The sequence below is a fragment of the Enterobacter sp. Acro-832 genome (assembly GCF_011752745.1).
GTDB lineage: Bacteria > Pseudomonadota > Gammaproteobacteria > Enterobacterales > Enterobacteriaceae > Enterobacter > Enterobacter quasiroggenkampii.
Genome location: NZ_VWWX01000006.1, coordinates 1 through 57,377 on the forward strand (window position 1 = coordinate 1; position 57,377 = coordinate 57,377).

Annotated in this window: 49 protein-coding genes, 5 tRNA genes and 2 pseudogenes (1 of these 56 running past the window's edge); 28 read left to right on the forward strand and 28 right to left on the reverse strand. The window is 55.9% G+C overall.

Annotated elements, in window-relative coordinates:
* The 5 genes from F3J31_RS18475 to F3J31_RS18495 all read right to left on the reverse strand — a co-directional run.
* The coding region (locus tag F3J31_RS18475) for a GTP-binding protein (protein WP_019725119.1) at window positions 1-337 on the reverse strand (337 nt) is incomplete at its 3' end.
* Window positions 338-455: 118 nt separating this feature from the next.
* Window positions 456-531: transfer RNA gene (locus F3J31_RS18480), tRNA-Thr, on the reverse strand.
* Window positions 532-537: 6 nt separating this feature from the next.
* Window positions 538-612 (reverse strand) — tRNA-Gly (locus F3J31_RS18485).
* Between the two features lie 117 nt (window positions 613-729).
* Window positions 730-814: transfer RNA gene (locus F3J31_RS18490), tRNA-Tyr, on the reverse strand.
* Window positions 815-822: 8 nt separating this feature from the next.
* Window positions 823-898, reverse strand: a tRNA-Thr gene (locus tag F3J31_RS18495).
* A gap of 317 nt (window positions 899-1,215) precedes the next feature.
* On the opposite strand from F3J31_RS18495, the gene coaA reads away from it, so the two are divergent.
* Window positions 1,216-2,166 carry a type I pantothenate kinase gene (gene coaA / locus F3J31_RS18500; protein ID WP_021242480.1) on the forward strand — a complete coding sequence of 317 codons (951 nt, stop codon included), beginning with the start codon at window positions 1,216-1,218 and terminating at the stop codon, window positions 2,164-2,166.
* A 43-nt stretch (window positions 2,167-2,209) separates the two neighbouring features.
* Here coaA and dppF read toward each other — a convergent pair whose 3' ends face one another.
* The 9 genes from dppF to F3J31_RS18545 form a co-directional block, all read right to left on the reverse strand.
* Window positions 2,210-3,223: a dipeptide ABC transporter ATP-binding subunit DppF gene (dppF, locus tag F3J31_RS18505; protein ID WP_008502773.1), complete on the reverse strand. Its 1,014-nt coding sequence runs from the start codon at window positions 3,221-3,223 to the stop codon at window positions 2,210-2,212.
* The gene (gene dppD / locus F3J31_RS18510; protein ID WP_008502772.1) at window positions 3,220-4,203 is read right to left on the reverse strand and encodes a dipeptide ABC transporter ATP-binding protein; all 984 of its coding nucleotides are present in this window, start codon (window positions 4,201-4,203) and stop codon (window positions 3,220-3,222) included. The genes dppF and dppD overlap by 4 nt, the downstream gene beginning before the upstream one ends.
* 10 nt (window positions 4,204-4,213) lie before the next feature.
* Window positions 4,214-5,116 (reverse strand): dipeptide ABC transporter permease DppC, encoded by a 903-nt coding sequence (gene dppC, locus F3J31_RS18515; protein ID WP_008502771.1) that lies wholly within the window; start codon window positions 5,114-5,116, stop codon window positions 4,214-4,216.
* A gap of 9 nt (window positions 5,117-5,125) precedes the next feature.
* A complete protein-coding gene (gene dppB, locus F3J31_RS18520) occupies window positions 5,126-6,145 on the reverse strand; it encodes a dipeptide ABC transporter permease DppB (protein WP_008502770.1) in 1,020 nt (339 codons plus the stop codon).
* 177 nt (window positions 6,146-6,322) lie between these two features.
* A complete protein-coding gene (dppA, locus tag F3J31_RS18525; RefSeq protein ID WP_045907856.1) occupies window positions 6,323-7,930 on the reverse strand; it encodes a dipeptide ABC transporter periplasmic-binding protein DppA in 1,608 nt (535 codons plus the stop codon).
* A gap of 620 nt (window positions 7,931-8,550) precedes the next feature.
* Window positions 8,551-8,627, reverse strand: a tRNA-Pro gene (locus tag F3J31_RS18530).
* 91 nt (window positions 8,628-8,718) lie between these two features.
* A complete protein-coding gene (gene eptB, locus F3J31_RS18535) occupies window positions 8,719-10,410 on the reverse strand; it encodes a kdo(2)-lipid A phosphoethanolamine 7''-transferase (RefSeq protein ID WP_045907857.1) in 1,692 nt (563 codons plus the stop codon).
* A gap of 256 nt (window positions 10,411-10,666) precedes the next feature.
* Complete coding sequence (locus F3J31_RS18540) at window positions 10,667-11,869, reverse strand: MFS transporter (protein ID WP_167214620.1); 1,203 nt, start codon at window positions 11,867-11,869, stop codon at window positions 10,667-10,669.
* A 238-nt stretch (window positions 11,870-12,107) separates the two neighbouring features.
* Entirely contained in the window at window positions 12,108-12,806 is a 699-nt protein-coding gene (locus F3J31_RS18545; protein ID WP_167214623.1) for an autotransporter domain-containing protein, read from the reverse strand.
* A gap of 154 nt (window positions 12,807-12,960) precedes the next feature.
* Between F3J31_RS18545 and tag the strand changes: the two genes are divergently transcribed.
* Window positions 12,961-13,542, forward strand: coding sequence for a DNA-3-methyladenine glycosylase I (gene tag, locus F3J31_RS18550; protein WP_111967681.1), 582 nt, complete (start codon window positions 12,961-12,963; stop codon window positions 13,540-13,542).
* The gene (locus F3J31_RS18555) at window positions 13,520-13,966 is read left to right on the forward strand and encodes an N-acetyltransferase (protein WP_045907860.1); all 447 of its coding nucleotides are present in this window, start codon (window positions 13,520-13,522) and stop codon (window positions 13,964-13,966) included. Before tag ends, F3J31_RS18555 begins: the two co-directional genes overlap by 23 nt.
* Here F3J31_RS18555 and F3J31_RS18560 read toward each other — a convergent pair.
* Window positions 13,929-16,208, reverse strand: coding sequence for a molybdopterin guanine dinucleotide-containing S/N-oxide reductase (locus F3J31_RS18560; RefSeq protein ID WP_240152777.1), 2,280 nt, complete (start codon window positions 16,206-16,208; stop codon window positions 13,929-13,931). The genes F3J31_RS18555 and F3J31_RS18560 overlap by 38 nt on opposite strands.
* Before the next feature lie 210 nt (window positions 16,209-16,418).
* On the opposite strand from F3J31_RS18560, the gene F3J31_RS18565 reads away from it, so the two are divergent.
* The 6 genes from F3J31_RS18565 (at window position 16,419) to ghrB (ending at window position 22,472) form a co-directional block, all read left to right on the forward strand.
* Window positions 16,419-17,081 (forward strand): OmpA family lipoprotein, encoded by a 663-nt coding sequence (locus F3J31_RS18565; protein ID WP_024909080.1) that lies wholly within the window; start codon window positions 16,419-16,421, stop codon window positions 17,079-17,081.
* A gap of 179 nt (window positions 17,082-17,260) precedes the next feature.
* Window positions 17,261-18,277, forward strand: a complete 1,017-nt coding sequence (locus tag F3J31_RS18570; RefSeq protein WP_045907861.1) for a LacI family DNA-binding transcriptional regulator — start codon at window positions 17,261-17,263, stop codon at window positions 18,275-18,277.
* A gap of 103 nt (window positions 18,278-18,380) precedes the next feature.
* Window positions 18,381-19,130: a hypothetical protein gene (locus F3J31_RS18575; RefSeq protein ID WP_025910491.1), complete on the forward strand. Its 750-nt coding sequence runs from the start codon at window positions 18,381-18,383 to the stop codon at window positions 19,128-19,130.
* Between the two features lie 3 nt (window positions 19,131-19,133).
* Window positions 19,134-20,072: a sugar kinase gene (locus F3J31_RS18580; RefSeq protein ID WP_167214630.1), complete on the forward strand. Its 939-nt coding sequence runs from the start codon at window positions 19,134-19,136 to the stop codon at window positions 20,070-20,072.
* A gap of 117 nt (window positions 20,073-20,189) precedes the next feature.
* Complete coding sequence (locus F3J31_RS18585; RefSeq protein WP_045907864.1) at window positions 20,190-21,470, forward strand: MFS transporter; 1,281 nt, start codon at window positions 20,190-20,192, stop codon at window positions 21,468-21,470.
* A 27-nt stretch (window positions 21,471-21,497) separates the two neighbouring features.
* Entirely contained in the window at window positions 21,498-22,472 is a 975-nt protein-coding gene (gene ghrB / locus F3J31_RS18590) for a glyoxylate/hydroxypyruvate reductase GhrB (RefSeq protein WP_167214633.1), read from the forward strand.
* A gap of 58 nt (window positions 22,473-22,530) precedes the next feature.
* Here ghrB and cspA read toward each other — a convergent pair whose 3' ends face one another.
* Both cspA and F3J31_RS18600 read right to left on the reverse strand, forming a co-directional pair.
* A complete protein-coding gene (gene cspA, locus F3J31_RS18595) occupies window positions 22,531-22,743 on the reverse strand; it encodes an RNA chaperone/antiterminator CspA (protein WP_003860775.1) in 213 nt (70 codons plus the stop codon).
* 246 nt (window positions 22,744-22,989) lie between these two features.
* Window positions 22,990-23,700: a DUF3053 domain-containing protein gene (locus F3J31_RS18600; protein WP_024909075.1), complete on the reverse strand. Its 711-nt coding sequence runs from the start codon at window positions 23,698-23,700 to the stop codon at window positions 22,990-22,992.
* Between the two features lie 331 nt (window positions 23,701-24,031).
* Here F3J31_RS18600 and F3J31_RS18605 point away from each other — a divergent pair, with 331 nt between their 5' ends.
* On the forward strand, window positions 24,032-24,319 hold the full coding sequence (locus tag F3J31_RS18605) for an HTH-type transcriptional regulator (protein WP_008502755.1): 288 nt from the start codon (window positions 24,032-24,034) through the stop codon (window positions 24,317-24,319).
* A gap of 39 nt (window positions 24,320-24,358) precedes the next feature.
* Here F3J31_RS18605 and F3J31_RS18610 read toward each other — a convergent pair whose 3' ends face one another.
* Window positions 24,359-25,978 carry an ABC-F family ATP-binding cassette domain-containing protein gene (locus tag F3J31_RS18610; protein WP_167214636.1) on the reverse strand — a complete coding sequence of 540 codons (1,620 nt, stop codon included), beginning with the start codon at window positions 25,976-25,978 and terminating at the stop codon, window positions 24,359-24,361.
* 796 nt (window positions 25,979-26,774) lie between these two features.
* Here F3J31_RS18610 and F3J31_RS23460 point away from each other — a divergent pair.
* Window positions 26,775-26,921: pseudogene (locus F3J31_RS23460) on the forward strand (hypothetical protein); the annotation flags it as partial.
* A pseudogene (locus tag F3J31_RS18620) lies at window positions 26,888-27,112 on the forward strand (hypothetical protein); the annotation flags it as partial. The pseudogenes F3J31_RS23460 and F3J31_RS18620, both read left to right, overlap by 34 nt.
* Window positions 27,113-27,220: 108 nt before the next feature.
* Here the strand turns inward: F3J31_RS18620 and glyS are convergent.
* The 3 genes from glyS to F3J31_RS18635 all read right to left on the reverse strand — a co-directional run bounded on the left by glyS (window position 27,221) and on the right by F3J31_RS18635 (window position 30,677).
* Window positions 27,221-29,290 carry a glycine--tRNA ligase subunit beta gene (gene glyS / locus F3J31_RS18625; protein ID WP_045907867.1) on the reverse strand — a complete coding sequence of 690 codons (2,070 nt, stop codon included), beginning with the start codon at window positions 29,288-29,290 and terminating at the stop codon, window positions 27,221-27,223.
* Between the two features lie 9 nt (window positions 29,291-29,299).
* Window positions 29,300-30,211 (reverse strand): glycine--tRNA ligase subunit alpha, encoded by a 912-nt coding sequence (glyQ, locus tag F3J31_RS18630; RefSeq protein ID WP_003860141.1) that lies wholly within the window; start codon window positions 30,209-30,211, stop codon window positions 29,300-29,302.
* Between the two features lie 160 nt (window positions 30,212-30,371).
* Window positions 30,372-30,677: a YsaB family lipoprotein gene (locus F3J31_RS18635; protein ID WP_167214639.1), complete on the reverse strand. Its 306-nt coding sequence runs from the start codon at window positions 30,675-30,677 to the stop codon at window positions 30,372-30,374.
* Between the two features lie 183 nt (window positions 30,678-30,860).
* Between F3J31_RS18635 and F3J31_RS18640 the strand changes: the two genes are divergently transcribed.
* A complete protein-coding gene (locus F3J31_RS18640) occupies window positions 30,861-31,856 on the forward strand; it encodes an acyltransferase (protein WP_167214642.1) in 996 nt (331 codons plus the stop codon).
* On the opposite strand, the gene F3J31_RS18645 is transcribed toward F3J31_RS18640, so the two are convergent.
* From F3J31_RS18645 to xylA, 4 genes are all read right to left on the reverse strand, one after another.
* Entirely contained in the window at window positions 31,849-32,769 is a 921-nt protein-coding gene (locus F3J31_RS18645) for a helix-turn-helix domain-containing protein (RefSeq protein ID WP_167214645.1), read from the reverse strand. The genes F3J31_RS18640 and F3J31_RS18645 overlap by 8 nt on opposite strands.
* The gene (locus tag F3J31_RS18650) at window positions 32,769-33,308 is read right to left on the reverse strand and encodes a cysteine hydrolase family protein (protein ID WP_167214648.1); all 540 of its coding nucleotides are present in this window, start codon (window positions 33,306-33,308) and stop codon (window positions 32,769-32,771) included. Before F3J31_RS18650 ends, F3J31_RS18645 begins: the two co-directional genes overlap by 1 nt.
* 103 nt (window positions 33,309-33,411) lie before the next feature.
* Window positions 33,412-34,866: a xylulokinase gene (xylB, locus tag F3J31_RS18655; RefSeq protein ID WP_167214651.1), complete on the reverse strand. Its 1,455-nt coding sequence runs from the start codon at window positions 34,864-34,866 to the stop codon at window positions 33,412-33,414.
* A 61-nt stretch (window positions 34,867-34,927) separates the two neighbouring features.
* Entirely contained in the window at window positions 34,928-36,250 is a 1,323-nt protein-coding gene (gene xylA / locus F3J31_RS18660; RefSeq protein ID WP_086374966.1) for a xylose isomerase, read from the reverse strand.
* Window positions 36,251-36,621: 371 nt separating this feature from the next.
* Here xylA and xylF point away from each other — a divergent pair, with 371 nt between their 5' ends.
* From xylF to xylR, 4 genes are all read left to right on the forward strand, one after another.
* Window positions 36,622-37,614, forward strand: a complete 993-nt coding sequence (gene xylF / locus F3J31_RS18665) for a D-xylose ABC transporter substrate-binding protein (protein WP_008502746.1) — start codon at window positions 36,622-36,624, stop codon at window positions 37,612-37,614.
* Between the two features lie 72 nt (window positions 37,615-37,686).
* Entirely contained in the window at window positions 37,687-39,228 is a 1,542-nt protein-coding gene (locus F3J31_RS18670) for a xylose ABC transporter ATP-binding protein (protein ID WP_167214654.1), read from the forward strand.
* Window positions 39,206-40,387, forward strand: coding sequence for a xylose ABC transporter permease XylH (gene xylH / locus F3J31_RS18675; protein ID WP_045907874.1), 1,182 nt, complete (start codon window positions 39,206-39,208; stop codon window positions 40,385-40,387). Before F3J31_RS18670 ends, xylH begins: the two co-directional genes overlap by 23 nt.
* A gap of 33 nt (window positions 40,388-40,420) precedes the next feature.
* Window positions 40,421-41,599, forward strand: coding sequence for a D-xylose utilization transcriptional activator XylR (xylR, locus tag F3J31_RS18680; protein WP_021242460.1), 1,179 nt, complete (start codon window positions 40,421-40,423; stop codon window positions 41,597-41,599).
* Between the two features lie 40 nt (window positions 41,600-41,639).
* Here xylR and F3J31_RS18685 read toward each other — a convergent pair whose 3' ends face one another.
* Window positions 41,640-42,464: a protein bax gene (locus F3J31_RS18685; protein WP_048028064.1), complete on the reverse strand. Its 825-nt coding sequence runs from the start codon at window positions 42,462-42,464 to the stop codon at window positions 41,640-41,642.
* Window positions 42,465-42,778: 314 nt separating this feature from the next.
* On the opposite strand from F3J31_RS18685, the gene F3J31_RS18690 reads away from it, so the two are divergent.
* The 4 genes from F3J31_RS18690 (at window position 42,779) to F3J31_RS18705 (ending at window position 49,603) form a co-directional block, all read left to right on the forward strand.
* Window positions 42,779-44,809: an alpha-amylase gene (locus tag F3J31_RS18690; protein WP_167214658.1), complete on the forward strand. Its 2,031-nt coding sequence runs from the start codon at window positions 42,779-42,781 to the stop codon at window positions 44,807-44,809.
* Window positions 44,810-45,005: 196 nt separating this feature from the next.
* Window positions 45,006-46,262, forward strand: a complete 1,257-nt coding sequence (gene avtA / locus F3J31_RS18695) for a valine--pyruvate transaminase (protein ID WP_045907877.1) — start codon at window positions 45,006-45,008, stop codon at window positions 46,260-46,262.
* 305 nt (window positions 46,263-46,567) lie between these two features.
* Window positions 46,568-47,794 (forward strand): collagen-like triple helix repeat-containing protein, encoded by a 1,227-nt coding sequence (locus F3J31_RS18700; protein WP_240152776.1) that lies wholly within the window; start codon window positions 46,568-46,570, stop codon window positions 47,792-47,794.
* A gap of 90 nt (window positions 47,795-47,884) precedes the next feature.
* Window positions 47,885-49,603, forward strand: a complete 1,719-nt coding sequence (locus F3J31_RS18705) for a POTRA domain-containing protein (RefSeq protein WP_069720493.1) — start codon at window positions 47,885-47,887, stop codon at window positions 49,601-49,603.
* On the opposite strand, the gene F3J31_RS18710 is transcribed toward F3J31_RS18705, so the two are convergent.
* Window positions 49,587-50,042, reverse strand: coding sequence for a 4Fe-4S dicluster domain-containing protein (locus F3J31_RS18710; protein ID WP_167214660.1), 456 nt, complete (start codon window positions 50,040-50,042; stop codon window positions 49,587-49,589). The two genes, F3J31_RS18705 and F3J31_RS18710, sit on opposite strands and share 17 nt — an antisense overlap.
* A gap of 3 nt (window positions 50,043-50,045) precedes the next feature.
* On the reverse strand, window positions 50,046-50,864 hold the full coding sequence (gene yiaJ / locus F3J31_RS18715; protein WP_021242452.1) for an IclR family transcriptional regulator YiaJ: 819 nt from the start codon (window positions 50,862-50,864) through the stop codon (window positions 50,046-50,048).
* A gap of 224 nt (window positions 50,865-51,088) precedes the next feature.
* Between yiaJ and yiaK the strand changes: the two genes are divergently transcribed.
* The 7 genes from yiaK to F3J31_RS18750 form a co-directional block, all read left to right on the forward strand.
* Complete coding sequence (gene yiaK, locus F3J31_RS18720; protein WP_167214663.1) at window positions 51,089-52,087, forward strand: 3-dehydro-L-gulonate 2-dehydrogenase; 999 nt, start codon at window positions 51,089-51,091, stop codon at window positions 52,085-52,087.
* A gap of 10 nt (window positions 52,088-52,097) precedes the next feature.
* Window positions 52,098-52,565, forward strand: coding sequence for a YhcH/YjgK/YiaL family protein (locus tag F3J31_RS18725; protein WP_167214666.1), 468 nt, complete (start codon window positions 52,098-52,100; stop codon window positions 52,563-52,565).
* 149 nt (window positions 52,566-52,714) lie between these two features.
* A complete protein-coding gene (locus F3J31_RS18730) occupies window positions 52,715-53,641 on the forward strand; it encodes a DUF4862 family protein (RefSeq protein ID WP_167214669.1) in 927 nt (308 codons plus the stop codon).
* A 43-nt stretch (window positions 53,642-53,684) separates the two neighbouring features.
* Entirely contained in the window at window positions 53,685-55,004 is a 1,320-nt protein-coding gene (locus F3J31_RS18735) for an MFS transporter (RefSeq protein ID WP_025910539.1), read from the forward strand.
* A gap of 95 nt (window positions 55,005-55,099) precedes the next feature.
* Window positions 55,100-56,605: an FGGY-family carbohydrate kinase gene (locus F3J31_RS18740; protein WP_167214672.1), complete on the forward strand. Its 1,506-nt coding sequence runs from the start codon at window positions 55,100-55,102 to the stop codon at window positions 56,603-56,605.
* Complete coding sequence (ulaD, locus tag F3J31_RS18745) at window positions 56,602-57,255, forward strand: 3-keto-L-gulonate-6-phosphate decarboxylase UlaD (protein WP_167214675.1); 654 nt, start codon at window positions 56,602-56,604, stop codon at window positions 57,253-57,255. Before F3J31_RS18740 ends, ulaD begins: the two co-directional genes overlap by 4 nt.
* A gap of 2 nt (window positions 57,256-57,257) precedes the next feature.
* Window positions 57,258-57,377: the beginning of an L-ribulose-5-phosphate 3-epimerase gene (locus F3J31_RS18750; RefSeq protein WP_167214678.1), read on the forward strand. The gene runs 741 nt beyond the window's last position; the window shows 120 of its 861 coding nt (coding positions 1-120); the start codon lies at window positions 57,258-57,260; the stop codon falls past the right edge of the window.

A 57,377-nucleotide genomic window follows, 5' to 3' on the forward strand; every position in this document is an offset into this window, starting at 1 on the left:
TTGGGCCGTCAGTCGCAGCAACAACCAGGATCGCGCCGTCCATCTGCGCAGCACCGGTGATCATGTTTTTAACATAGTCGGCGTGGCCTGGGCAGTCTACGTGTGCGTAGTGGCGAGTCGGGGTGTCGTACTCAACGTGAGAGGTGTTGATGGTGATACCACGAGCTTTTTCTTCTGGTGCGTTATCGATCTGGTCGAATGCACGAGCAGAACCACCGTAGGTTTTTGCCAGAACGGTAGTGATTGCAGCGGTCAGCGTTGTTTTACCATGGTCAACGTGGCCGATAGTACCGACGTTAACGTGCGGTTTTGTACGTTCAAACTTTTCTTTAGACATCGATTGTCCCTCTAAGACACGGATAAATCGGTGATATCACCACATCAACCAGGCGAAATGCCTGAATTGTTGAATACAGTAAAATTGAAACAGAGAGAAACGGGAAGGAGAAGTGAAGTGGTGCTGATACCCAGAGTCGAACTGGGGACCTCACCCTTACCAAGGGTGCGCTCTACCAACTGAGCCATATCAGCACGTATTGGAGCGGGCAGCGGGAATCGAACCCGCATCATCAGCTTGGAAGGCTGAGGTAATAGCCATTATACGATGCCCGCATCCTGAAACTCGGCTACCCAGTTCTTTCTGTAACAAAAAAAGAGATTTCTCTCTTTTTCAGTTTGAGCTGGCTAATTTTTCCAACCAGCTCCGGCGGCATTTACGCTGCCAGAAAGTGGTGGTGGGGGAAGGATTCGAACCTTCGAAGTCTGTGACGGCAGATTTACAGTCTGCTCCCTTTGGCCGCTCGGGAACCCCACCGGACTTGATGGTGCCGACTACCGGAATCGAACTGGTGACCTACTGATTACAAGTCAGTTGCTCTACCTACTGAGCTAAGTCGGCATCAAGTAGCGCGCATTCTATGGATACCTGCGCGGTCATGCAACTAAAAATTTGCATAAAACGTTCTTTCGCTCACATTTTATGCGAACGAAGCGCTAAGCGCTGTAAAAGTAGTCATTACGGGTCAAATAATCAACATGCACGCGTGATTTACACTATATACACCATAGCGTGACGGCTTCCGCGTAACGCAGCGCTATCCATCTTTTTTCTTATTATTCCTGCCATCTGGTGTTAACCTCCTGCCCATTGTCCAAAATTAACTGTGTGATGAGCCACGATCCGGCAGTATAGCGCTGGCTCACTGAAGCATGCTTATGAGCAAAAAAGAGCAAACGTTAATGACGCCTTATCTTCACTTTAACCGCAGCCAGTGGGCTGCCCTGCGTGATTCCGTCCCTATGACGCTGACGGAAGGTGAAATCGCACGGTTAAAAGGGATAAACGAAGATCTGTCCCTTGAAGAGGTGGCAGAAATTTATCTCCCCCTCTCTCGCTTGCTTAACTTCTATATCAGCTCGAACCTGCGTCGTCAGGCGGTGCTGGAGCAGTTTCTCGGGACGAACGGTCAACGCATTCCTTATATCATTAGTATCGCAGGCAGCGTGGCCGTGGGTAAAAGTACCACCGCACGCGTTCTGCAGGCGCTGTTGAGCCGCTGGCCGGAACACCGCAGCGTGGAGCTGATCACGACCGACGGCTTTCTGCATCCAAACGAAGTCTTAAAAGAACGCGGGCTGATGAAGAAGAAAGGCTTCCCGCTCTCTTATGATATGCACCGTCTGGTGAAATTTGTCTCCGACCTGAAATCCGGCGTGCCTCACGTAACAGCGCCGGTCTATTCGCACCTGATCTACGATCGCATTCCGGGTGGGGATAAAACGGTGGTCCAGCCGGATATTCTCATTCTGGAAGGTCTGAACGTGCTGCAAAGCGGTATGGACTATCCTCACGATCCGCATCACGTCTTTGTCTCGGATTTCGTCGATTTCTCTATTTACGTCGATGCGCCGGAAGATCTGCTGCAGAACTGGTACATCAACCGCTTCCTGAAGTTCCGCGAAGGGGCGTTCACCGATCCGGACTCCTATTTCCACCACTATGCTCAGCTTTCTGAAGAAGAAGCGATCAATGTGGCGACGGGGCTGTGGAATGAGATCAACTACGTGAACCTCAAAGAGAACATCCTGCCGACGCGCGAGCGCGCGAGCCTGATCCTCACCAAGAGCGAGAAGCACGCCGTCGACCAGATTCGCCTGCGGAAATAATAAAGCAGACATAAAAAAACCGGCTTAGCGCCGGTTTTTTTCGTTATGCGTGTGGCTTCTCGCCGTTTTCATCCTGATCGACCGCGAAGCAGGCCACCAACTGGCCGCCATACTCCTTCAGCTGCGGCTGTAGCTGGGTACAGGGGCCAAAGCGACGGCTGCAGCGGGCGTTGAATGCACATCCCGGCGGCGGATTCAGCGGGCTTGGCAGCTCTCCCGTCAGCTTAATACGCTCACGACGATCGTCCGGGTTCAGACGCGGCGTCGCGGACAGCAGCGCCTGGGTGTACGGGTGGCGAGGGTTATTAAAGATCTGGTCTTTGGTCCCCTTCTCCACGCAGCGCCCCAGGTACATCACCATCACTTCATCGGCAATATGCTCCACCACCGACAGGTCGTGGGAGATGAACACGTAAGAGAGTCCCAGCTCCTGCTGCAGATCCATCATCAGGTTCAGCACCTGCGCCCGCACGGAGACGTCGAGCGCCGACACCGGCTCATCGGCAATCACTACGTCCGGGTCAAGCATCAGACCGCGTGCGATGGCGATACGCTGACGCTGGCCACCGGAGAACATATGCGGATAGCGGTCGTAATGCTCGGTTTTGAGGCCGACCTTCGCCATCATCGCCAGCGCTTTTTCACGGCGCTGCTCTTTGCTCAGATTGCTGTTAATCAGCAGAGGCTCTTCCAGAATCTGCCCCACTTTTTTACGCGGGTTCAAAGAACCATACGGGTTCTGGAACACAATCTGGATTTTCTGGCGACGCAGCTTCTGCGCCTGCGGATCGTGCTTGAGCAGATCCTGGCCCTGATAATAAAGTTCACCGCCGGTCGGCACTTCAATCATCGTCAGCAGACGGCCCAGCGTCGATTTCCCGCAGCCTGACTCTCCCACCACCGCCAGCGTTTTACCGCGTTCGAGGTTAAAGGAGACGCCGTCCAGCGCTTTCACCAGGCGTTCAGGGGCAAACAGTCCCTTCTTCACCGGGTAATATTTTTTCAGGTCGATGGCCTGCAACAGCGGCTGTTGCGTGGTGGCCTGTTGCGTACTCATAGTGTTGGCCTCCCGGCATCATCGAGTGGGTAGTGGCATTTCGACTGACGACCGTCAGCCAGCTGGTTCAGCTCTGGCTCTTCCGCCCGGCATTTGTCCGTCGCATACGGACAGCGCGGATTGAGCAGACAGCCCTGCGGACGGTCATATTTACCCGGCACCACACCCGGCAGCGATGCCAGACGCGCTTTATCCTGAGCAAACTCCGGCAGCGCGCGTAAAAGCGCCTGGGTATACGGGTGACGCGGCGCGCGGAAGATATCGTGCGAATTTCCGGTCTCGACCACCTGGCCGGCATACATCACGATGATTTTGTGCGCGGCTTCGGCCACCAGCGCCAGATCGTGCGTAATCAGCACCAGCGCCATATTCTCTTTCTGCTGCAGCTCCAGCAGCAGCTCGATGATTTGTGCCTGAATGGTCACATCCAGCGCCGTCGTCGGTTCATCCGCAATCAGCAGCTTTGGCCGACAGGCAATCGCCATGGCGATCATCACGCGCTGGCTCATCCCGCCAGAAAGCTGGTGCGGGTAAACGTCCAGACGGGATGCCGGGTCAGGAATACCCACCTGGTTCAGGAGATCGATCGCCCGCTGACGACGGGTTTTCTTATTCCCGCCCTGGTGCACCTTAATCGCTTCCATAATCTGGAAACCGACGGTGTAGCACGGGTTCAGGCTGGTCATCGGATCCTGGAAAATCATCGCCACTTCCGCGCCCACCAGCTGGCGGCGCTGTTTTTCAGAAATGCGCTTCAGGTCCTGACCGTTGAACTGCAGGTTTTCCGCCATCACGCGGCCCGGGTAATCAATCAGCCCCATGATCGCCAGCGAGCTCACTGACTTACCGGAACCGGACTCCCCAACGATACCCACCACTTCGCCCTGATTGACGCTGTAGCTGATGCGGTCCACGGCGCGAAACGGGGTGCCTTCATCGCCGAAGTGCACCGATAATTTATCTACATTTAATAACGCCATCTCGTGCCTCTTACTGCTTCAGTTTGGGATCAAGCGCATCACGCAGGCCATCACCCATCAGGTTAAATGCCAGCACCGTCAGCAGGATTGCCAGACCCGGGAAGGTGACAACCCACCAGGCGCTTTGTGCGAACTGCAACACGTCGGAGAGCATGGTGCCCCACTCCGGTGTTGGCGGCTGCGCACCCATGCCCAGGAAGCCAAGAGCGGCCATATCAAGAATGGCGTTAGAGAAACCGAGCGACGCCTGAACGATCAGCGGCGCAAGGCAGTTCGGGAAGATATTGACAAACATCTGGCGCATCGCACCGGCCCCCGCTACGCGAGACGCCGTGACGTAGTCGCGGTTCACTTCCACCAGCACCGCCGCGCGGGTTAAACGCACGTAGTGAGGAAGCGCCACGAACGTTAGCGCCAGGGCGGCGTTACCGATCGACGGCCCGAAGATCGCCACCAGCACCAGCGCCAGCAGCAGGCTTGGCAGCGCCAGCATGATGTCGACGATACGCATGATGATGTTATCAACAATGCCGCCGAAGTAACCGGCAACCAGACCCAGCACGATCCCCATAATCAGAGATAACACCACCACCAGACAGCCGACCAGCAGCGACAGGCGCGCACCGTACATCAGACGCGACAGCACATCGCGGCCCACATCATCGGTCCCCAGCAGGTGCGCCAGGCTACCGCCGTCCTGCCAGGCAGGCGGGGCGAGCAGCGCATCGCGGAACTGATCCGCCGGGTTATACGGCGCCAGCACGTTTGCGAACACCGCAATCAGGATCATGATAGCGACATACACCAGCCCCACCACCGCGCCTTTGTTGCGCTTGAAGTAGTGCCAGAACTCCTGCATCGGCGTCATCGGAACCGGTGCAGCAACAACTTTGTTTTCAGAAACCTGTGACATGATGGCCCCTTACTTCTTATGACGAATACGCGGGTTCACCACGCCGTACAGCAAATCGACCAGCAGGTTGACGAGGATAATCATCGTCGCGACCAGCAGAACACCGCCCTGCACAACCGGATAGTCACGGCGCTGCAGCGCGTCAATCAGCCAGCGTCCCAGGCCCGGCCAGGAGAAGATGGTTTCGGTCAGGATCGCCCCCGCCAGCAACGTCCCCACCTGGAGACCGATAACGGTCACTACCGGCAGCATGGCGTTACGCAGCGCATGGACGATAATGACGCGCATACGCGTCAGGCCCTTGGCGCGGGCGGTGCGGATGTAATCCTCACCCAGCACTTCCAGCATCGATGAACGGGTCATACGGACGATCACCGCCAGAGGAATAGTGCCCAGCACCATGGCAGGCAGGATCATATGCGCGACGGCATCCATGAAGTTGCCCTCTTCACCCCAGATAGCCGTATCAATCAGCATAAAGCCGGTGAGCGGGTTGGAGTCGTCCAGGAAGACCATATCGCTGACGCGCCCGGAAACTGGTGTCAGGTTTAGCTGCACCGAGACCAGCATGATCAGCATCATGCCCCACCAGAAGATAGGCATGGAGTAGCCGGTCAGCGCCAGGCCCACGGCGGTATGGTCAAAAATAGAGCCACGCTTGACGGCAGCCAGTACCCCAACAGGGATACCCACCGCGGTGGCGAAAATCATGGCGCAGACGCCAAGCTCCAGTGTCGCTTTAAAACGCGGCACGAACTCGTCCCACACCGGAAGACGGCTTTTCAACGAAATCCCTAAATCACCGTGCAGCACGCCCCAGATATAGTGGAGATACTGCTGCCACATCGGCTTATCGAGGCCGAGTTCAGCCAACAGCTGTGCATGGCGCTCAGGGGAAATACCACGCTCGCCCGCCATAATCATTACCGGGTCGCCGGGGATCATATGGACGAAGGCAAAAGTGAGAAGGGTGATACCGATAAACGTGGGGATAACAAGTCCCAGACGTCGGAGGATGAACTGCAACATAACCCGGATTCTCTCTGATGACGCACGACCAGTGGCGTGACGTCTGTATTGCTCACAAATCTTATCCCCTCTCCTTTCAGAGAGAGAATTAAGCACTGCTGCCGGGTGGCGCTACGCTTACCCGACCTACAGACCGTAGGCCAGTGCAAGCGCAGCGCCGCCTGGCGTTGCTTTTAATTATTCAACCGATACGTTTTCGAAGTGGTGTTTGCCCAGTGGATCAACCACGTAGCCTTTCACTTCTTTACGCACTGGCTCGTACACGGTGGAGTGAGCCACAATCAGCGCCGGAGCCTGATCGTGCATAACAACCTGCGCCTGCTTGTACAGTTCAATACGTTTGTTGTGATCGTCGGTCGCACGCGCCGGCTGGATCAGGTCTTCAAACGGCTTGTAGCACCAGCGAGAGTAGTTAGAACCGTCTTTTGCCGCCGCGCAGCTGAACAGGGTGGCGAAGAAGTTGTCCGGATCCCCGTTATCACCGGTCCAGCCCATCATGACTGCCTGGTGCTCACCCGCTTTGGCGCGCTTCAGGTACTCGCCCCACTCGTAGGTCACAATCTTGGCCTGAACGCCAATCTTAGCCCAGTCAGCCTGAACCATTTCTGCCATACGGCGTGCGTTCGGGTTGTACGGACGCTGTACCGGCATCGCCCACAGCTCGACGGTGAAGCCTTTATCCTGGCCCGCTTCTTTCAGCAGCGCTTTCGCTTTCTCAGGATCGTAGGAGTAGTCTTTAACGTCGTCGTTATAGCCCCACATGGTTGGTGGGATCAGGTTTTTGGCTGCAACGCCAGCGCCCTGGTAAACCGCCTTGATAATCGCTTCTTTGTTCACCGCGTAGGTCAGCGCCTGACGCACTTTCACGTCATCAAACGGTTTCTTCTCGGTGTTGAAAGAGAGATAGCCCACGTTCAGGCCAGCCTGCTCAAGCAGGTTGATGTTCTTGTCCTGCTTCATGCGGGCGATATCAGCCGGGTTCGGGTATGGCATCACCTGACATTCGTTTTTCTGCAGTTTTGCATAACGTACGGACGCATCAGGCGTGATGGAGAAGACCAGACGGTCAATCTTCGGCTTGGTGCCCCAGTAGCCTTCGAACGCTTTATACAGAATACGGGAGTCTTTCTGGTACTGCAGCAGCTGGAATGGACCGGTACCGATTGGGTTCAGGTCGACTTTCTCCGGCGTACCGGCTTTCAGCATGTTGTCCGCGTACTCTTTGGAAAGAATAGAGGCGAAGTCCATGGCCAGGTCAGCCAGGAACGGCGCTTCAGGACGCGTCAGCACGAACTGAACGGTATTATCGTCCACTTTTTTCACTTCAGAGATCAGATCCGGCAGGCCCATCCCTTCGAAGTATTCATAGCTGCCGCCAGAGACTTTGTGGTACGGGTTCTGGGCGTTTTTCTGACGGTCGAAGGAGAACACAACGTCGTCGGCATTAAAGTCGCGCGTTGGTTTGAAATCTTTGCTGTCCTGCCACTTCACGCCCTGGCGCAGGTGGAAGGTATAGGTTTTACCGTCTTCGCTGACGTCCCACTTCTCAGCCAGACCCGGAATCACTTCCGTGGTACCGGTTTTGAATTCAACCAGACGGTTATAGATCGGTACAGAGCTTGCGTCGTACGTCGTACCAGAGGTAAAGAGCTGTGGGTTAAAGCCTTCCGGCGAGCCTTCAGAACAGTAAACCAGGGTTTTTGCCTGTACGCTTGCTGCCACGGTCATAGCCACCAGGCTCAGACCAAGCTTCAGCATCCCTGACTTCTTCAAGGAAATACTCATTATTCTGCTCCAATGTGATGTTTTGCTTTGTTGTGTTACGCCGCCAGACCTTTATTTATTTTTTACCCGGTCCGGTCGGAGGTGCCCGAAGGCGTTAAAGGGATGGAGAATCCTTTCAGAAGAGCGTTTGAGTTGCAGCGCAGATCGTCCCTGAAATGCCCCTCATGCCCTACAATCTGTCAACAGAATGTGAAAACGTCAATACAGGTGACGGGGATTTACGCTGAGTGTGAGAAACCGCAAACAAAGATTAAAAAAACCACGAGCGCCAGTTTTCAGCAGGGAAATTTATGCTACTCGCCATGTTGCAGCACAACTCTCTCCCTATTTCGCCACAATCAGTGATTAACTTTTATTCAGAATGGGTAAATTTTCTTGCAGAATGGTGATTATCTGAGCACTAAATACCGCGAACGTTAAAACGCACAGCGAAAAATGCTGAGCTTATCCATAAGCAACGCGAAAAAAGATCAATCTATATATAAAAAAATACAATGGATTATGTCACAAAATCGTTAACAGACAGGAAGAAGCCGGTCTAACAGGCGTTTTGGATACTCTGGTGGGGTAAGGTCATAATGCAAAAAGGGCTAACCTTGCGGTTAGCCCTTTTCGGAATGTGGTCGGCGAGAGAGGATTCGAACCTCCGACCCACTGGTCCCAAACCAGTTGCGCTACCAAGCTGCGCTACTCGCCGAATGCGGAGCGCATCTTACTGCTGAGGTGCGCCCCCGTCAATCCCTTATTTTCAAAAAGCCATTCAACTGGCGATATTCTCGCCAGAGCAGCTACTGCGCGGCTTTTGCGCTGTTATCAGGGAGTTTACACCAGTTGTTGTTTTCGTTAATTCCACCATCCGGTGAGGTATAGCCGAGACAACCCATGATGGTGTCATACAGCTCAACGTGACGACGCGGCACCTTCATCTCCGCCTCTTTCTTCAGCTGAGCAAACATCTTCGCTTTCTCCGGGTCTTCCAGATACTTGTCGGACATCCACACCATCATTGGCACGCGGAACTGCTCCGGCGGCGCCATCTTGCGTGGCGTACCGTGGAGATGCTCGTATTCATTGATGGATTCACCGTGGTCTGCCGCATAGAAGACGATCGCTTTCTTATCACGAACCTGGTCAATCACCGTATCAATAAAGTGATCCACATACATTACGGAGTTATCGTAGGAGTTAATCAGCTGCGCTTTGGTGCAGTCTTTATCCACCCCGACACATTCCGGCGTCCATTTGGCAAAGCTACGCGGATAGCGTTGGGTGTAATTAAAGTGCGACCCTTTGGTATGCAGGATGATCATGTGCTTGCCATCAGGCTTACCGTTGAGGGAGAGTTTCATCTCATCTATCAGCAGCATGTCATCGACAGGTTTTCCACGGTTGCGCGCCTCTGCGCCAATCTGCTCGCGGTAGGAGATGTTTTGCGCCATGGTGTTGCTGTAGAACCACATCTCGCTCTGCATCGCATAGAGGTCAGACGTAAATCCAAGCTGATGCAGCACCGAGAAGACGTTTTGCTCTTTTAGCGTACGCTGCGGGTTGTCACTCGCCCCGCCCTCGCGCACAAACATACAGCGCAGGGAGAGCTTGGTGGCGGTATCACAGGAATAGCCACGATAGGCAATCAGGTTCTTTTCCTGCGCCAGTTTCGGCGTGGTATCTCGGTTATAGCCGAGAATACCCATATGATCCCAGCGCGTGGTCTCTCCGATAATAAAGACGACGTAGGTATCGTCGATATCCTTTGGCGCAACATAGGTAAATTTCTTCGCCGGGTTTATCAGCGACTTATTATCCGAGGACTCATCCACCTGCGCCCACGCATACAGCCCCAGCGCGGAGATCCAGTTAGACGGCAAATACGAGTTGGCGACCACACCGCCATAGCTTGGCAGATCCACGCCGGAGGTACGTTCATCATTCTTCTGCTTCACTTCCAGCAGGCGAATCGGCCCCCAGACCATCAGGCCCGCCAGCAACACCACGGCGACGCTTCTGAATCGCTTTCCGGGCGTGCGGATCTGGTGAACCAGCGTGTAGCGGCAGCGGTTGCTCCAGATGAGCAGCAGCGGCAAGGCGCTGACGGCCACCAGCCAGAGAATAAAGTGGAGCCCTACAACCTCTTTAGAGAGGTCGATATCCGTGGTCATCACCGAGGCAATAATGCCGTAGCCAATCACCACGTTCATAAAGGTCATGTAATAGCTGGCACCCGCCGAGCACAGCACGATAAACGTTGCCAGCACTCGCCACACGCGACGGCCAAACAGGGTAAGAATACGGAATAAAAAGAAGGTGACCAGTACCGCAGCGACCAATTCGACAACCGCTGCAATTCCTTTCCAGACGGTAAAATCATGCGCATAACCGTCAAACCGACGAAAAAAAACTGCGCCATTCATAAACAGGCCGATGTACAACGCCAGCAAAAAGCAGAGCTTTTGTTGCGCCATCGATTTAATGTATTTCATGCAAGCTACCCGGAACAAGGGACAGTACCACCGCCCACGCTGATTATTACGTGGGCAGATTACATATACGCACAGGGGATCGTTCAGTGAAACGACGACAGGCGTGGTAAGTAGACCACAGAGGAAGGGAAAAGTGGCAGCAGAGTGTGTGATCGGTACAGTTATTTACAAAAAACACTTCAGGAATTTGACAACGCCAGCAAAGCCTCGGTTTTCACATAAGAAACAGGCCGGATAACCGGCCTTATTTAACGTCTCAGGCGTGCACCTCTTTGAAGACTTCACGCTGCGGCTGACGAATCGTCGTGGACAGCGCCAGCGAGATAATCAGCAAGGCAAAGATCACGCAGAAGGTCACGTAGAACCCGCCGAACAGGGAGGCAATCAGCGAGCCGCAGATACTGCCAATCCCGAAGCCCAGATAGATAACCCCATAGTTTTTCGCCAGATTGTTCAGGCCAAAGAACTCGCTCACCAGTGACGGGAAGACGGTAATGGTGCCGCCGAAGTTAAAGGCCACGCAGGCAATCGCCGCGAAGAAGGTGGCTTCATTCAGCGGAGCAAACAGCAGCGCCGCCATACCGACCAGCGAAACCACCTGCCCAATCGTAATCACGCGGATGCGGGCAATTTTGTCAGACAGAATACCGAGGACCAGACGACCTGAGAGGTTAGCAATGGAGATCACGGTCACCGCGTTGGCCGCCGTGGCTGCATCCAGTTTCACCATCCCCTGCGCGATATCTTTCGCCACGCCGATGACATACAGACCGCTCATGCAGGCCGTCAGGAACATCACCGCCAGCATCCAGTACTGTGGCTTACGCATGGACTGCGCGAGGGTGAAGTCGTTCTCCACCACGCCGTTTACAGATTTCACTTCCTGCTGCGGCGCATCTTTCATCAGCGTGGCGCCGAACAGAATCATCACCAGCACGATAGCGCCCCAGATCATGAAGGTTTTTTCGAGACCGACGGATGCCAGCAGATGGGCGTCGATAAATTTGAACCCGAGGCTGCCCAAACCGTAAGAACCAATGGCAAACGCCGAGATTAAGCCTTTACGTTCCGGGAACCACTTCACGCAGTTTGACAGCGTCAGCAGATACCCCGCACCGTCCGCCAGCCCCACCAGCACGCCAGCGCTTAGCCACAACATCATCAGGTTGCTGGAATGCGCGGTCAGGAAAAAGCCCAGCCCCAGCAGGATACCGGACGCCATGGTCACGCGCTTCACGCCAAAACGCTCCTGCAGTTTGCCCGCGACGGAAGATGAAATCGCCAGACCCAGGCTCAGCAAACCAAAGGAGAACGCGACCTGACTGACCGGCGCGCCGAGTTTGTCGGAAAGCGCGCTGTTAAACAGGCTCCAGGTATAGACCGACCCCAGCGCAAACTGAGTGATGATGGTACCAAAGAGCGTGAGCCAGCGCGTGCGGTTATAGGTTGATGTGTTCATGGCAGTTGTCCTGCAAGAGAAATTAAGGAAGTTCGCTGAGGACAACGATAAACAAAACCTTAATATGCCTGGGGTAAAACGGCATGAAATGCAGGCGGAACGGAATGAAATGCCTGGAATCGGGAATGAATGACCTGGCACGGGAATAAAGCGATAGCGTGTTAGTACCTGCTATCGCTGTAAACCCTGTGGTTGTTGTATTCGAGATGTTATCGTAACGTTTAAAAAAGTAACAACTCTAGAAATTCGCGCTGACGCCGAGGGTGTATAAAAACTCCTCACCGGTAGTGGTATGCTCCCCCTGAGCCAGCGACGCATAGGCTGCCATGTGTGTATTAAAGGGAATATCCGTTCCTACGGTGACATCCATCCAACTACCGTTTTGAGCAGGGGCGGGCGTTTGTGGCATACCAAACTGCGATTTCCACTGGTTTTCACCAAACTGCTGGTTATAGCTGATCTGCGCCCAGGGTCGGAGATCGCCGTACTGGGTATTCACGCGCCACCCCAGCGTGCTGATGCTGGCATGCCAGAGCGGGTCCGTAACTGACTGTGTCGACGCGCTATCACCAAACTCGTTGATCATCATGGGAGCCGTGCCGTCATAACGCCACGCCACCACCGGGCCAGTGCTGATGCGCGCTGAAACGGGAAAATTCCAGCCCACGCTCATCGCCCCCTCTGCCGTACTGCCAGACGGTATATTCAGGGCAAGACCCGGGGTGTTTTGCGAAGACTGAATACGCTCAGCGAGAATATCCTCATAGCGCGGTTGGTGATCCGCGTCCCATGTATAGCGTTCCGCCGTATTATTTTGGGCGTCTGAAACGATATATTCCTGTTGCCAGGCAGACGCTGTATTACAAAAAAACAGGCAGGCTGAAATTCCCACCAGGCCAGACACAGCATGGCGACCACTGATTTTTTTTATCATCATCAACGCGACCCCAGAGAGAGCCGAATTCGGCGATATTTGTCGTTATTCAGGAAGAGCTTATAGACCTTGTATTAACTATTGTCTTTATAGTAAACACGTCAAGCCGGTCAGAACGAATTTTTTGCAAAATCAGTATCAATAAGGGAGATGACGGATGGAACGTTGCGGTTGGGTAAGCCAGGATCAGCTTTATATCGACTATCACGATCGGGAATGGGGCGTGCCGGAAACGGATGGCAAAAAGCTCTTTGAGATGATCTGCCTTGAGGGCCAGCAGGCGGGGTTGTCATGGATTACGGTACTGAAGAAACGCGAAAATTACCGCAACGCCTTCCATCAGTTCGATCCCGTCGCCGTCGCCGCGATGACCGATGAGGACGTGGAACGACTGGTGCAGGATGCCGGCATCATCCGCCATCGCGGTAAGATCCAGGCCATCATCGGTAACGCACGGGCTTATCTGGCGATGGAGCAAAACGGCGAATCATTTTCAGATTTTGTCTGGACGTTTGTGAACAACACTCCGCAAGTCACGCACGCTGCCACACTCGCGGACATCCCGGCCTCCACCCCAGCCTCGGATGCGCTCTCGAAGGCCCTGAAAAAACGCGGCTTTAAGTTTGTCGGCTCCACCATCTGCTACGCCTTTATGCAGGCCTGTGGCCTGGTCAACGACCACGTTACCGGCTGCTTCTGTCATCCGGGAGGTCATCATGATCCGCAAATGGCAAAGTGAAAATACCGCGCCGCTTCTGAGCCTGTGGCTTGAAAGCACTACAGAAGCGCATCCGTTTATCGCGCCGAATTACTGGAAAGAGAATGAGGCCATGGTGCGGGATGTTTACCTGCCCTCCGCTGAAACCTGGGTCTGGGAACAGGACGGCGAACCTTGCGGATTTATCAGCGTGATGCAGTCTCAGTTTGTCGGCGCCCTGTTTGTAGCGCCGTCATGCATCGGGAAAGGGATCGGGCGCGCGCTGCTGAACCATGTTCAACAGCGCTTTCCGCACTTAACCCTGGAGGTGTATCAGAAAAATGTCCGGGCGGTGAACTTCTACCATGCGCAGGGCTTTCGCATTGAAGACAGCGCCTGGCAGGATGACACCCAGCACCCGACCTGGATCATGAGCTGGCAGGCGGATCAAACGCCGTTAAGGTAAGCTCGGGACCCGTATATTTCTCGACCCAGGCCAGCGCCGTGTTTCCTGCGCAGCCATTCCCCAACTTCGAGCTGGGGAGATCTTTGGTCAGCACGTTAACCGCCCCGTTTTTGCAGATACCGCCTTCGGCGAGCTCAAGGTCAGGCCATGCGCCCTGATGAATGCAGATCACGCCCGGCTTAATACCGTCGCTCACCACCGCCCCTGCCAGCACCTGTCCACGCGAATTCCAGACGCGCACCACGTCGCCGTCCGCAATCCCGCGCGCTTTCGCGTCGAGGGTATTCAGCGTGATCGGCTCTCGTCCGGCGACCGCATACTGCTCGCGCAGGGAGGTATAGTTAAGCTGACTGTGCAGACGGTGCGCAGGATGGGCAGACAACACCTGCAGCTGATCCGGCCGGGCGTTGCCGTGCCATTCGTCCGGCTCGAGCCACGTAGGATGGGGCGGGCAGTCAGCATAGCCAAAGCTGGCGATACGCTCGCTGTAGATCACAATCTTTCCGCTCTCGGTTTTCAGCGGATGGTTCTCCGGATCGCGTCGAAAATCAGCGAAACGAACAAACTGCGCGTTCTGTTCGCTCTCCGGCATTTCAATAATCTGGTTCGCCTCCCAGAACTCAGCAAATGGCGGAAGCGTCACGCCCTGCGCCGCGCCGCGCTGCCCGGCAATCTGGTAGAACGTTTCCAGCCATTGCAGATCGTTTTTCCCTTCAGTAAAACGCGCGCTTCCGCCCGCTTCCCACAGTTCGCTCAGTTCAGCAAACACGTCAAAATCGTCACGCGCTTCATCACGCGGGGCGACAACGCGCTTCATCGGGACCATATGTTGATTGCTGTAGTCGCCGGTCATGGTGAGATCGTTACGCTCAAACGAGGTGGTCGCCGGGAGGACGATATCGGCGTGTTTCGCCGAGGCGGTCCAGAAGCACTCTGAAATCACCACCAGCTCCGGCTTCTGCCAGGCGCGGATCAGGCGATTGGTATCCTGATGGTGTGTGAAGTTTGACCCACCCGCCCACCAGACAAATTTAATATCCGGGAAGTGGCGGTCCAGACCATTGTGCTGATAAAAACCGCCCGGATTTTCCAGGGCTTCAACAATACGCGCCACCGGGATTTTATCCACCGCATCCACGCCGCCCTGCACCGAGCCCTGCAAAGACGCCAGCACCGCCGCTTTACGCGTGGGGTTACCGCCATTGGCAAAATGATAGGAGAGACCAAAACCGCCGCCCGGCGTACCGATCTGCCCAAGCATCGCGGCAAGGGTCACCAGCATCCAGTGTTTCTGCTCGCCAAACTGCTGGCGTTGCATCCCCCAGCCGGACATTAACATCGTGGCATTTTTATGGAATAACGCCGCCAGTTCGCGGAGTTTATCCGCAGGAACACCGCAAATCTCTGCTGCCCACTCTACCGTTTTCGCCACGCCATCGGACTGGCCCGTCAGGTAGTCGGCGAACTTATCGAAGCCGGTGGTACAGCGCGTCAGGAATTCGACATCGTGCCAGCCGTTTTCCACCAGGGTATGGGCGATACCGAGCATCATTGCCACGTCGGTGCCCATATGCGGGGCAACCCACTCGGCGCTGTCGCCGAAGAAATCCAGGGTTTCAGAGCGCATCGGGTCAATGCAGATGATGCGCTTGCCGCTTTTGCGCAGCGCGTCGAAATAGCCAATGCCCTGCTCGTCGCTGGCATTCCAGGCAATTTTCAACGTGTTAAGAGGGTTAGCGCTCCACAGCACCACCACATCGGTATGCTCTAGCACCAGCGGCCAGCTGGTCTGCTGCTGATACACTTCGTTCCCGCCCACGACGTACGGCATGATCGCCTGCGCCGCACCGGTGGAGTAATCCCCCAGATGACCGGTATAGCCTCCCGCCAGGCTCATATAGCGCTGCAGCAGCGTCGACGCCTTATGCAGCACCCCATTAGAGCGCCAGCCGTAGGACCCGGCGAAAATCGACGACGGACCGTAACTGTCGCGAATGCGCTTGTGCTGGGTGTGGATCAGCGCCAGCGCGTCATCCCAGCTCACGCGAACAAACTCATCCTGCCCACGAATACCCTGCGGCTTGTCCGGCGAGGCCAGAAAACCTTTACGCACCATCGGCCAGCGCACGCGCGTTTTGCTATGCACCTGATCGCGAACGACGGTCTGTAAAGAGTTGGGATGTTGTGTTGGCAATGCTCCGCGAGACGACAGAACATTTTCGCCATCGGTTTCGACCAGCATCGGCCCCCAGTGGGCGGCGGTCAGAATGGTTTTCGTTGAGGTGCTCAAGCGTGCGCTCCTGGTTGCGTGCAGGTTACGGCCTTCTTGTTGAGGCCGTTTATGGTTTGTCACAAATTTCAGAGTTATACCCGGAATTTTCTCCGTATCTGGACGTCATAATCAACTGCCACGCTCGCCGTGGCAAAGAATAAAAAGGATTAAGGAAAGAAGATGAAAAAACGCGTACTCGTTATTGCCGCTCTGGTGAGCGGTGCCCTGGCTGTTTCTGGCTGCACAACCAACCCTTACACCGGTGAACGCGAAGCGGGTAAATCCGGCATTGGCGCGGGTATCGGCTCGCTGGTCGGCGCAGGCGTTGGGGCGCTCTCCTCCTCCAAGAAAGACCGCGGCAAAGGCGCGCTGATTGGCGCAGCAGCGGGCGCAGCGCTGGGCGGCGGCGTTGGCTATTACATGGACGTGCAGGAAGCAAAACTGCGCGACAAAATGAAGGGAACCGGCGTGAGCGTGACGCGCAGCGGCGATAACATCATCCTGAACATGCCGAACAACGTGACCTTCGACAGCAGCAGCGCAACGCTGAAACCGGCTGGCGCGAATACCCTGACCGGCGTGGCGATGGTGCTGAAAGAGTACAACAAGACCGCGGTGAACGTGATGGGCTACACCGACAGCACCGGCAGCCAGGATCTGAACATGCGTCTGTCCCAGCAGCGCGCCGATGCCGTGGCCAGCTCACTCATCACCCAGGGCGTTGAAGCAAACCGCATCCGCACCAGCGGCATGGGCCCTGCCAACCCTATAGCCAGCAACAGCACGGCGGAAGGCAAAGCGCAGAACCGCCGTGTTGAGATTACGTTAAGCCCAATTCAGTAGGTAAAAGCAAAACGGCAACCCCGTTGCCGTTTTTAGTGTTTGCGCCCTCTCCCGTGGGAGAGGGTTGGGGTGAGGGCATCAGACCGCAACCTCCGGTAAGCGCAGCGTCACCGGGCAAATTACTTGATTCGTCCGATTTTCCCGCTAAGGTATTCTCACTAAATTCAGGGAAATCAGTGATGAGCAAACCAGCCCGGGCCACCATCAGCGACGTGGCGAAAGCCGCCAAAACCGGTAAAACCAGCATTTCGCGCTATCTTAACGGCGAGAAACACCTGCTGTCCGATGCGTTGCTGGCGCGTATTGAACAGGCCATTGCCGATCTCGACTACCGTCCCAGCCTCATGGCGCGCGGGCTCAAACGCGGGCGCACCCGCCTTATCGGGCTGATCATCGCCGATATCACCAACCCCTACTCCGTGAACGTGCTCAGCGGTATCGAAGCCGCCTGTCGCGAGAAAGGCTTTACGCCGCTGGTCTGTAATACCAACAACGAAGTCGACCAGGAGCTGCATTATCTCGACCTGCTGCGCAGCTATCAGGTGGAAGGGATTGTGGTCAACGCGGTAGGCATGCGTGAAGAAGGATTAAATCGCCTGCAGCAATCCTCCCTGCCCATGGTCCTCATCGACCGTAAAATCCCGGAATTTGCCTGCGACGTGGTCGGGCTGGACAACACCCAGGCCGCGACAACCGCCACCGAACATCTGATTGAACAGGGCTTCGAGGCCATTCTGTTTCTGAGTGAACCGCTGGGGATGGTCAACACCCGTCGTGAACGCCTGAGCGCATTTCGCGCCACGCTGGAGCGTTATCCCGGCGTGATCGCCGAAAATGCCGAAACGCCGCTGCACGAAGCCGCGCAGCTCGACAACACCCTGCGTCAGTTCCACATGCGCCATCGCGGGATGCGAAAAGCCGTTATCTCCGCCAACGGGGCGTTGACCCTGCAGGTTGCCCGCTCGCTCAAGCGCATTGGCCTGCACTGGGGCAGCGACATTGGTCTGCTGGGATTCGATGAACTGGAATGGGCGGAACTGGCTGGCGTAGGCATTACCACCCTCAAACAACCCACCTGGCAGATTGGCTATGCTGCTGTTGAACAAGTGGTTCGTCGTATTGAAGGCACCAGCGATGCCGTTCGCGAGCAGGTCTTCTCCGGAGAACTGATCGTTCGTGGCTCTACCGCGCGTTAAATTTCCCTTGTGATAGCGATCATAAATTCAACATCCTGACCTTTTCTTTGGAACCGGTTCCATCTAGCGTAATAGTATTGATATGTTGCGATGGAGTCCGAAGATGGGCAGGAAAATTATGGTGGTCACCGCCGCGTACGGTGCGGAACAGGTGCGGCAGGCGGGCGGTCAACGGGCAATGCTTCCCGTTATTGCTGGCGCGGGGGCAGACGGCGTGGAGATCCGCCGCGAGCTGTTCAACAGCGAAGAGCTGCTGGCGCTGCCTGCGCTGGGCGAATCCATTGAGCTGCTGGGCCTGCTGGCGTGCTACTCCGCACCCGCCGCCCTGTTTATGCCCGACGGCACCCTCAACCCGGACCTGCCCCACTATCTCTCTGAAGCCAACACCCTGAACGCCCTGTGGCTGAAGGTTTCCCTCGGCCATTTCAGCGACACGCAACCACTCGACGCCCTGCGTACGCTATTGAACACCAGCGGTATGGCGCTGGTCGTGGAGAACGATCAGACCGACTGCGGACAGCTCGCGCCCATGCAGCGTTTCCAGGCCGCCTGTCGGGAAATGGCGCTCCCCGTCACGCTGACCTTCGACATGGGCAACTGGCTGTGGGTGGGCGACTCGCCGGAAGAGGCCGCGCGTCATCTGGCCCCTGCGGTGAGCTATATCCACGTGAAAGCCGCCGTGCCGCATAAAGATAACTTCCGCGCCGTCGCACCGGACCGCGCCGATGCGCGCTGGCTGGATCTGCTCGGCCAGCTGCCTGCCGATGCCCCGCGCGGTATCGAATTCCCGCTGGAAGGGTCGGATTTAACCGCCGTTACCCGCCATTACGTCAACCTGCTGCGCGAGGAGTAAACCATGCACAAGACGCTGGATGTCATCACGATTGGTGAAGCCATGGCCATGTTTGTTGCCACCGAAACGGGCGAACTGAGTGCGGTGGAGCACTTTATCAAACGCGTCGCAGGCGCAGAGCTGAACGTCGCGACCGGCCTGGCGCGTCTCGGCCTGAACGTGGGCTGGGTCAGCCGCGTGGGGGATGACAGCTTTGGCCATTTCGTTCTCGATTCGCTGAAAAAAGAGGGGATTGATGCCGCTGGCGTCACCCTTGACGGACGCTTCCCTACCGGCTTTCAGCTTAAATCCAAGGTCGAAAATGGAACCGATCCCATCGTAGAGTATTTCCGTAAAGGCTCGGCCGCAAGCCACCTCTCTGTCGCGGATTACCACACCGATTACTTTGCCTCCGCGCGCCATCTTCATCTGAGCGGCGTGGCAGCCGCGCTGTCTGCCAGCTCGTATGAACTGCTGGATCATGCGGCAGCTACCCTGAAAGCCCAGGGCAAAACGATCTCGTTCGATCCGAATTTGCGCCCGGTGCTGTGGAAAAGCGAAGCGGAAATGGTGGAGAAACTGAACCGTCTGGCGTTCAGGGCGGACTGGGTTCTGCCAGGCCTGAAAGAAGGGATGATCCTGACCGGCGAAAGCACGCCGGAAGGCATTGCTGACTTCTACCTGAATAAAGGGGTAAAAGCGGTGGTGCTGAAGACCGGTGCCGATGGCGCATGGTTTAAAACGGCCAACGGTGAACAGGGTGCGGTCGCGGCAGTGAAGGTCGAGAACGTGGTCGACACCGTCGGCGCGGGCGACGGCTTTGCCGTGGGCGTGATTAGCGCCCTGCTGGAAGGCAAAACGCTGCCGCAGGCCGTCGCGCGAGGCAACAAGATTGGCTCGCTGGCCATTCAGGTGCAGGGCGACAGCGAAGGATTACCAACGCGAGCACAGCTCGGCGTTTAAATTCCCTCTCCCTGTGGGAGAGGGCCAGGGTGAGGGCAGCAAGCCGCACCAAATAATTAAGCCACCGTGTACCCTACAGACAACGGCGGTAACAACCTCAACAACAGAGGCAAGCCTATGAACAGTTCGACCAATGCAGTAAAACGCTGGTGGTACATCATGCCAATCGTGTTTATCACGTACAGCCTGGCGTACCTTGACCGTGCCAACTTCAGCTTCGCGTCCGCAGCGGGGATCACCGAGGACCTCGGGATCACCAAAGGTATCTCCTCCCTGCTGGGTGCCCTTTTCTTCCTGGGTTACTTCTTCTTCCAGATCCCCGGCGCGATTTATGCGGAACGCCGCAGCGTGCGTAAGCTGATCTTCATCTGTCTGATCCTGTGGGGCGCCTGCGCGTCACTGACCGGCATGGTGAACAATATTCCTGCCCTGGCCGCCATTCGCTTTATCCTCGGCGTCGTTGAGGCGGCGGTTATGCCCGCGATGCTGATCTACATCAGCAACTGGTTCACCAAATCTGAGCGCTCGCGCGCGAATACCTTCCTGATCCTCGGTAACCCGGTCACGGTACTGTGGATGTCGGTGGTGTCGGGCTACCTGATCCAGTCCTTCGGCTGGCGCGAGATGTTTATCATTGAAGGGGTGCCGGCGATTATCTGGGCCTTCTGCTGGTGGGTGCTGGTGAAAGATAAACCTGCCCAGGCGAAGTGGCTTTCCGAAGATGAAAAAGCAGCGCTGCAGGCGCAGCTGGATAAAGAACAGCAAGGTCTGAAGGCGGTACGTAACTATGGTGAAGCCTTCCGCTCGCGTAACGTGATCCTGCTCTGCGCACAGTATTTTACCTGGAGCATTGGCGTGTACGGCTTTGTGCTGTGGCTGCCGTCCATTATCCGCAGCGGCGGTGAAAACCTCGGCATGGTCGAAGTAGGCTGGCTGTCATCCGTACCGTATCTGGCGGCAACCATCGCGATGATCATCGTCTCCTGGGCGTCGGACAAGCTGCAGAACCGCAAGCTGTTTGTCTGGCCGCTGCTGCTGATTGCTGCCTTCGCCTTTATTGGCTCCTGGGCCGTGGGCGCAAACCACTTCTGGGTCTCTTATACGCTGCTGGTGATTGCCGGTGCCGCCATGTATGCCCCGTACGGACCGTTCTTCGCCATCATCCCCGAGATGCTGCCGCGTAACGTTGCGGGTGGCGCGATGGCACTGATTAACAGTATGGGTGCACTGGGTTCGTTCTGCGGCTCCTGGTTCGTGGGTTACCTGAACGGTGCCACCGGCAGTCCATCCGCATCGTACATCTTTATGGGGGTGGCGCTTTTCGCCTCGGTGTGGCTTACTCTGATTGTTAAGCCTGCTAATAATCAACAACACCCTGTCGGCGCTCGCCACGCCTGAATCCTTAAAAAATCAACGGAGATTAGCATGAAGCCGTCCGTCATTTTGTATAAAGCCCTGCCGGAAGATCTGCAGAAACGTCTTGAAGAGCACTTCACCGTTACGCAGGTGAAGAACCTGCGCCCGGAAACCGTGGCACAGCACGCCGACGCGTTCGCCAGCGCCGAGGGCCTGCTGGGTTCAAGCGAAAAAGTGGATGTCGCCCTGCTGGAGAAAATGCCGAAGCTTCGTGCTACCTCAACCGTTTCCGTGGGTTACGACAACTTCGACGTAGATGCCCTAAACGCCCGCAAGATCCTGCTGATGCATACGCCGCATGCCCTGACGGAAACCGTGGCCGACACGCTGATGGCGCTCGTGCTCACCACGGCCCGTCGCGTGGTGGAAGTGGCTGAGCGCGTCAAAGCGGGCGAATGGACAAAGAGCATTGGTCCGGACTGGTTCGGTGTGGATGTTCACGGCAAAACGCTGGGCATTGTCGGTATGGGGCGTATCGGGCTGGCGCTGGCGCAGCGCGCGCATTTTGGTTTTAACATGCCGATTCTGTATAACGCGCGTCGCCATCACAGTGAAGCCGAAGAACGCTTCAACGCCCGCTACTGCGAGCTGGATACCCTGCTGCAGGAAGCCGATTTTGTCTGCCTGGTTCTGCCGCTGACGAACGAAACCCGTCATCTGATCGGCAAAGAGGCGTTTGAAAAAATGAAGACGTCCGCCATTTTCATCAACGCGGGTCGTGGCCCGGTGGTGGATGAGAAGGCGCTGATTGAGGCCCTGCAAAACGGTGAGATCCATGCAGCAGGTCTGGACGTGTTTGAGCAGGAGCCGCTGTCGGTGGATTCGCCACTGCTTTCGCTGCCTAACGTGGTTGCCCTGCCCCACATCGGCTCAGCCACCCATGAGACGCGCTACAACATGGCGGCCACTGCGGTTGATAATCTGATTGCCGCATTAGGTGGAAAGGTGGAGATAAACTGCGTGAACCCGCAGGTGCAACGGTAGAAACGAAAAAACCCGCCAGAAGGCGGGTTTTTAAATTCTTTGCTACTGGGTTGGAAGCTTACAGGCTTACAACGTTACCAGCTGCTGGGCCTTTAGCGCCGCTTTCGATGGTGAAGGACACTTTCTGACCTTCGTCCAGAGATTTGTAGCCATCGTTCTGGATAGCAGAGAAGTGTACGAACACGTCTTTAGAGCCATCGTCAGGAGTGATGAAGCCGAAACCTTTATCAGCGTTGAACCATTTTACCAGACCAGTCATTTTAGCAGACATAGAAATTACCTTATTAACAAATATATTGTGCCTTCCGGCTTGATGGATTGCGTTACAGATTTTTAAGCGATGAAGGAAGGGTCACTACGAAGGGTATCTATGGATAACAATCTGGACTGCTTTACTAAACTGCTTTAGGTCTGTGTAACAAACCGACGGGAACAGTTATACCGATGTGGTAGAGGAATGACAAGCGTTATTTTCTGTATGCATAAAAAAACCCCGCCAGGAGCGGGGTTTTTCGTCTTATTCTGTGGCAGTGACTGCCGCACTCCAGGCCTGGCTAAAGGCCTGATGCTGGGAGGCCAGCGGCCCAATCAGCGTATTGTACTGGCTTGCCTGCTGGGAGGTCGGGAACTGAATACCGTTGGCAACAAAGCTCACCTGCGTATTCTGCTGGGCGATAAAGTCACCCACCTGGACCAGCTGCTGCGTGAAGATTTGCGCGGCTGGAATCAACGGCTGCAGTGCTTCAGACGGTTTGGTCACCACTTTCTCATACACTTTGTCGAAGACCGGTTTGAGATCGTCGCCCTGCTTCAGCGCAGAACGTGACGCGTCAGCCTGCATTTTCGCATTTTGCAACTGCTGGCTCAGCACGCCAAGCGCACCGTTGGACTGGCGCAGCGGTTCACGTTGCGTCATATAATCCTGTGGAACGCGGATGGCGTTCACGCTATCCACTACCGGGCGGATACCGGAATCCATCGCCTGGCTCACCTGCTGTGAATAACCATAAAGAATGGCGTAATCGGACACGAAGGGGCCAAACTGTTTTTTCTGATCCGCAGTCAGCGTCGGCAACCGCTCGCCGCTGCGCATCACTGTATTCTGCAGAAAATCGATAAACGCTTTGCGCTGATCGCCTTCTTTATCAAAACACCCACTCAGGCTAACAACCATCAACAACGCCGCAATAGGCGCAAACCAGCGAGAGCAGGACTTTCCTGTCGCCATTTTATTACTCCTTTCACCCAAAAAAGCGCACACCGGCACACGCGTGCCCGACGCTGACAAGGATAGTCCAGGTCAGCCTTGCAAGATACTCTTTTCATGCAAAACGGCTATTGCCGATTTATTTCTTATCATTTACAAAAAAATACCTGGCGAAGCCGACATATGACTAATCAGGGAATTAGCATAACTCTCCATATTGCTGAATCGGATACAGCGATCGTTACCGCACGATTAATCACACCCGTGACGATCCTGGGTTGGTATTAGGGACTATTCTTAATTGGCTCTCTGATGTTCTTGATCACGATGTGAGATTTAAGAGGAGTCCTCAATGGAATATAAAGATCCTGAGTTTGAATTGCTGAGCAGTCTGGAACAGATCATTTTTAAAGATGTACCGCAGACGATTACCCTGCAACAAAAATCCAATCCCTTTACAGAATATGAGCAATTGCGCAAAGGGACAGGACTGAAAACCGAAGAATTCGCCAGAGCGATGGGTGTCAGCGTGGCTATGGTGCAGGAGTGGGAGTCAAAACGTGAGAAACCCACCCCAACCGAGTTAAGGCTGATGCGCCTGATTCAGGCCAACCCTGCACTCAGCAAACAGATAGCGTAGTGAAGATTGAATGCCCCCGCCTTTGCGGGGGCTTGTGTTTTACAGGCTATCACAACGCCAACCCTCCTCTTCCCACACCAGCGCATGCGTTAACGTTAAGCCGCTTAAAAATGCCTCATCGTGTGATACCACCAGCAGTGCCCCAGGGAAACCGGCCAGCGCCGCTTCAATGGCCTGGACTGAAGCCAGATCCAGATGGTTGGTCGGTTCATCCAGCAGCAGAAGCTGCGTGGCCTCCGCGCGCCACAGCACGCAGGCCAGGGCAGCCTTAAGACGCTCACCGCCGCTGAGCGCCGCCAATGGGAGCATCACTTTATCGGCCCCCAGTTGAAGCTGCGCTAAACGGGTTCGCAATACCCCCTCTTCCAGAGGGGTATGACTCAAATTGAGATGCGTCATGACCGATTGCGAGAGATCGAGCCGGGAGAGATGCTGGTCGAGATAAGCACAGCTAACGGAGACCTTACAGGTACCCGAACGGGGAGTCATCTCGCCGAGGATAGTTTTTAACAGCGTCGATTTTCCGCAGCCGTTCGGTCCCTTCAACGCCACGCGCATCGGTCCGTCCATACGCCAGGTAAGCGGTGGAACAGGCACATGCGGCAGCACCAGATCCTCCAGCACCAGTACCTGTTTGCCCTCCGGGACCTGACTCCCCGGCAGAGTGAACATCACCGGGTTATCGTCTTCAACCCGCTCACGCGCCTTGTTAACCGCGGCGTTCAGCGCTTCATTTTGCTCGCTGTGCTGTTTTTTCCAGGTGCCGATACGTTCCTTTGCCGCGCCTTTATATTTGACCCGCTCAAACGACGCGATATTCAGGGTATCGACGGTGCGTAACGTCTTTGCCGACCGCCGCTGGCTGTCATCATGCTCTTTTTGCATGCGTGCGCGGGTGCGTTTGCGCTCGGTTGCCGCATGTTCCAGCGCCGCGCGGGCCGCCTGCTGTTCGGCATCGCGCTGGGTTTGATAATCCGCATAATTCCCGCCGTAGCTGCGCAGACCCGAGGCGCTCAGCTCAAGGATACGGGGTACCTGAGCCAGTAACTCACGGTCATGGGAGGCCACCAGTACGCCGCCCTGATACCGACTCAACTGGTCGTAGAACCACGCCCGGCCTTGTCGATCCAGATGGTTAGTGGGTTCGTCCAGCAGCATGAAATCCGCTTCAGCCGTAAATGCCCCGCACAGCAGGGCACGAATGCGCTCGCCGCCGCTGAGTTCACCGGCAGGTTTATCCGGATCAAACGGCGGAAGCTTCGCATTGATAAACGCTTCGCTCAGACGTTCGGCTATATCCCAGTAACCGTCGAGCAACGCCAGATCGTCGGGCTGGTAATCGCCGCTGTCGATGCGCTTACGCGCCGCAAAAATCGCGTCATATCCGAGAAGTTCAGCCAGCGTCGTCTGCGAAGAAATGACGTGCTGCTGCGCCACCCAGGCATGCGAGCCAAAGCGTTCGATATGACCGGTAGCCGGTTCGTCCAGCCCCGCCAGCAGACGCAGCAGACGCGTTTTTCCGCTGCCGTTGCGGCCAACCAGCGCGCACAGGGAGGGTTCCAGCGAAAGATTCAGCGGACCAAAAAGGGTATCGCCCGTCGGAAACTGACAGGTGACCTGATGCAAAATAAAAGAAGGGGACTGCGCAAAATGAGCCATAAGCACTCCTGAATGAAATCAAAACATCCCCTGCCGACGCGGTAGCGTTTAGCAAGGATCGAAATTCATCAGTCGTGTTTGTTCATTTTTGGGGGGTGCTCCAGCGCGAGTAAGTTAACGCGATAAGGATAGCGGTAATGTGTTGACGGTTTCAAGGTTAAATTTTGGACGACTTTTACTCCCTCTCCCTTTGGGCTGAGGGATCCCCACAAATTAATGCGAGCAGTGAACAATCCCCTCGCCCCTTTGGGGAGAGGGTTAGGGTGAGGGGGAGCATACGGCTCTGGTGGTCATTCCGTTCACTTTATGTTCCTTGCTACTCTGTAACGACAATACCCGTGAACGTGCCGGGGTGGCTCAGTCGCCACCACCCTCGCTACCCGGGCTCCCGGCGGTAAATCGCCGCTACGCGGTACCTTCGGCTTATTCCTTCCGGCTTATCGGGGACGGGCGGAGGTAACATCCCTGTAAAGCCCGCCCTCTCGGCGCATCCATGCGCCTCGCCCCGGCCTACAGGAAACGCCTCAGCGATTTACAGCCGGACCATAGCGTCGCTGTAAGACCTCTGCCCGCAGTATGCTTTTCATTGCGGTAATTTTGCGAGTCTCTTTCCAGAAATAGTAATATCCTCAGTGGCATAGCTCAAATCTGTTGCCGCCTGTTTTGATGAGCAGTAAGTTCTCTTCGCACCTGCAAAATCAGGTGCCGGGTTTAGCATCCTGGCTTATCTTATCGGCGGCACATTTTGTGCAGCATGCTTTGCTACATCTCAATGGTGGGCTGAGCAGGGGCATCGAAAGATGCGCCGGTATCCGATAAGGCCGGTAATGCTAACTCTGTTCAGTCCACCACCAGCGAAGTTAGCATTTCCGGTGGTGGAAGCTTTATCACTTATCGGAGGCTGCCAATATGGCTACTACCCCAACCCAAGTTCATTCTTTAATCACTCTGCCCTTCAACCACGCCACCGACTTCACCGAACTGGCGGATAACAGCGAACGTTTTACCGACGCACTGGTAGATTGCGAAGAACCCGCCCCAAAAATGGCGCTTTACGGCAGACTTTATGCCTGCCTGAATCTTCTGCAACCCACGCTTCTGGATCCTGTTCCGGACGCTTTAAAAGCCAGCCTGATCGCGATCGGCTAAACCTGCCGGATGACGCCGCGCTTATCCGGCCTACGAAAGCCCCATAAAAAAACCCGCCGAAGCGGGTTTTTAGCATTTGTCACAACGGGCACATTACTGCAGCAGCGAAATATCCGCCACGCGCAGGAACAGCTCACGCAGTTTCTCGAGCATAGAGAGACGGTTAATACGCAGCTCTTTATCTTCTACGTTTACCATCACTTTCTCGAAGAAGGCGTCGATAACGTCACGCAGCTCGGCCAGTTCCACCAGCGCTTCCTGGTAGCGACCTTCCGCGAAGACCGGCTCGAGCTTGTCGCGCAGCACCACAACCTGCATCGCCAGGGCGATCTCTTCCGGTTCTTTCAGCGTCGCGGCGTTCACACGCTCGTTCAGCGTCTCGTCGGATTTCGCCAGAATGTTGGAGACACGCTTGTTGGCCGCCGCCAGAGCAGAGGCCGCTTCCAGCGTACGGAAGTGGGAAACCGCCTTCATACGCGCATCGAAATCAGCCGGACGGGTCGGACGACGCGCCAGCACCGCCTGAATGGTGTCGACGGTGTAACCTTCATCCTGATACCAGGCGCGGAAACGACCGAGCATAAAGTCGATCACGTCATCCACCACGTTCGCGTTGGTCAGCTTGTCGCCGTACAGACGCACCGCTTCTTCGGTCAGGGTCTGCAGATCCAGGTTCAGGTTCTTCTCAACGATGATACGCAGCACGCCGAGCGCAGCACGACGCAGCGCAAACGGGTCTTTGTCGCCTTTCGGATGCTGACCGATACCGAAGATACCCGCCAGGGTGTCCATCTTATCGGCAATCGCCACCGCGCACGCAACCGGGTTAGACGGCAGTTCGTCACCCGCAAAGCGCGGCTGATACTGCTCGTTCAGGGCCACGGCCACGTCTTCCGCTTCGCCATCGTGACGCGCGTAATGCATACCCATCACGCCCTGGGTGTCGGTAAATTCGAACACCATGTTGGTCATCAGGTCGCATTTAGACAGCAGGCCCGCACGCGTTGCGTGGTTGACGTCCGCACCGATTTCACGGGCAATCCAGCCGGACAGCTCCGCGATACGGTCGGTCTTGTCGCGCAGCGTACCCAGTTGCTGCTGGAACAACACGGTCTGCAGGCGTGGAAGATGATCTTCCAGACGCTTTTTACGGTCGGTATTGAAGAAGAACTCGGCATCCGCCAGACGCGGACGAACGACCTTCTCGTTACCAGAGATAATCTGGATCGGATCTTTCGATTCGATGTTTGCCACGAAGATGAAGTTTGGCAGCAGTTTGCCGTCGTTGGCATAGACCGGGAAGTACTTCTGGTCACCCTTCATGGTGTAAACCAGCGCTTCAGCCGGAACGGCCAGGAATTTCTCTTCGAACTTCGCAGTCAGCACAACCGGCCATTCCACCAGCGAGGTCACTTCTTCCAGCAGGCTGTCGCTCAGATCGGCTTTACCGCCAATCTTGCGCGCCGCGTCTTCCGCGTCCGCTTTGATTTTGGCTTTACGCTGTTCGTAGTCAGCAATGACCTTGCCGCGCTCCAGCAGGATCTGCGGATACTGGTCGGCATTGTCGATGGTGAACTCTGGCTCGCCCATAAAGCGGTGGCCGCGGATCACGCGATCGGACGCCACGCCCAGAATGGTGGCCGGAATAACGGTGTCGCCCAGCAGCAGGGTCACGGTGTGAACCGGACGCACAAAGTGCACGTCAGACGCGCCCCAGCGCATCAGCTTCGGAATAGGCAGCTTCGCCAGAGACGTGGCAATCATGTCCGGCAGCAGCGCTTCCGCACTTTCGCCCTTCACGTGCGCACGGTACAGCAGCCACTCGCCTTTATCCGTGGTCAGACGCTCGGCCTGATCGACGGTGATGCCGCAGCCACGCGCCCAGCCTTCCGCCGCTTTGCTCGGCTTGCCTTCCGCGTCAAAGGCCTGGGCAATCGCCGGGCCACGTTTTTCGACTTCGCGATCTGGCTGGGACGCCGCCAGATTTGCCACTTTCAGCGCCAAACGGCGCGGCGCGGCAAACCACTCAATTTTACCGTGTGCCAGGCCAGCGTTATCCAGCTCGGCAGTCACGTTCGCAGCAAAAGATTCAGCCAGGCTGCGCAGGGCTTTTGGTGGCAGCTCTTCGGTGCCGATTTCCACCAGGAAAGTTTTCTCAGACATGGCCGCCTCTTATTTGTTTCGGTTACACATCGGGAAGCCAAGGGCTTCACGGGACGCGTAGTAAGCTTCTGCAACGGCTTTGGTCAGGGTACGAATACGCAGAATGTAGCGCTGACGTTCAGTCACGGAGATGGCTTTGCGGGCGTCCAGCAGGTTGAAGCTGTGGGCGGCCTTCAGAATACGCTCGTAGGCAGGCAGCGGCAGCGGAGTCTCCAGCGCCAGCAGCTGCTGCGCTTCTTTCTCATACTGCTCGAAGCAGGTGAACAGGAAGTCCACGTCCGCGTATTCGAAGTTATAGGTGGATTGCTCCACTTCGTTCTGATGGAACACGTCGCCGTAGGTGGTTTTACCCAGCGGGCCGTCGCTCCAGACCAGGTCGTAAACGCTGTCTACGCCCTGAATGTACATGGCCAGACGTTCCAGACCATAGGTGATCTCACCGGTGATCGGCTTACATTCCAGACCGCCCACCTGCTGGAAGTAGGTGAACTGGGTCACTTCCATGCCGTTCAGCCACACTTCCCAACCCAGACCCCAGGCACCCAGCGTTGGGTTTTCCCAGTTATCTTCCACGAAACGGATGTCGTGGATGGTTGGATCCATACCCAGCTCTTTCAGCGACCCGAGGTACAGTTCCTGAATATTGTCGGGTGATGGCTTAATCACCACCTGGAACTGATAGTAATGCTGCAGACGGTTCGGGTTTTCACCGTAACGACCATCGGTCGGACGACGGGAAGGCTGCACATACGCGGTCGCCATTGGCTCTGGCCCCAACGCGCGCAGGCTGGTCATCGGGTGTGAAGTGCCGGCGCCGACTTCCATGTCCAAAGGTTGAACAATGGTACAGCCCTGACGAGCCCAGTAATCCTGTAAGGTCAGGATCAGGCCCTGGAAGGTCTTGGTATCAAACTTTTGCATAGTATTTCGTGCTGGATACGTGTGGTTTTAAATGGAAGGGACCAGTATACCCGCTGGCTGCAAGATATACAGTACGAAACGGGGTTGTTTAGGGAAAATTGGGAAATAAGCCTTCCGGCCAGAACGCTGACGGCGTCTGGCTGTTGATTATCCGAGCAGGCTAGCGCATGGAGAGGTGTAAAAACTGACCGTCCGCATCAAACGAGCAGACAAAGCCCTCTTTACGCGACGTATGGCCCTTGAGCTCATAGCTGCCCTGAAAACGTTCAAAACCGGTAACGTCAATTTTCTGCACGTCCGAGTTATAGCGGCGAGCGGCCCGATCTTTACAGAGCGCTTCCATATTCAGTGAACGTTCCGGGCTCATTTTACCCTGCTGCGCTTTTTGCACAGGTGCTTCCTGTGGCGCACTGCATGCCGCCAGCATGAACAGCAGAAAGAGTGACGCCACACACTTCATCATCATTTTAATTACCGCCCTGGTCAGTGGCTGTTATTTTTAGTATCAACGCTTTTATAGATTATGGTCCGGCATTCTGCGAATCTCGTGGCCTCCCGACAAGCCTGCGGAATAAAACTCAGAATTTTCCAAACGAAGACATTTGGACAATGGGAGTCACACTCAATTTACAGGGAATACGAGGAACTGATGCAGTCAAAAATTAACTGGATTGATAACCTGCGAGGAATAGCCTGTCTGATGGTGGTCATGATCCACACGACGACCTGGTACGTCACGAATGCGCACAGCATCAGCCCCGTTAACTGGGATATCGCCAATATTCTCAACTCTGCGTCGCGGGTCAGCGTGCCGCTGTTCTTTATGATTTCCGGCTTTCTCTTTTTTGGCGAGCGCAGCGCGCAGCCAAGGCACTTCATCCGCATCGCAGCCTGCCTGGGGTTCTACAGTGCCGTTGCCTTGCTCTATATCACTTTGTTCACCTCAATAAACGCCGGACTATCGCTAAAATACGTGCTGCAAAAGCCGGTGTTCTACCACCTGTGGTTCTTCTTCGCCATTATCGTGATCTACCTGGTCTCCCCCCTCATTCAGGTGAAAAACGTCAGCGGAAAAATGCTTCTGGCCCTGATGGTGGTAATTGGCATTGTCGCCAACCCAAATACGGTCTCGCAGAAAATCGACGGATTTGAGTGGTTGCCGGTGAACCTCTATATCAACGGCGATACCTTTTACTACGTACTTTACGGCATGCTGGGGCGCGCTATCGGGATGATGGATATCCAAAAGCGCTGTCTGAACTGGCTCTGCGGGTTGCTGTTTATGGCTGGCGTGGCGGTGATTTCACGCGGGACGCTGCATGAGCTTCAGTGGCGCGGCAATTTTGCCGATACCTGGTACCTGTACTGCGGGCCGATGGTCTTTATCTGTGCCGTATCGCTGCTCACGCTCGTTAAAAATACCCTGAATACGCGTCCCCTTCCCGTACTGAGCGTCATTTCACGACACTCTCTCGGGATTTACGGTTTTCACGCGCTGGTGATCCACGCGCTTCGGACAAGAGGCGTTGAGCTTAAAAGCTGGCCGGTGCTGGATATCGTCTGGATTTTTGCCGCGACCCTGGCGATCAGCCTGCTGCTGTCGATGCTGCTGCAAAAAATCGACACTCGCCGCTTCGTCAGCTAATGCTTCGCTGCCGGGCGCGATGATACTGGCGTGGGGAGGAAAACCCTGCCGCCAGTGAAGCCTGCTCCACGCCGCGCCCCTGCAATAGCCACTGCTCCGCCACCGCCAGACGCAGCTGCTCCAGATAATCGCGAACGCTAATCCCTAAATGTGACTGAAAAAGCCGGGTGAGATGGCGCGGGCTGACGTGCGCCAGCGCGGCGATATCAGGCAAGCTCCACGTTTTTTGTGGCTCGGCGGTGAGCGCATCCTGCGCCCGATGAATCGCCGGATGAAGATGATTGCGGTAGCGTAGCCACGGGGAGAGCTGGGGATCGTCACCGGAACGGCGGAACCAGACCACCATCTCGCGCGCCACGGCCAGCGCCTTTTCGGGACCGCACAGGCGGTTAATCATATGCAGCGCCAGATCGATGCCAGACGTGATCCCCGCGCTGGTCCAGATGTTCTCATCCTGCACAAAGATGCGGTTTTCTTTAATCGTCGCTGTGGGGGCTGCGGTGCGTAAACGACTGATAACGTCATGGTGGGTTGTACACTGCCGGTTGTTCAGCAGGCCCGATTTCGCCGCCAGCAGCGCGCCAGAACAGACGCACATCACCGTGATATCCCGGCGCTGAATAATCGGCTGCAGGCGCATCAGCCAGTGCTGTATCTGTAACGCCTGTGGTGTCGAAAACTGAGTGCGGGAGTCGCTCACGCCGGGCAATACCAGCAGGCTCCCCTCAGGCACCCTTTCCGGTAACGGCTGGATGCCGCTCATCGTCAGGCCTATCGACGTCGGAACGTCCGGTTGCGGCCCAATGTAATGCAGACGAAACGCGTCGCCAGCCAGCACAAAGGTCTCTGCCGGGCCCGTCATATCTAATGACAGCACCCCGGGCAACATGACGAACCAGACGTCGATGGGCATTACAGTGACTCCAGCGTCTCCGCTACCGTTTTAATGTCGGCAAAACGCCCGGACAGTACCGTTTCGGTACGGTGGCGAATTTCCGCTGCACTCAGGGTAATGCCCTTGTACGTCATGGGGAACGTCAGCGTGGCCTCGCTAACAAAGGTCACAGCATAACCCAGATCGGATGCCACCCGGGCGGTGGTTTCGCAGCATTGCTCCGTGCGAATGCCGCAGATAATCAGCTGGTTGATATCACGCTCGCGCAGCCAGCGATCGAGCCCAGTATCCGTGAAGGCATTATGGACGTGTTTCTGGAAAACCACATCCGGCTGATGACGCAAAAAGGCCATAGGTTTAACAAAGCCGCTTTGCAGCGTGAAGGGGCCGTCTTCATCCACATGGAAAATATCAACGACCGGAATACCGCGCGCCTGGCAGCCTTCAATCAGCCCCAGCATCGCCTGCTGAAAGGCAGGAATGTCGTCCTCATGCCAGTAATTGCGATGATGGAACGACTGCTGAGTATCAATATTGATGAGTGCAATGCGTGACATGGTGGATCTCCTCGCCAGTGGGTGTGACACCATACTGGCAAGGAAAGGAAGGCACGCACAGACCAAAAAAGGACATCCTCGTGCCGCGGTCGGACAAGCGTGTTTACGACATCAGCGGCAGCAGTTGCTGATAGATTTTACGGAATACCGCGCGCCTTTCCGCGTACCGCGCATGGTTTGCCGCGTCAGGGAAATGCGCCTGCTCAAGGGTAAGCTGCGGCAGCAGCTGCGAAAGCGGTTGTTCCGGATGAATGGCTATCTGCGCCAGACGCGCGGCGCCGAGCGCGGGGCCAACATCCCCTCCCGTACGGAAATCCAGCTGCAACCCGCTGATATCCGACAGCATCTGTCGCCAGTAAGGGCTTCGCGCACCGCCGCCAATCAGGGTGACGCTTGCGGGTTTCAGGCCGCAGTCATGGACCACGTCCATCCCGTCGGCCAGCGCATACCCCACCCCTTCCAGAACCGCACGCGCCAGTTCTGCCGGGCCATGCTGATGGGTTAAGCCAAAGAACACCCCTTTCGCTTCCGGGTTGTTGTGCGGCGTACGTTCTCCAGAAAGATACGGTAAAAACCAGACGGCACCCGCAGCGTCATCCGCCTGCTGTGCTGCGGCAATCAACGCAGGAACATCAGCCATCCCGGTCAGCTTCGCCGCCCAGTCCAGGCATGACGCTGCACTCAGCATCACCGACATCAAATGCCATTTTCCCGGAAGCGCATGACAGAAACTGTGCACAGCGCTTTCGGGATTACTGCGATAGCCGTCGCTGACGGCAAAATAGACGCCAGAGGTTCCCAGAGACAGCATCGCCTGCCCTGCCTCAACCATGCCGACGCCCACGGCACCCGCAGCGTTGTCACCGCCCCCGGCAACCACCGGTACGGCAGACATATTCCAGCGTTCCGCAACGTCCGGCAGCAACATGCCTGTTACCTCGCTTCCTTCGAACAGCGCGGGCATGTGTTCACGGGTCAGGTGGCAGGCATCCAGCATCGCCTCGCTCCAGTCACGTTTCGCCACGTCGAGCCACATCGTGCCGGCGGCATCGGACATGTCGGAAGCAAAATCGCCCGTCATACGAAAGCGCAGATAGTCTTTCGGTAGCAGGACTTTCGCCACCTGCCGGAAAATCTCCGGCTCGTGTCGCTGCACCCACAGCAGCTTGGGGGCGGTAAAGCCGGGCATCATCAGGTTGCCGGTAATCTCACGAGACGTGGGTACGCGCGCCTCGAGAAGCGCACACTCTTCCGCACAGCGGCCATCGTTCCAGAGAATGGCGGGGCGCAACACGCGATGCACGCTGTCCAGCAAGGTAGCACCGTGCATTTGCCCGGCAATCCCCAGCGCTTTCACGTCACGCAGAGAATGCTGTTCACCTAACGCCTTGATTGCACGATCCGTTGCCTGCCACCACTGCTCCGGGTCCTGTTCCGACCACAGCGGATGCGGACGTGAAACCTGCAGCTTTTCCGTCTGCGTTGCTAACACCTCGCCCTGTTCGCTTAACAGGATGGCTTTCACACCCGATGTGCCAAGATCGATCCCGATATACATTACGGTGACTCCTTTAACAGAAATGCCCGGTGGCGCTAACGCTTACCGGGCCTACGTGCTGTTATTTATCGAACAGGTAGTGATTGACCAGATTTTCCAACAGCTCCTGGTGCCCGCTCTGGTGCTGCGGTGCCAGCTGATGTTGTTCAGCGTACTTCGCGATGTCCGCAAGTGATAACTGACCTTTCAAAATTTGCTGGCCCAGCTCACTGTTCCAGCCGCTGTAACGCTTCGCCACGCGTTTATCGAGCTCGCCGTCTTCAATCATACGTGCCGCCACTTTCAGCGCCAGCGCCATGGTGTCCATCGCGCCAATGTGGCCGTAGAACAGATCGTATTTGTCGGTGCTCTGGCGACGCACTTTGGCGTCAAAGTTAAGGCCGCCGGTAGTGAAACCACCCGCTTTGATGATTTCGTACATCACCAGCGCATTCTCTTCCACGCTGTTCGGGAACTGGTCTGTGTCCCAGCCCAGTTGCGCGTCGCCGCGGTTAGCATCGACCGAGCCGAAGATGCCCAGCGCAATCGCAGACGCGATCTCGTGGTGGAAAGAGTGGCCCGCCAGCGTGGCGTGGTTGGCTTCAATGTTCACTTTAATCTCTTTTTCCAGACCGAACTGCTTCAGGAAGCCATACACCGTCGCCACGTCGTAGTCATACTGATGCTTGGTCGGTTCCTGCGGTTTCGGCTCGATCAGCAGCGTGCCGCGGAAGCCGATTTTGTGCTTATGGTCGACAACCATCTGCATAAAGCGGCCAATCTGCTCGCGCTCCTGACGCAGGTCGGTGTTCAGCAGAGTTTCATAGCCTTCACGGCCACCCCAGAGGACATAGTTTTCGCCGCCCAGCTGATGCGTGGCATTCATTGCCGTCACCACCTGCGTGGCCGCCCAGCTAAACACTTCCGGATCCGGGTTGGTTGCCGCACCCGCGCCGTAGCGTGGGTTAGTGAAGCAGTTTGCCGTGCCCCACAGCAGTTTCACGCCGCTTTGCTGCTGCTTTGCCGCCAGTACATCCACCATCTGCGCAAAGTTGTTCAGATACTCTTTCAGCGATGCGCCTTCCGGTGACACGTCGACGTCATGGAAACAGTAGTACGGCACGTTCAGTTTGTGGAAGAACTCAAACGCAACGTCGGCTTTGCGCTTTGCCAGTTCGATGGCCTCACCCGGCTGCTGCCATGGGCGGTCAAAGGAGCCCACGCCGAACATATCGGCACCGTTCCAGCAGAAGGTATGCCAGTAACAGGCGGCAAAGCGCAGATGATCTTCCATGCGCTTACCCAGCACCAGCTCATCCGGGTTGTAGTGACGAAATGCTAAAGGATTGGTCGTTTTCGGGCCTTCGTAACGAACACGATCGAGTTGGTCGAAATAAGCTTGCATATTGAGCTCCATAATCAGGGTATGCGGCGAGTCGTTGATACAGGAGTAATAGTGAATAGACATTTTGGGTTGCTCAATTACGTTATTTCACACTGCTATTGAGAGAATGCACAACTGTGCGCTGGCTCGCAAAATAATGCGCAGACAAACTATTTTTCGGCGCGGATTCCAGAATCAAATGTAATTAAGACGTTACGTATTTTAAAATCCGATCGCGGTCATAAATTCAGAAATAAACCAAATATCGTAATGAGAAGATAAAAATCTGTAATTGCCAGCCCGCCTTTCCGCGTTAAAAATTTGCTGCGTCTCAGCAGTGAATGTTTCTTTTATCTCAGCAACACATACCCCTACAAAAAGGCCTAATAATTATGAAGATAAAGAACCTGACCCTAACGCTCTGCACTACGCTCCTGCTTGCCAGTTTTGCCGGTCATGCCAAAGAGGTCAAAATTGGCATGGCGATTGACGACCTGCGCCTGGAACGCTGGCAAAAAGATCGCGATATCTTTGTAAAAAAAGCGGAATCCCTCGGCGCAAACGTGTTTGTTCAGTCGGCTAACGGCAACGAAGAAACGCAAATGTCGCAGATCGAGAATATGATTAACCGTGGCGTCGATGTGCTGGTCATTATCCCCTATAACGGCCAGGTATTAAGTAACGTGGTGAAAGAAGCCAAACAAGAAGGCATAAAAGTGCTGGCTTATGACCGCATGATTAATAATGCGGACATTGATTATTATATTTCGTTCGATAATGAAAAAGTCGGCGAATTACAGGCACAAAGCCTGATCGACAAAGTGCCTCAGGGCAATTATTTCCTGATGGGCGGCTCTCCGGTGGATAACAACGCCAAGCTGTTCCGCGAAGGGCAAATGAAGGTCCTTAAACCGTACATCGACAACGGGAAAATTAAAGTGGTTGGCGATCAATGGGCCGACGGCTGGCTGCCAGAAAACGCGCTGAAGATTATGGAAAATGCGCTGACGGCCAACAACAACAAAATTGATGCGGTTGTGGCCTCCAACGATGCCACCGCAGGCGGTGCGATTCAGGCATTAAGCGCCCAGGGGCTGGCGGGTAAAGTCGCCATTTCTGGACAGGATGCCGATCTGGCTGGCGTAAAACGCATTATCGCAGGCACCCAAACCATGACGGTCTACAAACCGATTACCGAGCTTGCCAATACGGCGGCGGAAATCGCCGTGGAACTGGGCAATGGCAAGCAACCTAAAGCAGACGCAACGCTGAATAACGGGCTGAAAGACGTTCCGGCTCGCCTGCTCACCCCTATTGAAGTCAATAAAGAGAACATTGACGCCACCGTCATTAAAGACGGCTTCCACAAGAAGAGCGAACTGTAATCCGGCGCGGCCCCTGCTTTGCAGGGGCGCATCACGTTGTACTGTTCTTCCCTCGGTTTATGTGGAGCAGTTATGCCTTATTTACTTGAAATGAAAAGCATCACCAAGCGCTTCGGCACGGTGAAAGCCGTCGATAACGTCAGTCTCCGGTTGAACCCCGGCGAAGTCGTTTCGCTGTGTGGCGAGAACGGCTCAGGCAAGTCAACGTTGATGAAAGTGTTGTGCGGAATCTACCCGTATGGCAGTTACGAAGGCGAAATCGTTTTTGCTGGCGAAGTTATCCAGGCGACTCACATTCGTGATACCGAACGTAAAGGCATCGCCATCATCCACCAGGAACTGGCGCTGGTGAAGCATCTCACCGTGCTGGAGAACATTTTCCTTGGGGCCGAAATTTCCCGCCACGGCGTGCTGGATTACGACACCATGACGCTACGTTGTGAAAAGCTGCTCGCGCAGGTGAGCCTCAGCATTTCACCGGACACCCGCGTGGGCGACCTGGGACTGGGGCAACAGCAGCTGGTTGAAATCGCTAAAGCGCTCAATAAACAGGTCAGGCTGCTGATCCTTGATGAGCCCACGGCCTCGCTCACCGAACAGGAAACTGCGGTACTGCTCGATATCATTCGCGATCTGCAAAATCACGGCATCGCCTGCATCTACATTTCGCACAAACTGAACGAGGTTAAAGCCATTTCGGACACCATCTGCGTGATCCGCGACGGGCAGTACATCGGCACGCGTGAAGCCGCGGGCATGAGTGAAGATGACATCATCACCATGATGGTAGGACGCGAGCTGACGGCGCTCTACCCGAATGAGCCTCACACCAAAGGTGATGAAGTGTTGCGCGTGGAAAATCTGACCGCGTGGCACCCCGTTAACCGCCACATCAAGCGTGTGAATAACGTCTCGTTTTCTCTGCACAGCGGCGAAATCCTCGGTATCGCCGGGTTAGTCGGCGCCGGGCGCACGGAGGCCGTACAGTGTCTGTTTGGCGTGTGGCCAGGGCGCTGGGAGGGCACGATTTATATCGACGGCCAGCCGGTGAAAATCGACAACTGCCAGCAGGCGATCGCCCGCGGCATTGCTATGGTGCCGGAAGACCGCAAAAAAGACGGCATCGTGCCGGTTATGGCGGTGGGGAAAAACATTACGCTGGCGGCGCTCGATCGCTTCTCCGGCGCGCTGAGCAGCCTGGACGATGCCGCCGAGCAGCAGTGCATCCTTCAGTCACTCGCCCGGCTGAAGGTCAAAACCTCCTCACCGGAACTGGCCATTGGCCGCCTGAGCGGCGGCAACCAGCAGAAGGCGATTCTGGCGCGCTGCCTGCTTCTCAATCCACGCATATTAATCCTTGATGAGCCGACGCGCGGAATTGATATCGGTGCCAAATATGAAATCTACAAACTGATTAATCAGCTTGTACAGCAAGGGATTGCCGTCATTGTCATTTCGTCTGAGTTACCCGAAGTGCTCGGCCTGAGCGACCGTGTACTGGTCATGCACGAGGGAAAACTGAAAGCCAACCTGATTAACCAGAACCTGACGCAGGAGCAGGTGATGGAAGCCGCTTTAAGGAGCGAACGTCATGTCGAAAAGCAACCCGTCTGATATCAAAGTCGCCGTTCCGACGCCCGGTGCGTTCGCAGGGCTAAAAGCGCTGAACCTACAGGTTTTCGTGATGATCGCGGCGATTATCGTCATCATGCTCTTCTTTACCTGGATGACTGATGGTTCGTACCTCAGCGCGCGTAACGTCTCTAACCTGCTCCGCCAGACAGCTATCACCGGCATTCTGGCCGTCGGCATGGTGTTCGTGATTATCTCCGCGGAAATCGATCTGTCGGTCGGTTCAATGATGGGGCTCCTCGGCGGTGTGGCGGCCATTTTTGACGTCTGGCTCGGCTGGCCGCTGCCGCTGACCGTGGCGGTCACGCTGGTGCTGGGTCTGGTTCTGGGGGCCTGGAACGGCTGGTGGGTAGCCTACCGTAAAGTGCCGTCGTTCATTGTCACCCTGGCGGGGATGCTGGCCTTCCGCGGGATCTTAATCGGCATCACCAACGGTACCACCGTCTCCCCGACCAGCGCGGCCATGTCGCAGATTGGTCAGAGCTACCTCCCGGATGGTGTGGGCTTTACCATCGGCGTGGCGGGGCTGCTGGCATTTGTCGCGTGGCAGTGGCGTGGACGCATGCGTCGTCAGGCGCTGGGGCTGGCGTCGCCAGCATCCACGTCGGTGGTGGGACGTCAGGCGCTCACGGCCGTCATTGTGCTGGGCGCCATCTGGCTTTTAAACGACTATCGCGGTGTTCCGACCCCCGTGCTGCTGCTGACGCTTTTACTGCTGGGCGGCATGTTTATGGCCACGCGCACCGCGTTTGGCCGCCGTATTTATGCCATCGGCGGCAACCTTGAGGCTGCCCGCCTCTCGGGCATTAACGTTGAACGCACCAAACTCGCGGTCTTCGCCATTAACGGCCTGATGGTCGCCATCGCCGGGTTGATCCTCAGCTCGCGTCTGGGGGCGGGTTCACCCTCCGCCGGTAACATCGCCGAGTTGGATGCTATCGCCGCCTGCGTTATTGGCGGTACCAGCCTCGCAGGGGGTATCGGCAGCGTCGCGGGCGCGGTGATGGGGGCATTTATCATGGCGTCGTTGGATAACGGGATGAGTATGATGGACGTCCCGACGTTTTGGCAGTATATCGTCAAGGGGGCCATTCTTTTACTGGCAGTCTGGATGGACTCGGCCACCAAGCGACGGGCCTGATAACGGTATTGTGACTTAATTGGGAAGTGAGCCATGTTTGAAAAGCGTCACCGCATTACGTTATTATTCAATGCCAACAAAGCCTACGACCGTCAGGTGGTAGAAGGCGTGGGTGAATATTTGCAGGCGTCGCAATCCGAGTGGGATATCTTTATTGAGGAAGATTTTCGCACCCGTCTGGAGAACATCAAAGACTGGCTGGGCGATGGCGTTATCGCCGACTATGACGACCCCGTCATTGAGCAACTGCTGACCGACGTCGACGTTCCGATCGTGGGCGTCGGCGGCTCCTACCATTCGCCCGAACACTATCCGCCGGTTCACTATATTGCCACCGATAACCATGCCCTGGTCGAGGCCGCGTTTCTCCATTTAAAAGAGAAAGGCGTCCATCGCTTCGCGTTTTATGGTTTACCCGCCACCAGTGGCAAGCGCTGGGCCGTTGAGCGTGAGCACGCGTTTTGCCAGCTGGTCGCGCAGGAGAAGTATCGCGGCGTGGTCTATCAGGGGCTGGAAACCGCCCCGGAAAACTGGCAGCACGCGCAGAACCGTCTCGCTGACTGGCTGCAAACGCTGCCGCCGCAAACCGGCATTATTGCCGTGACGGACGCCCGCGCGCGGCACGTGCTGCAGGTCTGCGAACACTTACACATTCCGGTGCCCGAAAAACTGTGCGTGATTGGCATCGATAACGAAGAGCTTACTCGCTACCTGTCCCGCGTGGCGCTCTCCTCCGTTGCCCAGGGCACGCGTCAGATGGGCTATCAGGCGGCGAAGCTGCTGCACCGTCTGCTGGATAAAGAATCTCTGCCGCTTCAGCGCCTGCTGGTGCCACCGGTTCGCGTCGTAGAACGTCGCTCGACCGATTATCGCTCCTTAAGCGACCCGGCCGTCATTCAGGCCATGCACTATATTCGCAACCACGCCTGCAAAGGGATTAAGGTCGATCAGGTACTGGATTCGGTGGGCATTTCGCGTTCGAATCTGGAGAAGCGTTTTAAAGAAGAGGTGGGCGAAACCATTCATGCCGTTATCCATGCTGAAAAGCTGGAGAAAGCACGCAGCCTGCTCATCTCCACGTCGCTGTCGATCAACGAAATCTCGCAAATGTGCGGTTACCCGTCGCTGCAATATTTTTATTCGGTGTTTCGCAAAGAGTATGACACCACGCCGAAAGAGTACCGGGATCGCCACAGCGAGGTGCTGATCTAGAAAAGAAAACGCCTTCCGGTGGAAGGCGTTTTTTTTGAGATTACATATGGGCGGCGATTAAGCGCTGATTATCCTGGTACATAGCGAACAGATAGTTGTTATAGCTCTGTCCCTTCGTCGAATACCCTTTCAGCTTGTGGATCATCGTACTGGCCGTCACTTCCTGGTCCGCTTTACGCAGCTGAGCGCGTGATTTACGGAACGATGAGTAGGCCGGGTGCGTATTCAGATTCACCACATAGGCGTTCACGGAATCTTTCACAGATTCAAACTGCGAATAGCCTTTCACCTTGCCAGGCGCATTCGTACAACGGCCTTTCACACATTTCATGCCGAAAAGGTTGTTGTTGTTACGCGCAAGCTTGGACGTTCCCCAGCCGCTTTCGGCTGCAGCCATGGTCGCAACCATGCTGCCCGGGATGATATCCACACGCTCAAGGAGAGCATTCCACGGCACACGACGCGTGTTCCCGTTCCAGCTCAGCTTGTAGCGCTTCGTGATATCTTTCAGACGCGCGCGCTCTGACGGCGACCAGCGGCTATCGTACTGTTTGGAAATCAGCCAGTTACGATCCGCAGTAATCGCGGCATTTTGACTCGTGATGTAAGGCATTACCGTCCGGAGAAACGCTTTTTTCCTTGGTGTTCCGGAAGGGTATTTTCGCAAATCAGGAAGTGAACTACTCTTTGCACTATTGCGAGAATACTCTTGTTTACTGCTAACCTTACTACTTGTCGTCTTTATTACGTGGGCTTTCTTACTCGTTGTATCCGTGTGCGTCTTCGCAAGCACCTCACCCGAAAATGCCGTGGTGAGTAACATGAGTATCGCAGCCCCATATCGTCGAATGGGAGTCGATATCATTAGGTCTCCTGGTCGGATGTAATCATCCTAACACCTTATTTTTTTCACAAATTTGAGAGCGGAATCTCAAATCATATCAAAAATAGACTTCAAGAGCACGTATAGAAATAGTCCAATTCCGAAACTATGTCACCTGAAACTTGCTCATAAAAACATCATTTCCGGAAAAATGTGTGCGTTATCGCAGATAACTGCCTAATTTTGCGCAAGATCACTCATCCTCACGCATCCTCCTGGCAGAAAGCGACAGGGGATGAGTTTTTCCCGCCCGCCTGCTGGCACACTGGTCAAAAAATCCGCGACAGGAACCAGGAATGAAACGCACCGCAATAGCCTTTCTGATGTTACCCGCACTGGCACATGCCGACTGGTCATCGCCGGGGTTTGGCGCATTTCGCGCCGAGGGCACCGGGATTTTCACCAGCCAGGCAAAGCTTGCGAAGGGTACGCGTCCTCTTACGCTGAGTTTTGACAAGACGTGCTGGCAGCCCACAGGCGCGATAAAACTCAATGAGATGCTGTCGCTCAAGCCCTGTGACGGCGCTCCGCCGCAGTGGCGCCTTTTCCGCGACGGTGAATACCAGATGCGGATTGATACCCGATCCGGCACGCCCACCCTGCTGCTGGCGGTTCAGAGCGCGACAGATCAGCCGGTGACCAACGTTATCCGCCAGTGTCCGAAGTGGGACGGTAAGCCGCTGACGCTGGACGTCAGCCATACCTTCCCGGAAGGCTCCGTCGTGCGCGACTACTACAGTAAACAGACGGCGACCGTACAAGATGGGAAAATCACCCTGCAGCCAGCCGCCAACAGTAACGGCCTGCTGCTGCTTGAGCGCGCCGAAACCGACAAGCCGGCACCGTTTAGCTGGCAAAACGCCACTGTCTATTTTGTACTGACGGACCGCTTTGTGAATGGCGACCCGAGCAATGACAACAGCTATGGCCGCCATAAAGACGGCATGCAGGAGATTGGCACGTTCCACGGTGGCGATCTGAAGGGGCTGACCAGCAAGCTCGATTACCTGCAGCAGCTGGGAGTGAATGCGCTCTGGATAAGCTCCCCGCTTGAGCAGATCCACGGCTGGGTAGGCGGCGGAACCAAAGGTGATTTCCCGCATTATGCCTATCATGGCTACTACACCCAGGACTGGACAACGCTCGATGCCAACATGGGCACCGAGGATGACCTGCGCCAGCTTGTTGATGAGGCGCATAAGCGCGGCATTCGCATCCTGTTTGATATCGTCATGAACCACACGGGCTACGCGACGCTTGCGGACATGCAGGCTTATCAGTTTGGTGCCCTGTACCTCCAGGGTGATGAGGTGAAAAAGACGCTGGGAGAGCGCTGGACCGACTGGACGCCGGGCCCAGGCCAGACCTGGCATAGCTTCAACGACTACATCAACTTCAGCGACAAGGCCGCATGGGAAAAATGGTGGGGCAAGAAATGGATTCGTACCGACATCGGTGATTACGATAATCCCGGCTTCGACGATTTAACGATGTCGCTGGCGTTCCTGCCCGACCTGAAAACGGAATCCACCGTCCCTTCCGGGTTACCCAATTTCTATCAACATAAGCCCGATACCCACGCGAAAGCGATTCCGGGTTATACCCCGCGCGACTACCTGACCCACTGGCTCAGCCAGTGGGTACGTGACTACGGCATCGACGGTTTCCGGGTGGATACCGCGAAACACGTTGAGCTTGCGGCCTGGCAACAGCTGAAAGACCAGGCAAGCCAGGCGCTGGCTGCCTGGAAAGGCGCTCACCCGGATAAAAAGCTCGACAACGCACCGTTCTGGATGACCGGGGAATCCTGGGGCCACGGCGTCATGCAGAGCGATTATTACCGCCACGGTTTTGATGCGATGATTAACTTTGATTATCAGGAGCAGGCGGCAAAAGCGGTGGATTGTCTGGCCGATATGGATCTCACCTGGCAGCAGATGGCGGAGAAACTGCAAAGCTTCAACGTGCTGAGCTACCTCTCATCCCACGATACGCGCCTGTTCCGCGAAGGGGGCCCGCGCGCGGCAGAGCTGCTCCTGCTGGCGCCGGGCAGCGTGCAAATCTATTACGGGGATGAGTCCGAGCGTCCATTCGGGCCGACAGGCTCCGACCCGCTGCAGGGCACCCGCTCGGATATGAACTGGCAGGACGTCACGGGCAAGCAGGCCTTAACCGTCGCCCATTGGCAAACGCTGGGTCAGTTCCGCGCCCGTCACCCGGCGATTGGTGAAGGCAAACAAACCACGCTGTCGCTGAAAGAGGGGTATGGCTTCGTGCGCGAGCACAAGGGCGATAAGGTGATGGTGGTATGGGCGGGTAATCAATAGATCAAACCCCTCACCCTAACCTTCTGCCCTGAGGGGAGAGGGCCGGGGTGAGGGGAATTCCACCAGAACTATTCACTACACAAGCCCACTACTGCCCTATAAAACAACAAATCCGACCACACCACCCGATTTGCACCAACACGGTGCTAGCGTTATGGTTACCCACTTTCAAAACAAGCTCGACAGATCACCTGCTATGACGTTTTCACTTTTCGGCGACAAATTTACCCGCCATTCAGGCATTACTCGCCTGATGGAGGACCTCAACGACGGGCTGCGCACACCGGGCGCAATCATGCTCGGCGGCGGAAACCCGGCTCAAATCCCGGAGATGAATACCTATTTCCAGACCCTGCTCGCTCAGATGCTGGAAAGCGGCAAAGCAACCGATGCGCTTTGCAATTACGACGGCCCGCAGGGTAAAACCGAACTGCTGGCACTCCTCGCCGAAATGCTGCGTGACGAGCTGGGCTGGGATATCGAACCACAGAATATTGCACTGACAAACGGCAGCCAGAGCGCGTTTTTCTACTTGTTTAACCTGTTCGCAGGACGTCGCGCCGACGGCACCACCAAAAAAGTGCTGTTCCCGCTGGCACCGGAGTATATCGGCTACGCCGATTCCGGCCTGGAAGAGGATCTGTTCGTCTCCGCGCGCCCGAACATTGAGCTGCTGCCGGAAGGCCAGTTCAAATATCACGTCGATTTTGAACACCTGCATATTGGCGAAGAGACGGGCATGATCTGCGTATCGCGCCCGACTAACCCAACGGGCAACGTAATCACTGATGACGAACTGATGAAGCTGGATGCGCTGGCAAATCAGCACGGCATCCCGCTGGTGATCGATAACGCCTACGGTGTACCGTTCCCGGGCATTATCTTCAGCGAAGCACGTCCGCTGTGGAACCCGAATATTGTCCTGTGCATGAGCCTCTCTAAGCTGGGTCTGCCAGGCAGCCGCTGCGGCATCATCATCGCCAATGAGAAAATCATCACCGCCATCACCAATATGAACGGCATTATCAGCCTTTCTCCGGGCGGCATTGGCCCGGCGATGATGTGCGAAATGATCAAACGCAAGGACCTGCTGCGTCTGTCAAATGACGTGATCAAGCCTTTCTACTACCAGCGCGTTCAGGAGACGATCGCGACACTTCGTCGCTACTTGCCGGAAGAACGCTGCCTGATCCATAAGCCGGAAGGGGCAATTTTCCTGTGGCTGTGGTTTAAGGATTTACCTATCACCACCGAACTGCTTTACCAGCGCCTGAAAAAGCGCGGCGTACTGATGGTGCCGGGCGATTATTTCTTCCCAGGTCTGGATAAGCCGTGGCCGCATACCCATCAGTGCATGCGCATGAACTACGTCCCCGATCCGGAAAAAATCGAAGCGGGTGTTAAAATTCTCGCCGAAGAGATCGAAAAAGCCTGGCGCGAAGGCAATTGTTAAATAATAAGGCTCTTCAAATGAAGAGCCTTATTTTTCCGTGATCTGAATCTTATATTAAGGATATATCCTGTAGCGTTTAATTTATCATCTCCCTTGAGTTTCCTTAGGAATATTCCTTTAATTTACGCTCACTAACTTTCCCCTCAATAATTAAGCATCGATTAAAGATCTTAACTTATTGTTATTTTGAAATAACCCTCTGCAACACAGGGAAATACCTTCCAGAGACACTTTCATGCATATTTAAAAATAGGGCATATACTCACTAATACGCCGCTCGGCGTTCTTTTGCGTGGAGTATTCATATGCTACCTAATAATGTTAGTCGCATCAGCGCTATCGCTGTTGCGGTACTGCTCGCGTTCTCTCTTTCTGCCTGCAGTGGAAGCGGTGGCGGCTCTCATCACTCAACGGCCAAAAATAACCCTGCGACGGGAAGCAGCAGCGGCTCAGGTGATGGAAGTGGCACGACCGCGAACAATGGCGGTTCGGGCAGCAACGGCTCAGGTACCGGGACGGGTTCAGGTACCGGGACAGGCGCTGGTGGCGGAACGGGTTCTGGTTCAGGATCGGGCTCAGGCTCAGGCTCAGGAGGCAATGGCAGCGGAGGAACCGGAACAGGCAACACGGGCGGTGGCGGAACCACTACCGCAGGCGTAAATACGATACTGGGTGATGCCGGTAAAACCGTAACCAGCGTCGGATCGACGGTGGATGGCCTTGGAAGCCAGCTTCCGACAAATAACCCCGTCACGTCAACCGTTTCAACCACCGTCAGCGGTGTTGGCAGTGCCGTGTCCACCGTGGGGACAGGCGTCACGACTGGCGTTGGCGATCCAAACAACCCGAACGGTGTGGGTACCACGGTTAAAGGCGTGACCACGTCGGTCACCTCCCTTGGCAATACCGTTTCAACGGTAGGTACGGGCCTGGCGAGCTCCACTTCCGGAACACCGGTCAGCGGCGTAACCGGCCTGACGGGCAGCGTGGTCAACAGCACCGGGCAACTGGTCAGTAACACCGGCACGGGTCTCACCAACACGGTAAGCAGCCCTGCGGTCACTCAGGTAACAACCGATACCACGACCCTGGCTAACAAGACGCTGGGCGGAGTACAAGGCGTGACGCAAAGCGTAGGCACCACAACGGGTCTCGGCACACCGGTCAACGGTCTGCTGACCCAGGTGGGTGGCACCGTTAGCGGCGTGGGGACCAACATTAGCAGCAGCAATAGCGGGCTTAGCGGTGTCGGTCAGGTCGTTCAAAATGTCGGCCAGACGGTCACGGATAGCGGTACGCTGGTCAAACCCGCCTCTTCGACAACGGGAGGAAGTTCAGGCTCTCTCACAGCCAATGCAAATGTGGCGGCCACGAACAACAGTCTGGGTGCAACGGTCAATACGACCCTCAATACCCTGACTGCAGGCGTTACGGCCAACGCAGCAACAACATCAAGTCAAAATACGTCAACAGCGAATCCGATTAACGGGCTCAACACGTTAACCACCGGTCTGCTGACGCCAAAACAGTAACCTGCTTATTGTCATTCTGCGCCCCTGGTTCAGGGGCGCTTTATACAGCGACACTCCCCCTAACCGGGAATGATGAACAGGGATAGCGCGATGAAACACCACTTCCTTTTTTCGCTGACGGGGCTGGTTGTGCTGAGCATGGCCCGCGCCGATACACTGCCCTCTATTATTAACCCTGATAACCCGGCGCAAGTTTCTCGTAACGTTGCCCCCGAACAGACGGAGGCCGTCCCGCAGCCGAAAGTCAAAATAGAAAAACCGCAGTCAACGCTGACGCCTGAAACGCCCATTACCATTAATCACATTCAGTTTATTGGCGGCACGCGTTATCCCTTGCAGGAATTACTTCAGCCCTTCAGGCCTTATGCCGGAAAAACCGTGCCGCTAAAAACGCTCACCGGGCTGGTAAACGATATTACGGCGCGCTATAAGGCCGACGGTTTTCCGCTCTCCTATGCCTGGCTGCCCGATAATAATTTCCAGCAGGGAAATATTAAAATTGTTCTGGTTGAAGGCTATGTCGCTCACAGCGACATCACCAGTAATAACCCGCACATCGCCGAACGTCTTAAACGTTTGTCCGAAAAAATCATGGCGGAAAAACCGCTGTCTCAGGATACGTTCGATCGCTATAGCCAGCTGATGACCCGTACCCCGAACGTTCCGGTCACGGCTAACGCGCAGCTGCCAACCAATATCTATGGCGCGGCGGCGATGCAGATTACCGGTAATCAGGAGCGGAGCTGGAATATCGCCTCGACGATCGATACCCGTAAAGGGCAAGATTTAATGATGCTGAACGGCACGCTCAGCAACATGACAAGTTATGGCGATCAGCTTGGCGTGGCCACGCTTGTGCCGTTAGATAGCAACACGCGAAAAAACTATGTTGGGCTCAACTGGCAGCAGTTTTTAAACGATGAAGGGCTGACGATGCAGCTCAAAGGCAGCTATTACCGCGAAGATCCGCGAGATTTTTCGCCCCTGCTCTCTTTGCCGAATAATATCAGCGTCGATTCGAAGCAAAAAACAACGCAATACAACGGTGGCGTAACGTTTGGCTATCCCCTGCTGCTGACGCAAAAATCACAAATTAATCTGACCGGCGGTTTTGATTACACCGACCGCCAGGATGATTATGCTCTTCAGGCCAGACTGCAGGGCAAAACCTATCGTCTGGACTCCGTCAACCAACACGCGCGTTATCCGGCGCTGGAAGTGGGCGTTAATGGTGCGCATCAGTTCACAACCGCCAGCATCAGCGGCCGACTCAACGTGCGTCAGGGCATTGATGCGATGGGTGCCGATATCGTCTCGGCCCCCAGACCCGATATGAATTTTACGCTCACGAAAAGCTATCTGGACGCAGCCTGGCTGTTTGCCGACAAGTGGCGGCTTTCAACGTCCTGGGAGGGTGACTGGTCAAATAACACGTTGCCAGAACCCGAACGCGTTAGCTTCGGTGCCCAGCGGTTTGGCCGTGGATACCAGGACAGTGAAGCAAGCGGTGATTACGGCTATGGCGGGCAGGTAGAACTGCGCTATATCCAGATGCGAAAAGAGAGTACCTGGCTTGCCACAATCCAGCCCTACATCCTGGCCGATACCGCGCAAACCTGGTTTAACACCTCCGGCTTGCCTCATCAGCGGCTCGGGTCAGTGGCGGCCGGCGTGATGGTAGGCGATACCCGCCACTATAGCGTCACGGTTGAGGCGGCAAGACCCGTAGGGGATGTTCCGACAGACAGTCGCAACAGAGACTGGCGCTACAGTCTGACATTTACGTGGAATTTCAATAAAATGCAGTAAGCCTTTCAGCCCGAATACTGACAGGATCAACGCAGCGCAGCGCGTGGGTTGGACAGGCCTCCACGCAGGCCGGTCCGCCTTCGCGATGACGGCACAAATCACATTTCAGCGCTTGTGCCCTGTTTCCCACCAGCCGTACCTGCATCGCCCCAAACGGACAGGCGACCATACAGCTCTTGCAGCCAATACAGCGCGTCTGATCAACAAGCCAGGCGCCCGCCGTACGGCTGATGGCATGGGTTGGGCAGACGATGGCACAGGGGGCATCCTCGCACTGATGGCACCCCACCGCCGTTGTATAGGCGTCCCCTTTCACCACCCGAAGGCGGGAGGTAAAAGCCTGCGCGATGAAATCGTCCTGATGCGCGACCGCACAGGCCACTTCACAGGTGCGGCACCCGATGCATTTTTCCGCATCCGCCATGATAAATCGGTTCATCTGTTACGCCTCGCGTACGTTAAAACCCAGCTCTTTTGAGATAGCCTCTGCCGTTTCGCGCAGCGGTTTGAGCAGGTTCTTCTCGCCCACCTGCTTCATGCGCGACGTCGATAGCGAGATAGAGATCGCGTACGGGACGCGGCCGTGAATATCAAACACCGGCACGGCAATACAGGAGACGCCCAGCTCGTTCTCTTCTTTGTCCATCGCCATGCTGCGATCACGAATTTCCGCCAGTTCATCATACATGGCGCTCAGTTCAGTGATGGTGTTACGCGTCAAAGGTTGGATCTGTTCCTGGTGGCTTTCCCAGTAGCTCGCCACGTAATCCTGATGGCCAAATGCCATGTAGATCTTGCCCATCGCGGAACAGTAGAGCGGCATATGCTGACCGATATAGGCGCGCGTGCGCAGCATACCGGTTGTCGGTTCGAGCTTATAAATCAGGATTGCGTGGTCATCTTCCCGGCTGGAGAAGTTCACCGTCTCGCCGGTCGCAATGTTCAGCGCTTCGAGGTGCGGAGCGGCCACGTGAATGATATTCAGCGACGACAGCGCCTTTTGCCCGACGGCGATAAATTTGGTGGTCAGGCGATAGCTTCCCGCGGCGGGTGCCGGGGTCACGTACCCGCACGACTGTAGCCCCTGCAGCAAGCGGTGCACGGTGCTCTTGTTCAGCCCCGCCAGTTCCGATAAATGCGCAAGCGGACACCCGTTCGGATAGTTGCTGAGGATCTCAATCAGCATCAGGCCGCGAAACAAGCTCTGGCTGCCTGCTGGCCTCTCTTTTTCTTGCGTCATTTCGCTCTCTTTCATGCTCATTACATGGCTCCTTTTCATCGCGACCTGATGGTAGCGCAAAGTGTGGGTCAGTTCACGATCTCAACAGAAAAAACACAACCAGTTGATTTTAATCGATTTTGAAAAACATGAATGTCGTTGATCTGACAAAATTTGATCGCTATATTTGAAATCAGATTTCGCATAGTGGAATTTAGCGATAAAAAAGCACTCACACTTGCCCTTAAAAGAACAGGAGAACAGGGATGAAAGTGACCTTCGAAGAGTTGAAAGCGGCGTTCAATCGGGTTCTGCTCGATCGCGGCATAAAAGCGGAAACCGCAGACGCTTGCGCCGAGATGTTTGCCCGCACCACGGAATCCGGCGTCTATTCGCATGGTGTGAACCGCTTCCCGCGCTTTATTCAGCAGCTTGATGCAGGGGATATCATTCCTGACGCCCAGCCCAAACGGGTGATGACATTAGGTGCCATCGAACAGTGGGATGCGCAGCGCTCCATTGGCAACCTGACGGCGAAGAAGATGATGGATCGCGCCACCGAGCTGGCGTCCGATCACGGTATTGGTCTGGTGGCACTGCGTAACGCGAACCACTGGATGCGCGGCGGCAGCTACGGCTGGCAGGCAGCGGAGAAGGGCTATATCGGCATTTGCTGGACCAACTCGATTGCCGTGATGCCCGCGTGGGGATCAAAAGAATGCTGCATCGGCACGAACCCGCTGATCGTTGCCATTCCGTCGAACCCTATCACCATGGTCGACATGTCGATGTCGATGTTCTCCTACGGCATGCTGGAGGTGAACCGCCTGGCCGGGCGCGCGTTGCCGGTAGATGGCGGCTTTGACGACGAAGGTCACCTCACCAGAGAGCCGGGCGTGATCGAGAAAAACCGCCGTATTCTGCCCATGGGCTACTGGAAAGGGTCCGGCTTATCCATCGTCCTCGATATGATCGCCACCCTGCTCTCAAACGGATCTTCCGTCGCGGAAGTGACCCAGGACAACAGCGACGAGTACGGCGTATCGCAGATCTTCATCGCCATTGAGGTGGATCGTCTGATCGATGGCCCAACCCGCGATGCCAAACTGCAGCGCATTATGGACTTCATCACCACCGCCGAACGCGCGGATGAGAATGTCGCCATCCGCCTGCCGGGGCATGAATTTACCCGTTTGCTTGAAGAGAACCGCTGCAACGGCATCACGGTTGACGACAGCGTGTGGGCGAAAATCCAGTCTCTGTAAGGAGTGGGCCATGATATTCGGACATATTTCCCAGCCAAATCCGTGTCGCCTGCCGCGGGCAATTGAAAAAGCCCTTCATTTTCTGCGCACGACGGATTTCTCTCTCCTGGCGCCAGGCGTAGTAGAAATTGAAGGTCGCAACATTTTTGCCCAGGTTCTGGATCTGACAACAAAGGATCTGCACGAGAATCGCCCGGAAGTGCATCGCCGCTATCTGGATATCCAGTTCCTGGCCTGGGGTGAAGAGAAAATCGGTATCGCGATTGATACCGGTAATAACGAAATAAGCGAATCATTGCTGGAACAGCGCGATATTATTTTTTATCACGACAGTGAAAATGAGTCGTTTATCGAAATGACACCCGGCAGCTATGCCATATTTTTTCCGCAGGATGTGCACCGTCCTGGCTGTATTAAAAACAAGGAAACCACAATTCGTAAAATTGTGGTGAAAGTGGCAATCAGCGAATTAGATTAATTTTCTGAGATACCCTAAATAATTCGAGTTGCAGGAAGGCGGCAAGAGTGAATCTCCAGGAGATTACATAAGTAAGTGACTGGGGTGAACGAGCGCAGCCAACGCACATGCAACTTGAAGTATGACGGGTATAAATACAGGAACGCGAAATGACCAACACCAGTTTTATTATTGGTGCGTACCCCTGCGCACCCTCGTTTCACCAGAAAGGGGAACAAGAAGAACAAACCTTCTGGCGGGAACTTTCCGACACGCCGAATATTCGCGGGCTGGAACAGCCTTGCCTTGAAAATCTTCATCCCCTTGGTGACGAATGGCTATTCCGCCATACCCCGGGGGACTGGCAAATCGTGGTCACGGCAGTAATGGAAACCATGCGCCGCCGCGGCAGCAACGGCGCATTTGGCCTGGCCTCGGCTGACGACACGCAGCGTAAAGCGTGCGTGGACTTTTACCGACATTTGCACCAAAAAATTAACGCCGTGAATGCCCGTTATCCAGGCAAAGTGATTGCTCTGGAAATGCAGGCCGCCCCGCAGGCGGGCAATGCTTCCGTCGAACAGGCTACAGAAGCGTTTTCCCGCTCGGTTCGGGAAATCGCGGGCTGGGACTGGGACTGCGATCTGGTGCTGGAACACTGCGATGCCATGAACGGCCCGGCACCGCGCAAGGGCTTCCTGCCACTGGAGCAGGTGCTGGAGGTGGTGAAAGACACGGATATCAGCGTCTGCATCAACTGGGCGCGGTCGGCCATCGAAGGCCGTAACACAACCCTTCCCCTTGACCACGTTCAGGCCGCGCTTAATGCAGGGAAACTGGGTGCGCTGATGTTTTCAGGCACCACCCCCGGCGGGGAGTACGGTGAATGGCAGGATCTGCACGCGCCATTTTCCTCCTTCTGTGCCGACAGTCTGATGTCCACTGAACGTGCAAAAGCACTCTTTACTGCGGCGAGCGCCGCAACGTTGAAATTCTCCGGTATTAAATTACTGGAAATAAATGCTAATGCTGATGTCAGCCATCGCATCGCCATTTTGCGCGACGGTATCAGCGCAATGAATAAAGCAACGCAATAACTATAAGAAAAGTTTATTCCGGTTACCTACTGAGAGATTAACTATGAATATTTCTACTCATGCTCTACATGCGGATATTCCGCGCCAGCGCTGGCTAAGAATCATTCCTCCTATTCTTATCGCCTGTATTATTTCATATATGGACCGCGTGAATATCGCGTTTGCAATGCCGGGAGGGATGGACGAAGAATTAGGTATTACCGCCACCATGGCAGGCCTCGCGGGCGGCATATTCTTTATCGGCTATCTATTCCTGCAGGTACCCGGCGGCAAGATTGCGGTGCACGGTAGCGGCAAGAAATTTATCGGCTGGTCACTGGTCGCCTGGGCGGTGATCTCGGTGCTCACGGGTCTCGTGACGAATCAGTACCAGCTGCTGGTGCTGCGCTTCTTACTCGGCGTGGCGGAAGGCGGGATGCTACCCGTTGTGCTCACCATGATCAGCAACTGGTTCCCGGATGCCGAACGCGGTCGCGCCAACGCAATTGTGATCATGTTCGTACCCATCGCCGGGATAATCACCGCCCCGCTGTCGGGATGGATTATCACCGCACTTGACTGGCGCTGGCTGTTCATCATTGAAGGTCTGATGTCCATTGTTGTGCTGGTGCTCTGGGCATTCACGGTCTACGACCGTCCGCAGGAAGCCCGTTGGATCTCAGCGGCCGAGAAAAACTATCTGGTACAAACGCTGGCGGCTGAACAGCAGGCCATCGCCGGAAAAGAGGTGAAAAATGCCTCGCTCAGCGCGGTGCTGTCTGACAAAACCATGTGGCAGCTGATCGCCCTGAATTTCTTCTATCAGACCGGGATTTACGGTTACACCCTCTGGCTGCCAACCATTCTGAAGGAGCTGACGCACACCAGCATTGGTCAGGTGGGGATGCTCGCCATCCTGCCCTACATCGGCGCCATTGCGGGCATGTTCCTGTTCTCCTCGCTTTCTGACCGCACCGGCAAGCGCAAGCTGTTTGTCTCCCTGCCGTTGATTGGCTTCGCGCTCTGCATGTTCCTCTCCGTAGCCCTGAAAGCAAACATCTGGCTGGCCTATGCCGCACTGGTGGGCTGCGGTTTCTTCCTACAATCCGCCGCCGGCGTGTTCTGGACGATCCCGGCAAGACTGTTTAGCGCAGAGATGGCGGGCGGCGCGCGCGGCGTGATCAACGCCCTGGGCAACCTCGGTGGCTTCTGCGGCCCGTATGCCGTTGGCGTGCTGATCACCCTGTACAGCAAAGATGCGGGCGTCTACTGCCTGGCCGTTTCACTCGCGCTGGCGTCGCTGCTGGCCCTGCTGTTGCCGGCGAAATGCGATGCCGGGGCAGAGCCCAATCCCACGGTAAATCCCCATAAACGTGCGGCCTGATGCCCTCACCCCAGCCCTCTCCCGCGGGGAGAGGGAGAAAACCAAACCGTAGGCCGGGTAAGCGCAGCGCCACCCGGCAATTAAGCGAGATGAAGATGAGTGAAAAAGAGACCTTCTGGCTGGGTATCGATTGTGGCGGTACTTATCTGAAAGCCGGTTTATACAACAGCCAGGGCAAAGAAGTCAGTATCGAACGCCGCTCCGTTGCCACGCTCAGCCCGCGAGCGGGCTACGCCGAGCGGGATATGCATCAGCTGTGGCAGCACTGCCACGCAACCATCGCCGCGTTGCTCAAGAATGCAGGCGTAAACGGCAACCAGATCAATGGGGTCGGCATTTCTGCTCAGGGTAAAGGGCTGTTTCTGCTCGATAAACAGGATCATCCGTTGGGCAACGCCATCCTCTCCTCCGATCGCCGGGCACTGGAGATTGTGCAGCGCTGGCAGCAGGACGGCATTCCCGAAAAACTCTACCCGCATACGCGCCAGACGCTGTGGACCGGGCATCCGGCCTCGCTTCTGCGCTGGGTCAAAGAGAACGAGCCGCAGCGCTATCAGCAGATTGGCTGCGTGATGATGGCGCACGACTATCTGCGCTGGTGCCTGACCGGCGTGAAGGGCGGTGAAGAGAGCAACATCTCCGAGTCCAATCTCTACAACATGAATACCGGGCAGTATGACCCGCAGCTTACGCGCTGGCTCGGGATCAGCGAGATTGACGGCGCCCTGCCGCCGATTGTCGGTTCAGCAGAAATCTGCGGGGAAATCACCGCTCAGGCAGCCGCCCTTACCGGTCTCGCGGCGGGTACGCCCGTCGTGGGGGGACTGTTTGATGTGGTTTCCACCGCGCTCTGCGCCGGACTGCAGGACGAGCACACGCTGAACGCCGTGATGGGCACCTGGGCCGTCACCAGCGGGATCGCCAGTGCGCTTCGCAGCAACGAACCCTTCCCCTACGTTTATGGCCGCTACGTGCATCCGCAGCAGTACATCGTTCACGAAGCCAGCCCGACCTCGTCCGGCAACCTTGAGTGGCTCACCGCGCAGTGGGGCGACATGTCGTTCAGCGAGATCAACCACGCCGTCGCCAGCCTGCCGAAAGCCGAAAGCGATGTGTACTTCCTGCCGTTCCTCTATGGCAGCAACGCCGGGCTGGAGATGACCAGCGGCTTCTACGGGATGCAGGCGCTACACACCCGCGCGCACCTGCTGCAGGCGGTTTATGAGGGCGTGGTGTTCTGCCACATGACCCACCTCAACCGCATGCTCGAACGCTTTACCCACGTTCATGCCCTGCGCGTGACGGGTGGTCCAACCCATTCGGACGTGTGGATGCAAATGCTTGCGGACGTCAGCGGGCTGGCGATTGAACTGCCACAGGTAGAAGAGACCGGCTGTTCTGGCGCGGCGCTGGCCGCCCTGGTCGGCACCGGCGTGTATCCCGATTTCCATACGGCGCAATGCGCCCTCCGACACGACATTCGTGTCATTGAGCCTGACATGCGCGCCCATGCGGCCTATCAGCGCAAGTATCAGCGCTATCAGCTACTGATTTCAGCACTACAGGGCTATCACGCCCGAGTTAAGGAGAACAACCTATGAGCCGACCATTACTGCAGCTGGCGCTCGACCATACCTCTCTTCAGACCGCGCAGCGTGATGTCGCGACGCTTGCCGATCACGTTGATATCGTCGAAGCGGGCACCATTTTGTGCCTGACCGAAGGGCTAAACGCCGTGCGCGCCCTGCGCGAGCAGTGCCCGGATAAAATCATCGTTGCGGACTGGAAAGTGGCCGATGCCGGAGAAACGCTGGCAGAGCAGGCATTTGGCGCGGGTGCAAACTGGATGACCATCATCTGCGCCGCCCCGCTGGCCACCGTTGAACGCGGCCACGAGGTGGCCCTGCGCCGCGGGGGAGAAATCCAGATGGAGCTCTTTGGTCACTGGACGCTGGACGATGCTCGCGCATGGCATCGCATCGGCGTGAAGCAGGCCATTTATCACCGCGGACGTGACGCACAGGCGAGCGGCCAGCAGTGGGGTGAGGCGGATCTCACAAAAATGAAAGCGCTCTCCGATATCGGTTTGCAGCTTTCGATTACCGGCGGTATCACCCCCGCCGACCTGCCGCTGTTTAAGCAAATCAACGTCAAAGCCTTTATTGCCGGACGCGCGCTGGCAGGTGCCGCCAATCCACCGCAGGTGGCACAGGCATTCCATTCGCACATTCGCGACATCTGGGGAGCGTAGCCATGCGTCAGCATCCGTTAGGTATTTACGAAAAAGCGCTGCCAAAAGATCTTTCCTGGCCCGAGCGGCTGGTACTGGCGAAAAGCTGCGGGTTCGATTTTGTCGAGATGTCTGTCGATGAA

What these genes read in the sequence shown, in the direction of transcription:
- coaA (WP_021242480.1), top strand. Translation starts at nt 1,216, where the DNA reads ATGAGCAAAAAAGAGCAAACGTTAATGACGCCTTATCTTCACTTTAAC.
- dppF (WP_008502773.1), bottom strand. Translation starts at nt 3,223, where the DNA reads ATGAGTACGCAACAGGCCACCACGCAACAGCCGCTGTTGCAGGCCATC.
- dppD (WP_008502772.1), bottom strand. Translation starts at nt 4,203, where the DNA reads ATGGCGTTATTAAATGTAGATAAATTATCGGTGCACTTCGGCGATGAA.
- dppC (WP_008502771.1), bottom strand. Translation starts at nt 5,116, where the DNA reads ATGTCACAGGTTTCTGAAAACAAAGTTGTTGCTGCACCGGTTCCGATG.
- dppB (WP_008502770.1), bottom strand. Translation starts at nt 6,145, where the DNA reads ATGTTGCAGTTCATCCTCCGACGTCTGGGACTTGTTATCCCCACGTTT.
- dppA (WP_045907856.1), bottom strand. Translation starts at nt 7,930, where the DNA reads ATGAGTATTTCCTTGAAGAAGTCAGGGATGCTGAAGCTTGGTCTGAGC.
- eptB (WP_045907857.1), bottom strand. Translation starts at nt 10,410, where the DNA reads ATGAAATACATTAAATCGATGGCGCAACAAAAGCTCTGCTTTTTGCTG.
- F3J31_RS18540 (WP_167214620.1), bottom strand. Translation starts at nt 11,869, where the DNA reads ATGAACACATCAACCTATAACCGCACGCGCTGGCTCACGCTCTTTGGT.
- F3J31_RS18545 (WP_167214623.1), bottom strand. Translation starts at nt 12,806, where the DNA reads ATGATGATAAAAAAAATCAGTGGTCGCCATGCTGTGTCTGGCCTGGTG.
- tag (WP_111967681.1), top strand. Translation starts at nt 12,961, where the DNA reads ATGGAACGTTGCGGTTGGGTAAGCCAGGATCAGCTTTATATCGACTAT.
- F3J31_RS18555 (WP_045907860.1), top strand. Translation starts at nt 13,520, where the DNA reads ATGATCCGCAAATGGCAAAGTGAAAATACCGCGCCGCTTCTGAGCCTG.
- F3J31_RS18560 (WP_240152777.1), bottom strand. Translation starts at nt 16,208, where the DNA reads ATGCTGGTCGAAACCGATGGCGAAAATGTTCTGTCGTCTCGCGGAGCA.
- F3J31_RS18565 (WP_024909080.1), top strand. Translation starts at nt 16,419, where the DNA reads ATGAAAAAACGCGTACTCGTTATTGCCGCTCTGGTGAGCGGTGCCCTG.
- F3J31_RS18570 (WP_045907861.1), top strand. Translation starts at nt 17,261, where the DNA reads ATGAGCAAACCAGCCCGGGCCACCATCAGCGACGTGGCGAAAGCCGCC.
- F3J31_RS18575 (WP_025910491.1), top strand. Translation starts at nt 18,381, where the DNA reads ATGGGCAGGAAAATTATGGTGGTCACCGCCGCGTACGGTGCGGAACAG.
- F3J31_RS18580 (WP_167214630.1), top strand. Translation starts at nt 19,134, where the DNA reads ATGCACAAGACGCTGGATGTCATCACGATTGGTGAAGCCATGGCCATG.
- F3J31_RS18585 (WP_045907864.1), top strand. Translation starts at nt 20,190, where the DNA reads ATGAACAGTTCGACCAATGCAGTAAAACGCTGGTGGTACATCATGCCA.
- ghrB (WP_167214633.1), top strand. Translation starts at nt 21,498, where the DNA reads ATGAAGCCGTCCGTCATTTTGTATAAAGCCCTGCCGGAAGATCTGCAG.
- cspA (WP_003860775.1), bottom strand. Translation starts at nt 22,743, where the DNA reads ATGTCTGCTAAAATGACTGGTCTGGTAAAATGGTTCAACGCTGATAAA.
- F3J31_RS18600 (WP_024909075.1), bottom strand. Translation starts at nt 23,700, where the DNA reads ATGGCGACAGGAAAGTCCTGCTCTCGCTGGTTTGCGCCTATTGCGGCG.
- F3J31_RS18605 (WP_008502755.1), top strand. Translation starts at nt 24,032, where the DNA reads ATGGAATATAAAGATCCTGAGTTTGAATTGCTGAGCAGTCTGGAACAG.
- F3J31_RS18610 (WP_167214636.1), bottom strand. Translation starts at nt 25,978, where the DNA reads ATGGCTCATTTTGCGCAGTCCCCTTCTTTTATTTTGCATCAGGTCACC.
- glyS (WP_045907867.1), bottom strand. Translation starts at nt 29,290, where the DNA reads ATGTCTGAGAAAACTTTCCTGGTGGAAATCGGCACCGAAGAGCTGCCA.
- glyQ (WP_003860141.1), bottom strand. Translation starts at nt 30,211, where the DNA reads ATGCAAAAGTTTGATACCAAGACCTTCCAGGGCCTGATCCTGACCTTA.
- F3J31_RS18635 (WP_167214639.1), bottom strand. Translation starts at nt 30,677, where the DNA reads ATGATGATGAAGTGTGTGGCGTCACTCTTTCTGCTGTTCATGCTGGCG.
- F3J31_RS18640 (WP_167214642.1), top strand. Translation starts at nt 30,861, where the DNA reads ATGCAGTCAAAAATTAACTGGATTGATAACCTGCGAGGAATAGCCTGT.
- F3J31_RS18645 (WP_167214645.1), bottom strand. Translation starts at nt 32,769, where the DNA reads ATGCCCATCGACGTCTGGTTCGTCATGTTGCCCGGGGTGCTGTCATTA.
- F3J31_RS18650 (WP_167214648.1), bottom strand. Translation starts at nt 33,308, where the DNA reads ATGTCACGCATTGCACTCATCAATATTGATACTCAGCAGTCGTTCCAT.
- xylB (WP_167214651.1), bottom strand. Translation starts at nt 34,866, where the DNA reads ATGTATATCGGGATCGATCTTGGCACATCGGGTGTGAAAGCCATCCTG.
- xylA (WP_086374966.1), bottom strand. Translation starts at nt 36,250, where the DNA reads ATGCAAGCTTATTTCGACCAACTCGATCGTGTTCGTTACGAAGGCCCG.
- xylF (WP_008502746.1), top strand. Translation starts at nt 36,622, where the DNA reads ATGAAGATAAAGAACCTGACCCTAACGCTCTGCACTACGCTCCTGCTT.
- F3J31_RS18670 (WP_167214654.1), top strand. Translation starts at nt 37,687, where the DNA reads ATGCCTTATTTACTTGAAATGAAAAGCATCACCAAGCGCTTCGGCACG.
- xylH (WP_045907874.1), top strand. Translation starts at nt 39,206, where the DNA reads ATGTCGAAAAGCAACCCGTCTGATATCAAAGTCGCCGTTCCGACGCCC.
- xylR (WP_021242460.1), top strand. Translation starts at nt 40,421, where the DNA reads ATGTTTGAAAAGCGTCACCGCATTACGTTATTATTCAATGCCAACAAA.
- F3J31_RS18685 (WP_048028064.1), bottom strand. Translation starts at nt 42,464, where the DNA reads ATGATATCGACTCCCATTCGACGATATGGGGCTGCGATACTCATGTTA.
- F3J31_RS18690 (WP_167214658.1), top strand. Translation starts at nt 42,779, where the DNA reads ATGAAACGCACCGCAATAGCCTTTCTGATGTTACCCGCACTGGCACAT.
- avtA (WP_045907877.1), top strand. Translation starts at nt 45,006, where the DNA reads ATGACGTTTTCACTTTTCGGCGACAAATTTACCCGCCATTCAGGCATT.
- F3J31_RS18700 (WP_240152776.1), top strand. Translation starts at nt 46,568, where the DNA reads ATGCTACCTAATAATGTTAGTCGCATCAGCGCTATCGCTGTTGCGGTA.
- F3J31_RS18705 (WP_069720493.1), top strand. Translation starts at nt 47,885, where the DNA reads ATGAAACACCACTTCCTTTTTTCGCTGACGGGGCTGGTTGTGCTGAGC.
- F3J31_RS18710 (WP_167214660.1), bottom strand. Translation starts at nt 50,042, where the DNA reads ATGAACCGATTTATCATGGCGGATGCGGAAAAATGCATCGGGTGCCGC.
- yiaJ (WP_021242452.1), bottom strand. Translation starts at nt 50,864, where the DNA reads ATGAGCATGAAAGAGAGCGAAATGACGCAAGAAAAAGAGAGGCCAGCA.
- yiaK (WP_167214663.1), top strand. Translation starts at nt 51,089, where the DNA reads ATGAAAGTGACCTTCGAAGAGTTGAAAGCGGCGTTCAATCGGGTTCTG.
- F3J31_RS18725 (WP_167214666.1), top strand. Translation starts at nt 52,098, where the DNA reads ATGATATTCGGACATATTTCCCAGCCAAATCCGTGTCGCCTGCCGCGG.
- F3J31_RS18730 (WP_167214669.1), top strand. Translation starts at nt 52,715, where the DNA reads ATGACCAACACCAGTTTTATTATTGGTGCGTACCCCTGCGCACCCTCG.
- F3J31_RS18735 (WP_025910539.1), top strand. Translation starts at nt 53,685, where the DNA reads ATGAATATTTCTACTCATGCTCTACATGCGGATATTCCGCGCCAGCGC.
- F3J31_RS18740 (WP_167214672.1), top strand. Translation starts at nt 55,100, where the DNA reads ATGAGTGAAAAAGAGACCTTCTGGCTGGGTATCGATTGTGGCGGTACT.
- ulaD (WP_167214675.1), top strand. Translation starts at nt 56,602, where the DNA reads ATGAGCCGACCATTACTGCAGCTGGCGCTCGACCATACCTCTCTTCAG.